This window comes from Geminocystis sp. M7585_C2015_104 (assembly GCA_015295805.1).
Lineage (GTDB): Bacteria > Cyanobacteriota > Cyanobacteriia > Cyanobacteriales > Cyanobacteriaceae > DVEF01.
On record DVEF01000020.1, the window covers coordinates 1 to 47997 of the forward strand.

General features: G+C 43.2%; 42 protein-coding genes and 1 rRNA gene. 28 read left to right on the forward strand and 15 right to left on the reverse strand.

Going from position 1 to position 47997, the window contains the following annotated elements; genetic code table 11:
• Nucleotides 1–473: squalene/phytoene synthase family protein (locus tag IGQ44_02390; GenBank protein HIK36827.1), on the reverse strand; the 473-nt coding region annotated here is incomplete at its 3' end.
• 656 nt (nt 474–1129) lie between these two features.
• Here IGQ44_02390 and IGQ44_02395 point away from each other — a divergent pair.
• The 12 genes from IGQ44_02395 to IGQ44_02450 all read left to right on the forward strand — a co-directional run bounded on the left by IGQ44_02395 (nt 1130) and on the right by IGQ44_02450 (nt 12095).
• Entirely contained in the window at nt 1130–2053 is a 924-nt protein-coding gene (locus tag IGQ44_02395; GenBank protein HIK36828.1) for an NAD(+) kinase, read from the forward strand.
• 91 nt (nt 2054–2144) lie between these two features.
• On the forward strand, nt 2145–2702 hold the full coding sequence (locus tag IGQ44_02400) for a photosystem II reaction center PsbP family protein (GenBank protein ID HIK36829.1): 558 nt from the start codon (nt 2145–2147) through the stop codon (nt 2700–2702).
• Between the two features lie 22 nt (nt 2703–2724).
• Entirely contained in the window at nt 2725–3339 is a 615-nt protein-coding gene (gene maf / locus IGQ44_02405) for a septum formation inhibitor Maf (GenBank protein ID HIK36830.1), read from the forward strand.
• A 26-nt stretch (nt 3340–3365) separates the two neighbouring features.
• Nucleotides 3366–3671: a hypothetical protein gene (locus IGQ44_02410; GenBank protein ID HIK36831.1), complete on the forward strand. Its 306-nt coding sequence runs from the start codon at nt 3366–3368 to the stop codon at nt 3669–3671.
• A 50-nt stretch (nt 3672–3721) separates the two neighbouring features.
• Nucleotides 3722–4510, forward strand: a complete 789-nt coding sequence (locus IGQ44_02415; GenBank protein HIK36832.1) for a hypothetical protein — start codon at nt 3722–3724, stop codon at nt 4508–4510.
• Between the two features lie 265 nt (nt 4511–4775).
• Nucleotides 4776–6701, forward strand: a complete 1926-nt coding sequence (gene speA, locus IGQ44_02420; GenBank protein HIK36833.1) for a biosynthetic arginine decarboxylase — start codon at nt 4776–4778, stop codon at nt 6699–6701.
• A 75-nt stretch (nt 6702–6776) separates the two neighbouring features.
• Nucleotides 6777–8237 (forward strand): insulinase family protein, encoded by a 1461-nt coding sequence (locus tag IGQ44_02425; protein HIK36834.1) that lies wholly within the window; start codon nt 6777–6779, stop codon nt 8235–8237.
• A 148-nt stretch (nt 8238–8385) separates the two neighbouring features.
• Nucleotides 8386–9612 (forward strand): hypothetical protein, encoded by a 1227-nt coding sequence (locus tag IGQ44_02430; protein ID HIK36835.1) that lies wholly within the window; start codon nt 8386–8388, stop codon nt 9610–9612.
• A 1-nt stretch (nt 9613) separates the two neighbouring features.
• Nucleotides 9614–9871, forward strand: a complete 258-nt coding sequence (locus IGQ44_02435; GenBank protein ID HIK36836.1) for a hypothetical protein — start codon at nt 9614–9616, stop codon at nt 9869–9871.
• Between the two features lie 194 nt (nt 9872–10065).
• On the forward strand, nt 10066–10311 hold the full coding sequence (locus IGQ44_02440) for a hypothetical protein (protein HIK36837.1): 246 nt from the start codon (nt 10066–10068) through the stop codon (nt 10309–10311).
• Between the two features lie 79 nt (nt 10312–10390).
• The gene (locus tag IGQ44_02445; protein HIK36838.1) at nt 10391–11272 is read left to right on the forward strand and encodes a hypothetical protein; all 882 of its coding nucleotides are present in this window, start codon (nt 10391–10393) and stop codon (nt 11270–11272) included.
• Between the two features lie 97 nt (nt 11273–11369).
• The gene (locus IGQ44_02450) at nt 11370–12095 is read left to right on the forward strand and encodes a hypothetical protein (GenBank protein ID HIK36839.1); all 726 of its coding nucleotides are present in this window, start codon (nt 11370–11372) and stop codon (nt 12093–12095) included.
• Here IGQ44_02450 and glcD read toward each other — a convergent pair.
• A complete protein-coding gene (glcD, locus tag IGQ44_02455; GenBank protein HIK36840.1) occupies nt 12000–13454 on the reverse strand; it encodes a glycolate oxidase subunit GlcD in 1455 nt (484 codons plus the stop codon). The two genes, IGQ44_02450 and glcD, sit on opposite strands and share 96 nt — an antisense overlap.
• Before the next feature lie 128 nt (nt 13455–13582).
• On the opposite strand from glcD, the gene leuS reads away from it, so the two are divergent.
• The 3 genes from leuS (at nt 13583) to IGQ44_02470 (ending at nt 17328) form a co-directional block, all read left to right on the forward strand.
• Nucleotides 13583–16159 (forward strand): leucine--tRNA ligase, encoded by a 2577-nt coding sequence (leuS, locus tag IGQ44_02460; GenBank protein HIK36841.1) that lies wholly within the window; start codon nt 13583–13585, stop codon nt 16157–16159.
• Between the two features lie 94 nt (nt 16160–16253).
• A complete protein-coding gene (gene hisH, locus IGQ44_02465; protein ID HIK36842.1) occupies nt 16254–16877 on the forward strand; it encodes an imidazole glycerol phosphate synthase subunit HisH in 624 nt (207 codons plus the stop codon).
• Between the two features lie 4 nt (nt 16878–16881).
• Nucleotides 16882–17328: a hypothetical protein gene (locus IGQ44_02470; protein ID HIK36843.1), complete on the forward strand. Its 447-nt coding sequence runs from the start codon at nt 16882–16884 to the stop codon at nt 17326–17328.
• Here IGQ44_02470 and IGQ44_02475 read toward each other — a convergent pair.
• From IGQ44_02475 to IGQ44_02490, 4 genes are read right to left on the reverse strand one after another with little or no spacing between them, the layout of a single operon-like run.
• Entirely contained in the window at nt 17318–19237 is a 1920-nt protein-coding gene (locus IGQ44_02475; protein HIK36844.1) for an FAD-dependent oxidoreductase, read from the reverse strand. The two genes, IGQ44_02470 and IGQ44_02475, sit on opposite strands and share 11 nt — an antisense overlap.
• 27 nt (nt 19238–19264) lie before the next feature.
• On the reverse strand, nt 19265–19447 hold the full coding sequence (locus tag IGQ44_02480) for a hypothetical protein (GenBank protein ID HIK36845.1): 183 nt from the start codon (nt 19445–19447) through the stop codon (nt 19265–19267).
• A gap of 32 nt (nt 19448–19479) precedes the next feature.
• A complete protein-coding gene (larE, locus tag IGQ44_02485; GenBank protein ID HIK36846.1) occupies nt 19480–20295 on the reverse strand; it encodes an ATP-dependent sacrificial sulfur transferase LarE in 816 nt (271 codons plus the stop codon).
• Nucleotides 20296–20312: 17 nt separating this feature from the next.
• Nucleotides 20313–23606, reverse strand: a complete 3294-nt coding sequence (locus IGQ44_02490; protein HIK36847.1) for an efflux RND transporter permease subunit — start codon at nt 23604–23606, stop codon at nt 20313–20315.
• A gap of 272 nt (nt 23607–23878) precedes the next feature.
• Between IGQ44_02490 and IGQ44_02495 the strand changes: the two genes are divergently transcribed.
• From IGQ44_02495 to IGQ44_02505, 3 genes are all read left to right on the forward strand, one after another.
• On the forward strand, nt 23879–24112 hold the full coding sequence (locus IGQ44_02495) for a ferredoxin-thioredoxin reductase variable chain (protein ID HIK36848.1): 234 nt from the start codon (nt 23879–23881) through the stop codon (nt 24110–24112).
• A 201-nt stretch (nt 24113–24313) separates the two neighbouring features.
• A complete protein-coding gene (locus IGQ44_02500) occupies nt 24314–25072 on the forward strand; it encodes a response regulator transcription factor (protein ID HIK36849.1) in 759 nt (252 codons plus the stop codon).
• 20 nt (nt 25073–25092) lie between these two features.
• Nucleotides 25093–26400: a HAMP domain-containing histidine kinase gene (locus IGQ44_02505; GenBank protein HIK36850.1), complete on the forward strand. Its 1308-nt coding sequence runs from the start codon at nt 25093–25095 to the stop codon at nt 26398–26400.
• Here the strand turns inward: IGQ44_02505 and IGQ44_02510 are convergent.
• Nucleotides 26381–27175 carry a creatininase family protein gene (locus IGQ44_02510; GenBank protein HIK36851.1) on the reverse strand — a complete coding sequence of 265 codons (795 nt, stop codon included), beginning with the start codon at nt 27173–27175 and terminating at the stop codon, nt 26381–26383. The genes IGQ44_02505 and IGQ44_02510 overlap by 20 nt on opposite strands.
• Before the next feature lie 174 nt (nt 27176–27349).
• Here IGQ44_02510 and phoU point away from each other — a divergent pair, with 174 nt between their 5' ends.
• Nucleotides 27350–28015: a phosphate signaling complex protein PhoU gene (gene phoU / locus IGQ44_02515; GenBank protein HIK36852.1), complete on the forward strand. Its 666-nt coding sequence runs from the start codon at nt 27350–27352 to the stop codon at nt 28013–28015.
• Nucleotides 28016–28148: 133 nt separating this feature from the next.
• Here phoU and IGQ44_02520 read toward each other — a convergent pair whose 3' ends face one another.
• A complete protein-coding gene (locus IGQ44_02520) occupies nt 28149–29156 on the reverse strand; it encodes an NAD(P)/FAD-dependent oxidoreductase (protein ID HIK36853.1) in 1008 nt (335 codons plus the stop codon).
• Nucleotides 29157–29356: 200 nt separating this feature from the next.
• On the opposite strand from IGQ44_02520, the gene cofG reads away from it, so the two are divergent.
• The gene (cofG, locus tag IGQ44_02525; GenBank protein ID HIK36854.1) at nt 29357–30322 is read left to right on the forward strand and encodes a 7,8-didemethyl-8-hydroxy-5-deazariboflavin synthase subunit CofG; all 966 of its coding nucleotides are present in this window, start codon (nt 29357–29359) and stop codon (nt 30320–30322) included.
• Between the two features lie 120 nt (nt 30323–30442).
• On the opposite strand, the gene IGQ44_02530 is transcribed toward cofG, so the two are convergent.
• On the reverse strand, nt 30443–31003 hold the full coding sequence (locus IGQ44_02530; protein HIK36855.1) for a manganese efflux pump: 561 nt from the start codon (nt 31001–31003) through the stop codon (nt 30443–30445).
• Between the two features lie 9 nt (nt 31004–31012).
• Complete coding sequence (locus tag IGQ44_02535; protein HIK36856.1) at nt 31013–31792, reverse strand: photosystem II S4 domain protein; 780 nt, start codon at nt 31790–31792, stop codon at nt 31013–31015.
• A 190-nt stretch (nt 31793–31982) separates the two neighbouring features.
• On the opposite strand from IGQ44_02535, the gene IGQ44_02540 reads away from it, so the two are divergent.
• The 7 genes from IGQ44_02540 to IGQ44_02570 all read left to right on the forward strand — a co-directional run bounded on the left by IGQ44_02540 (nt 31983) and on the right by IGQ44_02570 (nt 39893).
• Complete coding sequence (locus IGQ44_02540; GenBank protein HIK36857.1) at nt 31983–33011, forward strand: long-chain acyl-[acyl-carrier-protein] reductase; 1029 nt, start codon at nt 31983–31985, stop codon at nt 33009–33011.
• A 75-nt stretch (nt 33012–33086) separates the two neighbouring features.
• Nucleotides 33087–33890 (forward strand): carbohydrate ABC transporter permease, encoded by an 804-nt coding sequence (locus IGQ44_02545; GenBank protein ID HIK36858.1) that lies wholly within the window; start codon nt 33087–33089, stop codon nt 33888–33890.
• Nucleotides 33891–33970: 80 nt separating this feature from the next.
• On the forward strand, nt 33971–34291 hold the full coding sequence (locus IGQ44_02550) for an STAS domain-containing protein (GenBank protein HIK36859.1): 321 nt from the start codon (nt 33971–33973) through the stop codon (nt 34289–34291).
• A 120-nt stretch (nt 34292–34411) separates the two neighbouring features.
• The gene (locus IGQ44_02555) at nt 34412–35884 is read left to right on the forward strand and encodes a carotenoid oxygenase family protein (GenBank protein ID HIK36860.1); all 1473 of its coding nucleotides are present in this window, start codon (nt 34412–34414) and stop codon (nt 35882–35884) included.
• Nucleotides 35885–37019: 1135 nt separating this feature from the next.
• Nucleotides 37020–38075 (forward strand): Fe(3+) ABC transporter substrate-binding protein, encoded by a 1056-nt coding sequence (locus IGQ44_02560; GenBank protein ID HIK36861.1) that lies wholly within the window; start codon nt 37020–37022, stop codon nt 38073–38075.
• A 147-nt stretch (nt 38076–38222) separates the two neighbouring features.
• Entirely contained in the window at nt 38223–38954 is a 732-nt protein-coding gene (locus IGQ44_02565; GenBank protein ID HIK36862.1) for a dienelactone hydrolase family protein, read from the forward strand.
• Nucleotides 38955–39014: 60 nt separating this feature from the next.
• Nucleotides 39015–39893 (forward strand): aldose epimerase, encoded by an 879-nt coding sequence (locus tag IGQ44_02570; GenBank protein HIK36863.1) that lies wholly within the window; start codon nt 39015–39017, stop codon nt 39891–39893.
• An 84-nt stretch (nt 39894–39977) separates the two neighbouring features.
• Here the strand turns inward: IGQ44_02570 and cydB are convergent, their stop codons facing one another.
• From cydB to cobN, 4 genes are all read right to left on the reverse strand, one after another.
• Nucleotides 39978–40982 (reverse strand): cytochrome d ubiquinol oxidase subunit II, encoded by a 1005-nt coding sequence (cydB, locus tag IGQ44_02575; GenBank protein ID HIK36864.1) that lies wholly within the window; start codon nt 40980–40982, stop codon nt 39978–39980.
• 16 nt (nt 40983–40998) lie between these two features.
• The gene (locus tag IGQ44_02580) at nt 40999–42429 is read right to left on the reverse strand and encodes a cytochrome ubiquinol oxidase subunit I (GenBank protein HIK36865.1); all 1431 of its coding nucleotides are present in this window, start codon (nt 42427–42429) and stop codon (nt 40999–41001) included.
• A gap of 80 nt (nt 42430–42509) precedes the next feature.
• On the reverse strand, nt 42510–42806 hold the full coding sequence (locus IGQ44_02585) for a DUF2288 domain-containing protein (protein ID HIK36866.1): 297 nt from the start codon (nt 42804–42806) through the stop codon (nt 42510–42512).
• A gap of 80 nt (nt 42807–42886) precedes the next feature.
• Nucleotides 42887–46555 carry a cobaltochelatase subunit CobN gene (gene cobN, locus IGQ44_02590; protein HIK36867.1) on the reverse strand — a complete coding sequence of 1223 codons (3669 nt, stop codon included), beginning with the start codon at nt 46553–46555 and terminating at the stop codon, nt 42887–42889.
• A gap of 232 nt (nt 46556–46787) precedes the next feature.
• Between cobN and IGQ44_02595 the strand changes: the two genes are divergently transcribed.
• Complete coding sequence (locus IGQ44_02595; protein HIK36868.1) at nt 46788–47834, forward strand: aromatic ring-hydroxylating dioxygenase subunit alpha; 1047 nt, start codon at nt 46788–46790, stop codon at nt 47832–47834.
• Between the two features lie 27 nt (nt 47835–47861).
• Here the strand turns inward: IGQ44_02595 and rrf are convergent.
• Nucleotides 47862–47978: ribosomal RNA gene (gene rrf, locus IGQ44_02600) — 5S ribosomal RNA — on the reverse strand.
• Between the last annotated feature and the right edge of the window lie 19 nt (nt 47979–47997).

Here is a 47997-nt window from a genome sequence, read left to right on the forward strand (position 1 = left end):
AGGTCAGACAATAGTAGGCCCACCGCCCCCGCCACACTAAAGGTATACTGGTCCAAGTCCTGTTTGGTTTTGATAGCCCAGTTTTTCCCTACCCAGTAGGCCATTCTATCTGCCATAGCCGCGGTAGCATCCCATATTCTCCCTGCAATGGAGGGGGGAGCCAAAAAGGCCCAATCCGCGAAATGATAACTCACTTCTGGTAGAATATCTTTGTATGGTTCTAGTACTGCGGCTATTTCTTCCCTTTTGGTGTTGCTATTAATTGACTGTACGCTACAACTTATCCTAGTAAGAATTTCTATCTTGGTGGCAGGGTCCATCTGGGGGTGATCTTCCACCTCGTCGATGGCGCGCATACACAGGTAGGCGGAAGTGACTGCTTCTTGCAATCCCTCTGGAAGGCGTACAATGGGGATATAAAAAGTCCGACTGGTTTTTTGTAGGGTTTTCAAGGCATAATCTTTCAAATCCATTGGCAAATACTCCTCACGCCCTTTTTAATATTTTCTAGGTAATATTAACCCAGAAAACCACTCCCTCTCACAGGAATACGTTAAAAATTTTATCCTGTTTGGTTCAACGGGGGCCTGTTTTTATTCTCCCCCGCCTCTGGATAACTTTTCCATTTCCTGACATTCAATCTCCGCCTTCCCCGGGTCCATATATTCAATCCATCAACTTTCTCAAGGCACAAAGGCAAAATTTCCATGCTTCCCCTTCCCTTTTCTTCCACATTTATTTCTCCTGTTTTATCTTTTTAAACCACAATTCCCTGATGGTAGCACACTTCCTCTTCTCTGAAAATATTTAAAACCATATAATTCTCCTTTACTCTTCGCTATGTAACCCCTGAGCAACTCTCATTTTCATATTCCGCCATTACTTGATTTATCTAAATGGCCCATCAATTATTCCTCATTTTATCTCCGCTATTTTTTATTTTTAAATAAAGAGCCATTTTGGTTCATAAAAAACTCCTGCCGTGCCGGCATGGGGAAACGTGTGCCACCGCATTTGCAAGGGTATAAATTTAATTCTCGGCCACGGGGGCAGGAACATTTAGAGAAAATTGTCAAAGGAACAAATTTCGCTAGAATTAGAAAAGAAAACTGGGAAGGGGAGGGAATACGTGCGGCTACAACAGGTGATTATTGCCTATAAAGCAGATGATCCAAATAGTAAAAAATGGGCAGAAAGGTGCGCCCTTGAGTTAGAGAATCGCAACTGCAATGTAATGTTAGGGCCAAGTGGTATTAAAAATAACCCCTACCCGGTATTTTTGGACTCGGCCAAGCAAAAAATCGATTTGGGAATCGTTTTCGGCGGGGATGGAACAGTTTTAGCGGCAGCACGTCACCTGGCACCAGAAAACATCCCCATTCTAGCAGTAAATGTGGGAGGACATCTAGGCTTCTTGACTGAGCCGTTTGAATTATTTGAAAATACAGAAGAAGTATGGGAACGGTTGGAAAACGACTTGTATGCGGTGGAAAGGCGAATGATGTTAGAAGCAAGGGTGTGGGAGAGGAATCAAAACCAAGAGGTGGTGGCGGTTAGCGAACGGTATTACTGTTTAAACGAGATGTGCGTCAAACCAGGCTATTTGGAAAGAATGCCTACCTGTCTGCTAGAAATGGAAGTAGATGGCGAAGTAGTAGACCAGTACCACGGAGATGGTCTAATCGTAGCTACACCCACCGGCTCCACCTGTTATACTGCCTCGGCCCACGGCCCTATTATACACCCCGGCATGAGTGCTATTGCCGTTACCCCCATTTGCCCCCTTAGTTTATCCAGTCGTCCCCTCATTCTACCACCTCGTTCCCTAGTTAGCATTTGGCCTTTGGGAGACTATGAAACTCAAAACAAACTCTGGACAGACGGCGTACTAGCCACTACAATTTGGCCAGGACAATGGGTGGAAATAAAAATGGCAGAATGTCTTGCCCAATTTATCATCCTCCGGGAGTCCTATTCATTCTATCAAACCCTTAGGGATAAGTTACACTGGGCTGGAGCGCGGATTCATCATAAAAACAATCGACGCCATTAGAACTGTTCACCATCCTACCACGGCTATTCCCCCCGGACAGCAAAAATGGGATAATAAGCCCAATAACACAATCCATCAACAGGAAGACAATATGTTTAAGTCCTTTATTCTTCGCATTGTTACCCCCATTATTATACTTTTGACTTTGTTTGGCTGTGTTTCCCCCACTGCCGGTTTAAAGGCATACATCGATGGAGCCGATGGGTATCAATTCCTTTATCCTAATGGTTGGATACAGGTAAATGTAAAAAACGCCAGTGAAGGGGTAGATGTCGTCTTCCGGGATTTGATAGAAAGAAGTGAGAATCTGAGTGTGGTTATCAGCCAGGTAGACAAGAATACTAAATTAGAAGACTTGGGTAGTCCTTCTGACATAGGGTATCGTTTTATGCAACTAGTAAATCAGAATCCCAACAGTCAAATTGAGGCGGAATTGATTGGGGCAGAGAAAAAAGAGGAAAATCTGCAAAACTATTATCTGTTAGAATATAGGGTCAAGCAGCCCAATGGCAGTTATCGTCACAACATAGCTGCCGTTGCCACCAAAAACGGCAAACTCTATACCTTTAACATATCTACCACTGAAGAGCGTTGGCCTCAAGTGGAAACCCTTTTTAAAACCATGGCTAAGTCTTTTTCCCTCTCCTAGGGTATATCTGATGCCGCCAGTTATGATTAAATTTGTACTCGCTTCCGCCTCCCCCGCCAGGAAAAAGCTGCTGGAAACCGTGGGAATTAACCCTATTGTCACCCCCAGTGGCTATGACGAATCCTCCGTTACCCTTTCTAAACCCTATGATTTAGCCGCCACCCTGGCAGAAAGAAAGGCGACTGTTGTGGCCCAACTCTATAAAGACGCCCTAGTATTGGGGTGTGACTCCCTGTTGGAAGTGGAAGGACAAATATATGGTAAACCCGCCGACGCTAAAGAGGCTATTTCCCGTTGGCAACTGATGCGTGGCAAAAAAGGCCTACTCTACACTGGTCATGCTTTGATAGATACTACTAGGCAGAGGAAAATTGTCCGTTGTGCTGTAACTGAGGTGTACTTCTCCTTTGTTACAGACTCAGAAATTGAAGCCTATGTGGCTACAGGTGAACCACTCAGGTGTGCCGGCTGTTTCGCCTTGGAGGGAAAAGGGGGATTGTTTATAGACAGAATTGTGGGGTGTCACAGCAATGTTATTGGCTTGAGTCTACCCCTCCTACGCACTATGTTGGCAGACTTGGGTTACACCGTCTTAGACTTTTGGGGTGAAAAATCTGTTAATTCTAAGGTAAACTAATTGGCGTCGTCACCCAGAGATTTTTTATGAACACCCTGGAAGAAGTTAAGGCTAAAATCAGAGAGGGTAAAATTGATGAAGCCAAGGCTATAGCTTTTGCCTCCCTTCTCAGAATCGAAATCGAAACCTCTTGCGATGCTGATGCTAAATCCTCCTCCTGTCACAGTGTTATTGACATTTTAGAAAACGAAATTGAACACCATCTGGGAGATGAATCTCTTACTGAACTGCACTTTAAAGAAGTAGAAAAAGCCCAACAATATCTGATTAAAAATAGCAAGACTTTTCGAGATTTACTATTAATAATCGAGGAAAGTAATCAGGATTTTTAGGTGGTTTGAAAAAAGGGTTTTATGTCTGCTCTGAATGAGGGAGAAAAAACATGAGCTGTCATGAAGAATTTAGAGAATTACTGAGGGAGGGCAAAAACAGAGAGGCACTCCTTCTGGCATTGGCTAACAGCCTGGAATTGAAGATTAAAACCATCTCAAAAAAAGCGCAACTGCGTTGGGAAACAAGAATAAATTTACTAAAAGGGATAACCAATATAATAAATAGAACAGAAGCCCTTACAAATCTAACAAAACCAGAGGAAATACAGCTTACACAATTTCACGAATGTCAAAGAAAACAAGCATATGAAATATGGCAAAAGAATAGAGAAACCCTGATAAAAGTATTTCAAATAATGACGGGCAGAGACACAGAAGATATAGAAATTGAAACAGAAAGCCATGAGGGGGAAGAAGAAGAAAAGCAGGCTTGGATTGACAGTATAACAGATAACATCCTAGGAGAGGAAACAGAAGAAGAAGAAAAGTTGTTGGCTAAAGGGGAGAAAATTACCCATCATAACGGTGTGTGTAGAGATTCTAGTATCCCCGCCTCACAATTACAAGGAGAATTAGAGGCAGAAGAAGAGGAAATGATGATAGAGGCGGCAGCGGCATTGGAATTGGCAATGGCATCGGCAGGAGAAGAAGAGGAAAAGGAAAAAGGAGAAGTAAAAATGGAAATAGGAGAGGAATGGGAAGAGTGGCTAAAAGAAGATGAAGATGAGGATTCCTCCTGCCAACAACTAGAGGGAATTAACTGGAGTGAAGAAGACTGGAGTGAGGGAGAGGAGGGAGAGGGAGAAGAAGGAGAAATTGGAAGTAACAGCAAAAGTTAACATCACACTTCCACGGTTTATCTCTTTACTTCTACTTCTCCTTTTGGCTGTTGCCATCTGGTGGTTACAATGGATAGGCCTATAATCCAACTGACTCATTTCAACCGACTCATTACTAAAATTCACCGGGTGGCGAAATCAGCGGGGGAGGCTAGCTATTTTTTTTGTAATTTTCTTGCCCATCAGGGATATTTGAGTTATTATCAAATAATAGGAGTCTCTCCCCTCCGGGGGGTTATTTTTTTTGAGAGGGTAACAGGAAGAAATGGGAGAATTATGGACTATTGAAGACAGCAAAAAATTGTATCAGATTGAAGGCTGGGGTCATCCTTATTTTGATATAAATGAGGAAGGAAACGTCACAGTGGCGCCTCGAGGTGACGGCTACAAAATCGACCTATTCCACCTAGTAGAAAGTCTCAAAAAAAGAGATATTCATCTTCCCTTACTCATTCGCTTTTCTGACATTTTAGCTGATCGTCTCCACCGACTCCACCAATGCATGTACAATGCCATTGAGCGTTATGGCTATCAAAATGTTTACAGAGGTGTTTATCCCATAAAATGTAATCAGCACCGCCAACTAGTAGAAGCATTAGTCAAATATGGCAAACAGTACCATTTTGGCCTAGAAGTTGGCTCTAAGCCGGAGTTAATGATTGCTTTGGCCACTTTAGATGTAGATAAAACCGGCGAAACATTGTTGATTTGTAATGGGTACAAGGATGAAGATTATCTAGAAACTGCCCTTTTGGCTCAACAACTTGGCCACAATTTAATAGTAGTAATTGAGCAGGTAAACGAGTTATTTACTATACTAAAACTAAGCGATAAATATGACCTAAAACCTCAGCTAGGCGTCAGGGCAAAACTGCAAACAAAAGGCACCGGCCATTGGGGCAATTCCACGGGAGAGAGAGCAAAATTTGGGCTTACTATACCCGAGATTGTAATGGTGGTAGAACACTTACGTGAGCAGAATAAATTAGACTGTTTGAAACTACTACATTTTCATATTGGCTCCCAAATATCCTCCATTGCAGTAATTAAAGACGCTATTCGGGAGGCAAGTCAAATTTATGTGCAATTATACAATATGGGTGCCGGGATGAAATACCTGGACGTTGGCGGCGGTTTGGCAGTAGATTATGATGGCTCAAAAACCAACTTTTATGCCTCTAAAAACTACAATATGCAAAATTATGCCAACGACATTGTAGCGGCAGTTAGAGATGCCTGTGATGCCAAAAATGTGCCCCATCCCATCCTAATTAGTGAAAGCGGAAGGGCAATCGCCGCCCACCATTCTGTCTTGATTTTTAATGTGGTAAACAGCAATAACCCTCTGTTAAATATCCCTATTTCCAAACCAGAAAAAGCCCATCCAGTTCTGCGTAATCTATGGGAAACCTATCACACTATTGACGATACCAACTATCAGGAAATGTACCACGATGCCATCCAGTTTAAGGAAGAGGCAATCAGTCTATTTAATTTTGGCTATCTCACATTAGCTGAAAGGGCACAGGCTGAACAATTATACTGGGCTTGCTGTCAAAAAATATATCTAATTACTCAGAATGAGAGCTATGTTAGTGATGATTTAAACGAACTGCAAGAATTGATGACTTCCACCTACTACATCAATTTGTCCGTATTCCAGTCCGCCCCCGATACCTGGGCGATAGATCAACTTTTCCCAATTCTCCCCATTCACCGCCTCAACGAAAAACCGACTGTTAAGGCAATTTTAGCTGATTTAACCTGTGATAGCGATGGCAAAATTGACAAATTCATTGACTTGTTAGACGTAAAACACGCCCTAGAATTGCACCCCCTAGAATTAAATGGCCGAAACCCCGAGGAAAGACAGTTTAAACCCTATTATTTGGGAATGTTTTTAGTAGGAGCCTATCAAGAAATCCTGGGCAATTTGCACAACCTTTTCGGGGATATAAATGTAGTCCACATTGAGATTAATGGGGACAATTATAACATTAAACACGTCGTAAAAGGCGACACAGTAACAGATGTTCTCAGATATGTAGAATACTCCCCTGAAGATTTGATGGAAAAAATGCGTTGTCTTGCAGAAATGGCCATAAATGAAAGACAAATTGAAATCGAACATTCTCAACGCCTGTTGAAAAATTATGAGCGAAACTTGCGTAGTTATACTTATCTGAGATAAACTAACCCGGGGAGGAGAAAATGGACTACCATATACGGGATAACGGCATCACTCTCCTCCCCCTAGGCAAGTATTATGAAAGTGGCAAATAAAGACAAGAAAAAACAGTGGTGTTGGTTAACTATAATCGCCCTCTTGGTTATAGTTGTATTTCTGGGTAATCAGGCAAAGGCAGATGTAACACCAGGATATAAGAAATTAAAATACCCGCCGCTGGCACCCATTACCATACCTAGTTATGAACGTTATCAGTTGGACAACGGCATGGTAGTATATCTGATGGAGGATCATAGTTTGCCCTTGATAAGTGGTACTGTGTTGCTAAAAATGGGTTCAATATTTGATCCTCCTTCTCAGGTGGGGTTAGCAGAATTAACTGGAGAATTGTTGCGTTTGGGAGGTACAGTCCACTACTCTCCTGAACAGTTAAATGCTATTCTGGAACAGAAGGCGGCATCTATAGAAACCAGTGTCACCCGCACATCGGCCAGTATTAGTTTTTCCAGCCTCAGTTATGATATAGATACCGTATTGCCCATCTTTGCAGAAATTCTCCAATCCCCCCGCTTTGACAGTCAACAGTTGGAATTGTTAAAAACCCAAGTCCGTGGTACAATCTCCCGTCGCAACGATTATCCCGGGGATATTGCCAGAAGAGAGTTTGCCAAGTTAATATACGGCCAAGATAGCCCCTATGCCAGGGTGATAGAATATGTACATCTAGACAACATCCAAAGGGAAGACATACAAAGATTTTATCGCCAATATGTACGTCCGGAGGCAATGATTTTGGGGATGGTGGGGGATTTCGACTCAGCCAAGATGAAGCAACTAATCCAACGGCTTTTTGCCTCCTGGCATACGGACTCCACCATGACGCCGGATTATACCATCAGTGAGCCCCAACAAGCAACCACAGAAGGCGTGTTTATTGTCAATAGGCCACAGTTAACTCAGAGTCATATTATACTAGGGCATATAGGAGTAAAACTAGGGGATGCCAACTATCCCGTTTTGAGTGTCATCAATGGGGTGTTAAACGGCTTTGGGGGGAGACTGTTTAAAGAAATTCGTAGCAGACAGGGTTTAGCCTATTCTGTCTTTGGCAGCTGGCAGGCTAACTATGACTATCCCGGAGTGTTTATAGCCGGAGGACAAACAAAAAGCGAGACCACCACTCAGTTTATAAGGAGCATTATAGAAGAAATCCAACGACTTTGCAACTCCCCTATTACAGACACAGAATTGGACTATGCTAAGGATTCTATCCTCAACTCCTTTGTCTTCCAATTCCAACATCCCTCTCAAACCCTTTCCCGCCTGATGACATACGAATACTATGGCTATCCCCAGGATTTTATTTTCCAATACCAACAGGGTGTGAAGAATACCAGCCGAGAGGATGTTTTGAGAGTAGCGCAAAAATATTTCCAGCCAGATAAGATTGTAACCCTCATAGTAGGCAATGAAAATGCCATCAAAGCCGACTTAATAACCCTCGGCAAAAATATTCAGGAGATAAACATTACCAACTAGTATTAATTGGCTAGCAATAGTCTTCTAGTGGCAAACTCCTCTCCCCCCGGGGGGTATTAGTGACAGGATTAGGGTAGCAACCTGATAGTAGAAAACCAATGCCCCCGCCAGTAATATTTAGACAGTGGGCAACCTAATGGCTAACATTATGTCTAATACTAAGAGTAACACGGACAAATTGGCTATTTTGGACGTTTCTTGGCATCACCATAAATGTTTCAGGGAAATACAGGAGACTATTCTCCACGCCGCCAGGGAGTTGGGATACGATTGCCTCTTCACCTCCGATACTAGTCTTGACGACCGTATCTACATTGTATTTTCAATTAGTATATGTCGTATACCCCTGAAAAATTTACCACGGCGGATTATCCTCTATAATCTGGAACAAATATATGCAAACTCCCCCTTCTTTGAGAAGGGGTGGAATTATCAAGATTATTTGTTTCAGTATCCACTTTGGGATTACAGTTTGGCTAATATTAGTCAACTCAAACAGTGGGGGATTGACAGAATTGAATACTTGCCCATAGGTTACATGCCACAACTAACCCGGATTTCTCATGCTGCCAACAAGGATATAGATGTGCTGTTTTATGGTTCAATAAATGAACGTCGTCAGAAAATCATTGATGGTTTATTAGCAAAAGGGGTAAGAGTAGAATCTCTCTTCGGTGTATACGGGGAGGAAAGAGACAGTTATATAGCTAGGTCTAAAATTGTACTAAACATACACTTTTATGATGCCAAGATATTTGAGATAGTCAGAATATCTTATTTGTTAGCTAATAGGGTGTTTGTAATCTCGGAAAAAGGCAACAATAGTGAGGAAGAAGATTATTTTTCCAAAGGGCTAGTCTTTTGTGATTATGAAAGTTTGGTGGATGCCTGTATAGAGTATTTAGATAAAGACGAAGAGAGAGAAAAAATAGCAGAAAGAGGCTTTCAACTTATGTCTCAGCGTCCAGCCACTGAGTACTTACAAAAGGCGCTTACCTCCACCTTAGAAACAGGTATTGACGAAACTAAATTTGTTGTAGATTTCTGCCGTAAAATTGCAGCTAAAACTCTTTTTGAAAACGGGGAATATGAGGAAGCAATCCAGTTATATGAACAAAGTATAGAAGTTGACTACACCTGTTGGGATAGCTATATCTATTTAGGACTAAGTTATCTCTATAATGGGGATGAGTTGGCGGCATACCTGACTTGGAGTAATGGCATTGCTGCCCTAGAAAAAACCGGGATTACTGAAGAAAAATTAGAGTCTCAATTTAGACAAATATTGTCATCAGAAATGGCTAAACACTGTGGCGGATACAACGAACATTTTGCATTAAAATTAGAACGGGCTTTGCAGGAGGGGCTACTCTGAAGTGGAAAAAGTACAACTTAAATTAGGAGGCTATATTGATTTTATTACAAAAGAAATAAATGGTAAAATTTATAGGCCGGTGGAGGAAAATGATTATCTGGGAGTGTTATTGGCAATTCGCGAATGTGTCAAACCTATAGGAGTTGCTGGTGGAAGAAGTTTATGTTTAGCAAAAGCAGAAAGAATAATAGGGGTTAAACCCACCCCCAGTGTAGCGGAAAATGAAAGGTATAAAATGTGCCCAAAAACCAGCGATTGATTTCTTGAGGGAGATGCCCCTCATTTATCTAGCCGGGCTAAAATAGATTTAGCCTTTATAGACGATGCACTTATTTGAGTTCACCTTGAGATGTTTTATAAACATAGAATCAGTTCCTTAGTCGGGTTAAAATAGATTTAGCCTTTATAGACGGGATGCATTTATTTGAGTTTGCCCTGAGATATTCTATAAACATGGAAAAATACAGTGACAGGGAAGGACGTGTGGCGATTCATAGCATGTTGCCACCCAATTTTCCCGAGGCGAGTAGGGGGAGGATGACACTAAATTGGATTGGGGATTTTTGGCGTTTAATTATTGCCCTCCGAAAGTTCCGTCCTGACTTTAATATAATTGTGCTAGATTATGGCCACAAACTTAAATCCCGACTCCGACTGGGGGAATTTCGAAGAGACATCCAAGGGAATTATGGAAGTTAAAACTGTATCATCCCCGGAGGCAAGGGATTTGGTTGTGCACGCCCTTCGCACACAATTATGAAGGATATTTAAACTCGCTATGAAAATTCTGTTTATTTCCCCCGGAAACTATCCAGACTATCAGTGCGACTCCCTATTTCATGGGTTAAGATGCTTGTTGGGAGATTCTGTGGTTGATGTCAACAAAATACCCTATATTTATAAAACTTTTCCCCAGGATGAGAGGATAAAATTATATGGAAAAGGCTTTAGTTTATATGGCTTATTAGATGACGTGGAGGTAGACAGGGAAGATGTAGAAAACAAGATAAGGACTCGTTATTTTGACTTGGTTGTTTATGGCAGTGTTTGGCGTTGTCAGGATTTTTTGCCACTAGTTTTTGAGAGTTATTCACCTGGGGAAATAATTTTTGTCGACGGGGAAGACTACCCCAAAATTCTACTGCCGTTTCTGACAAGAGGGATATACTTTAAGAGAGAGTTATACTCTGAAAATAGGTGGGTGTATCCCATTCATTTGGCTATGCCAGAAGAGAAGTTTGTCAAAGATATAGCTAGTCTGGAGAAAACTAATTTTTTCGCCCCCTGTAACCCCACAGATAGGACTACTTATGTGTACGAAACAGAAGAGTCCTACTATAAACAATATCAGGAAAGTTTCTACGGGGTTACCATGAAAAAAGCCGGTTGGGATTGTCTGCGCCACTATGAAATAATATCCCAAGGATGCGCCCCCTATTTCTATGAAATTTATGACTGCCCCCATCTAACAATGCATCGATTTCCCCGCTATGAAGTATTAAAACTAATGGCAATAGCAGATGACTATTTTCGGGAAGGGAATTTTGATTTACAAGGGTATATTACCAACCTGGAATGCCTATATGCCTATGCCAAAAAACATCTGACAACCATTGCCTTGGCTAAATATCTAATTGATACCTGGAAACAATCCCAGTAACAGACAAGAAAAGTGTTTTCCCGCCCGGCTTTTATTCTAGAATATTGTTAAGTTTTATTAAGCCTTTTCAGCAAAAAAGGAAAAACTTGGGGAGATAATGAGTTTTTTTAAGCCGCAACAGCCGATATTACAAAAAAAACAACTGTATTGTAATCTGGAAACCTATAGGCAGATGAGATGTGTGAGGGTAGAGGTGGTAGAGAAATTATACCTTTCGGGGATATATACATGTGTGGACCAGGCGATGTTGGTATGGGGATTGGTAACGGGGATAATATTCATGGGGGGACAATTTTTGACGATAAGTTGGCAAATTCAGGCTATTTTCTGGTCAATTCTCACTCTGGTAGGCATAATAGCCATGATAACACTCACCCACAGTTGGACAGTATGGGAGAAAATAACAGAATTGCTGTATGCTTGGGTAATCCTGATGTTGTTGGGGATGGCATTGACGGATAGTGCCATTTTTCTGGGTTGGGGCTATATTCTATCCCATTTATGTCATCTGTGGTTAATTCTAAGCGCCATAGGCTATGGTATAACGGGTTGGATGCTCCACTCCCGCGCCTTTTTCCTATCTGCCTTGATTCACGCCATCATGGTTTTCCTGTTGCCTCTGTTTGGGGGTTGGCAATTTGCGGCTACCGGTTTTGCCATGACAAGTAATCTATGGCTCTTCTCAGAAGCACAATGGGATATGCTATTGCCAAGGGAGTTAAAACAGCTAAAAGGCAACGACGCCCTTGAATTGACTCCTGCCGGCATTAGCCGTTTCCCCACAAGTGCGAGGGGTGGGAAAGATTTTGCCGGGATTGGCTAATCCATAGGGATTAAAACAGCGACGCACATACTGCTGTGTTTCTAAATCGGTTTCCGTAAACATCTCCGTCATGTAGCACTTCTTGTCACTCCCAATACCATGTTCGCCGGAAATACTACCACCCATCCGCACACAAAGTTTAAGGATTTCCCCTCCCAATTCCTCTACCCTGGCAAAGGCCCCTTCTACGGACTGGTCGTATAAAATAAGGGGATGTAAGTTACCATCACCGGCATGGAAAACATTGGCAATGGGGAAACCATACTTCTCACTGAGACGGTTAATTTCTGCTAAAACTTGAGGTAGTTTAGAGCGAGGCACTACCCCATCCTGTACAAAATAATTAGGGCTAATTTTCCCCATGGCAGCAAAAGCCGCCTTTCTCCCTTTCCACAACTTCATCCTGGTAGCTTCATCACTGGCAGAGGTAATACTTCTAGCACCACAACGACGACAAATCTCTGCTACCTTCTCCTTGTAGGCTTTTACCTCCACCTCTAAACCGTCCAATTCCACCAATAAGATAGCCTGGGCATCCCGAGGATAACAGTCAGTGGCCACCACATCCTCCACCGCATTTATGCTAAAATTGTCCATCATCTCCATCCCCGCTGGGATTATACCCGCCTGGATGATACCTGCCACCGCACTCCCCGCTTCCTCAATACTGTTGAAATCTGCTAGTACCACACACACCGACTCGGGCCTTTTTAATATTCTTAACACAATCTCCGTAGCTATGCCCAAAGTCCCTTCTGAGCCAACAAACAAGCCTGTTAGGTCAAATAGTGGCATTTCTGACACCATCCCCCCAGTTTTAACAATCTCCCCTTCTCCCGTCACAATGGTCAACCCCAACACATGATTAGTAGTTACTCCATATTTTAGACAGTGTACACCCCCGGAATTTTCCGCTACGTTACCACCAATAGAACAGATTATCTGGCTGGACGGATCTGGGGCATAATAGAAACCAGCACCACTGACAGCCTGAGTCACCCAGTTGTTGATTACCCCTGGCTGCACTACCACCCTCTGATTCTCCAAATCAATGGCCAGTATCTGTCTCATCCTGGCTGTTACAATGAGAATACAGTCCTCCACTGGTAGTGCACCACCCGACAAACCCGTGCCCGCACCCCTTGCCACCCAGGGGATTTTATGTTTGTTACAAATCTTAACAATCTCTGCCACCTGTTCAGTGGTGCGGGGGAGAGTAACTAAAGCAGGGCGTTGGCGGTATTGGGGCAAGCCGTCACACTCATAGGTTAACAGTTCCTCTTTCCGCTTAACAACCCCGTCAGTACCCAGAACCTTTTCTAATTGTAAAATAATGGGTTGCCATTGTCTAGTGGTCATAGGCAGGTGGCTTTTGAGTAGGGCTAACTGGTTCTATCATATCAAAACGTTGTATAGTACTGCCCCTCCTACCACCGCGGATAAGGATAAACTAGTTTAAGAAAAAGTAGTAGACAGCCGACTCTCTTATGCAAACTCCCTATAAACCCAGTGAAATTGAGGCTAAGTGGCAAAAAAAATGGTCTGAGGCTCAACTATACCTGACAGAGGAAAACAGCGACAAGCCCAAATTTTATGCCCTCTCCATGTTTCCCTATCCTTCAGGGAAGTTACACATGGGGCACGTGCGTAATTATGTTATCACAGATGTCATTGCCCGTTACAAGAGGATGAGGGGATATCGAGTATTACACCCTATGGGATGGGATGCCTTCGGTTTGCCTGCAGAAAATGCCGCCATAGACAGGGGAATCCATCCTGCCAAATGGACCTATGAAAATATAGCCCAAATGCGTGCCCAATTGAAAGATCTAGGGTTGTCCATCGATTGGACAAGAGAAGTTACCACCTGCTCCCCAGAATATTATAAATGGACCCAGTGGCTGTTTTTACAATTTTTTGAGGCAGGACTGGCCTATCAGAAGGAAGCTGCGGTAAACTGGGATCCAGTAGACCAGACAGTACTGGCAAATGAACAAGTCTCTGCCGATGGCTACTCCTGGCGCAGCGGTGCCAAGGTAGAAAAGAGGATGCTAAAACAGTGGTTTCTAAGAATTACCGCCTATGCCGAGGAATTACTAGAAGACTTGAAGAAATTGCCAGGGTGGCCAGAAAAGGTTAAAATAATGCAGGAGAACTGGATAGGCAAGTCCATAGGCGCCTATCTGGAATTCCCTATCGTGGGAAGGGAGGAAAAAATCCCCGTATTTACCACTCGCCCTGATACGGTTTTTGGTGTAACCTATGTGGTGTTAGCCCCTGAACATCCTCTAACTCTGCAAGTTACCACCCCAGACAGAAAAGAAGCAGTAGAGGCGTTTATAAAAGAGGTTACCCAAGAAAGTGAAATAGAGCGCACTGCTGAGGATAAGCCTAAAAGAGGCATTCTAACCGGTGGCAAGGCTATTAACCCCTTCACCGGCGAGGAAATCCCCATCCTGGTAGCCGATTATGTGCTCTATGAATATGGTACTGGTGCGGTAATGGGAGTGCCAGCCCATGATACCAGAGATTTCCAATTTGCTAAGCAGAATCAGTTACCCATCAAGTTAGTTATTATCCCCAAAGACGCCCAACAAGAAGAATTCACCCTCAATCAAGCCTACACAGAAGCCGGTATACTGGTTAACAGTGGCCAATTTACTGGAATGGAGAGTGAGGCTGCCAAAGAGGCTATTATTCAATACGCCACTGAGAAGGGTTTTGGCAGACAACAAGTACAATACCGTCTCAGAGACTGGTTAATCTCCCGACAACGTTACTGGGGATGTCCTATTCCTATAATCCACTGTCCTGACTGTGGTATAGTACCAGTACCGGTAGAGGATTTGCCCGTTACTCTTCCAGAGAATGTGGAATTCACCGGCAGGGGCCCCTCCCCCTTAGCTAAACTGGAAGAATGGGTGAATGTACCTTGTCCTAAGTGTGGGAAACCCGCTAAACGGGAAACCGACACCATGGACACCTTCATCGACTCTTCCTGGTACTTCTTGCGCTATACTGATCCCCACAACCATAAACAGCCCTTTAGTCTTGATAAAGTCAATGATTGGCTTCCCGTAGATCAGTATGTAGGCGGTATAGAACACGCCATTCTCCATTTGTTGTACTCTAGATTTTTTACAAAGGTACTGCGGGATAGAGGGCTAGTGAAAATATCTGAGCCCTTTAGTAGACTATTAACCCAGGGGATGGTACAAGGGTTGACCTATAAGAATGTAAACACGGGTAAATATTTACGGCCAGACCAGGTGGTGTACGAAAATGGACAGTGGTGGGATAAGGAAACCCATGAGCCAGTGGCCACCTTTTATGAGAAAATGTCTAAGTCCAAGTATAATGGGGTTGACCCTCAGGAAGTGTTGTCCAAGTATGGGGCTGATACTGCCCGTATGTTTATTCTCTTTAAAGCACCCCCCGAAAAAGATCTAGAATGGGATAGTGCTGATGTAGAAGGCCAATATCGTTTCCTCAACCGGGTTTGGACACTGGTAAACGAATTTATAGATAATCCCAATGCCGCTAAGGATGCCCATTTTCACAAGACTCAGCTTACCAGGGAGGAGAAGGACTTAAGACGCGTAATCCATACTGCAATCAAAGAGATTACTCAAGACTTAGAGGGAGACTATCAATTTAACACCGCCATCTCCGAGTTGATGAAATTAAGTAACGCTCTCAAGGATAATCCCCTTAAACATTCCCCTGTCTATCGGGAAGGCATTGAAACCCTAGTAAGATTATTAGCACCTTTTGCCCCCCATATCAGTGAAGAATTATGGCATAGACTTGGCAATACCGAATCTGTACACCTCCAACCCTGGTTAGTTGCTGACGAAAAGGCCCTCGTAGCAGAAACTATTACTATTGTCATCCAGGTAAAAGGGAAAACCAGGGGTACAATAGAAGTGCCAGCCAATGCCACCAAGGAGGAAATAGAAAAATACGCCCTCGCCTCTGAAATTGCTAAGAAATACATTGGTAATCAAGAAGTGAAAAAGACTATTGTTGTGCCTGGCAAACTGGTTAATTTTGTAACAGCCTAACCCCTGGCATTGTATCACATCTTTTCCTGGCCTCACCCCCAGGGGTGAGTTTTTTGACAATAATACTATCCAACAGCAAGAAGGGAAGGTTACCATGACTGTTGTGGCTATCGTCGACTACGACATGGGAAATTTACACTCAGTGGCTAAGGGGATAGAAAAAGCTGGTGCAACTCCCCTCATCACCCATTCCCCAAAAGATATTACCGCCGCTGATGCTGTTATTCTCCCGGGTGTGGGTTCTTTCGACCCCGCTATGCTACACTTACAAGAGAGGGATTTAATTCCACCCATCCTGGACTTTGTCAAAAGTGGCAAACCCTTTCTGGGTATTTGTCTGGGAATGCAAATACTCTTTGACTCCTCCGAAGAGGGGAAGGAAAGGGGTTTGGGCATCATTCCAGGCACTGTCAAACGTTTTCAATCTGAGCCGGGTTTAACTATTCCCCACATGGGGTGGAATACAATAGAACTGACACAGTCTCACCATCCTCTTTGGCATAATCTCCCCTCTTCTTTCTATGTCTATTTTGTCCATTCCTACTTTGTCTTTCCACTAAACCCCCAGGTTGTGGCCGCTCGTGTTACCCATGGCACACAGACTGTAACCGCCGCCATTGCCCATGAAAACATAATGGCAGTGCAATTTCACCCGGAAAAATCTGCCGATTTAGGCTTACAAATTCTCGGAAATTTTGTAAAATTGGCAGGTAAATAGTGCTATGAAGTCACTTCACATCCTTCCCCTTGTTTTCCTCCTACTATCTTGGGGAAGTTTTAAAGCCTCTTCTCAGACTACAAGGGATATCTTGTACTATAAGAGGCTGCTACAACAAGTAGATAATATATGCCAATCCCTCACTGTTTCTTCTCTTAGGGAAAACTGCAACAATTTACTAAAAAGTAGCATTTTCTTTGATCCAGATGCCATATATCTTTGTGGGAAAAAATTTCGCCCCCACTCCACCAATATCCTGGAGTGTTTAAGTGCTATCAGAGATAGAGTATATGTACAATCAGAAATCAGAAAATGCGACAGGATGATAACCTCCCCTCAGACTATAGAATGTCTGCAAAAGGGGGGAAGAGAGGTGGTATATGGTGGTTGTCCGCTGCTGGAGGAGAGTAAGAATTTGCCGGGGAAAAAACAGGCAACTACTAAATACTAAAAAAACCAGAGGGATTTACAGAAAACAAATTACGTCTTTTTAGGCCTTCCTTGTGTAAAATAGCATTAGCCGCTAGCAAACCACTACTTACTGCCCTCTCCATTAAACCACAAGGGAAAGGCATTTTAACCCAATCGCCGGCAAACACCAAATTGGCAATTTGAGTTTCAGTTTCTGGCCTATTTTTGTAACTATTAGGGGGATAACCAGAAAAATTTTTTTGATTTACCAACTGTTGATGGAGAATTTTAGCACCTGCCAACTCCGGTACAATTTCTATCAACTCCTGTTTAAAAGTATTTAGCAAATCCGTTTGCGTGGGGAAATCCTTCTCTTTGTAACAATAGGCATGTAATTCCACCACACTGCCACCAGTTTTTTCCGCCCACTCCTTATACTCTCTTTGAATACGATGATAAAGAGTGATACTGTCCGTTAAACGATAACCAGAAAGAGAGGTAAAATTACTATGGGGCCAGTAGAAATCCCTGTCTAACCAAAAACGGGCAACGGCAAAGGGGTCAGCTAATGCTAAACTCTCTACTTGGGAAAGAGTATCCGGATAACTCTCCCTATCCCCCTCTATTAAACGGAAGAGATGTTTAACCCCCCTCACATCAGTGGCAATTACATAATAGTCGGCAGTGAGGGTTTCTGGCATGGCAGGGGTGGCGTCAGTGGCCACTAATTTCACTCTCCCCTCTTCCCTCTCCACTACCCTATATTTGGCAAGATTTCTCTTGGCAGGAGGTAGTTTTACTTCCCCCTTCTGATTATACACCGCCCCATGACAGGGACATATAAAACTTCCATCCTCCTGTCTACTAACTACACATCCTTGGTGGGTGCAACTGAGAGACAATGCTAAATCATTGTCCTTAGCTACAGCAAAAAGCTGGTCGCCAGCGCCATAATAGTCATAATAGTCATCCCTAAGGTAAGGGTTTGAGTCTACCCAGAAGGGCACATTGCCAATTCCCTGACCCCCTCTATAAAATTGTAGAGAGGTGATTCTGCCATTCTCACAAACAATCCTACTGATATGAGCCTCCGTGATAATCTTACCCCCATTGTGGAGGATAGATTGGGCAATGGGAGTCACTAAACTTCTACCCATATCGTCTACAGTACCATTAAAGGCCAAACCTTCGGGATTGCCGAAGAAATAGAAATGGAAAAATTGCATTAATTCCCCCGCACTCAACAAATCTGGCGCGTTTAGGGTGGACTTACCAAAAGGCAAAAAATATAAGTCAAACAACCCCTGAGGGATATTAGTGGCCCACTGGGTGACGGAAATATGATCTAAACTGTTATAGGTGTCTGGGATCTTAAAACTAGTAATAGCACGAAAAACGCCCCAATGCCCTGGATTGGTCAAGTCTATGCCCCAACTAAGGAAATTGGGGGAGGAAATGGCTAAATCCACAACATTCCAGGGAAAACTAGAATGGGAGGGGCGGAACACTTCTGGTTTGTATTTGTTATCCTTGAACAAAAGGGAGTAAAAGTTGAGAGATTGGAAATTCTTTTCAATGGCAATTTCCCTCACAATACTCCAAAGATTATAATACTGGGGGAAAAAACCATGAAAACCATGTTCCATAGTAAATTTCTCCTCCCCCACCTGGATTTGCCAACTAGCAATTTTCCCCCCCAACTGAGGTGACTTTTCTAACAGTATAACCTCAAACCCCCTGTTGCCTAATTCATAGGCACAGGCTAAACCCGCTAAACCGCCGCCTATCACCACCACTCTTTTCGGCTGGCTTACACGAGTGGGTAACTGGAGATTATCCCATACATGAATTGTCGGTTTTGGCTTTGCCACCCGAGAATAACCTACTGCCCCTAGAATGCTTGCAATAGCTGATAATTTTAGTAAACTCCTACGGGATATCTTTTCCATGAGACTATATGCCTACAATGATTGCTATTATCCTTCAATCGACTTAATATTATTTAACAAAACATCCCCTCTGTCACCCGGCTTCTCCTTTCCTACTTCTATTTTCCTCTTTACATTATTCTTTCCCGCTGCACCTCTCCCTTTGATAATTTTTCTCAATAAAAAAATTACCAGCACAAGCACCTTGACAGTACCTCCGCCTGTCGCCAACACCCCCTCATAGCACGGAGAAGAGGCGACTGTCAAGGGTGGGAAGGTAACTGTCGGTTAAGTTTACCGCTGCGATAACCCTCTAAATCCAAGGTGACATACTTAAAACCAAGGCTTTGATAGTAGCTGACTAATTCTTGGAGGTTGCAGTTGCAGATAAACCTTTGAATGTCTTGTGGCATTAATTCAATTCTGGCAGTGTCGCCATCATGTCTTACCCGTAGGTTTTTATATCCCAACTTGCGGAGATAGATTTCCGCCCTGCCAACACGATATAATTTCTCTGGGGTGATTTCCTCGCCATAGGGAAAACGGGAAGACAAACAGGGTTGTGAAGGCTTATCCCACCACGGCAATCCTAAAAGTTTGGAGATTTCCCTTACTTCTATTTTACTAATCCCCACTTCTGCTAGAGGCGAACGCACCCCCCTCTCCCTGGCAGCCTGAATACCTGGACGATAATCCTGTAAATCGTCCACATTAACACCATCAATTATATAGGGATAACCCCTCTGTTGGGCAATAATTTTTAGTTTGTCATGCAATTCGCTTTTACAAAAATAACAACGGTTGACAGGATTGGCAGTATAATTGGGATTGTTCATCTCCTCTGTTTCAATCAATTCATGTTTGATTCCTATCCAATCAGCCTGTTGTTGTGCCTCATCTAACTCTTCTGGTAGTAGGGAGGGGGATACCCCAGTGATGGCCAATGCCTTGTCACCCAACACATCATAGGCTACCTTAGCCACTAGACTACTGTCTACCCCCCCCGAATAGGCTATCAACGCCTTTTCCATCTGTTGAAAGATGGCAGTCAAGGCAGTCAGTTTCTCTTGGATACTCATTTTCCCATCTTCTCCACCTACTTAGTGATTGATTGTACCTGATTGTCGGGGTTGGCCCGGGAATGGGGAATTTGCGACTGACTTGAATCCTCTGACTCAAAAGAGTGGTAAGTGGTGGGGAAGGTGGCAAAGGAAAAAGGTTGATGGAAAAGCAAATAGAGACAGGGGATTAAAAATAGGGTTAAAACAGTAGCTAAGGATAAGCCAGAAAATACAACTATACCCAGGGGTTGAAGAAACTTACTCCCATCCCCCATCCCCATGGCCAAGGGTAACATACCTAAAACTGTAGTTATGGTTGTCATCAAAATTGGACGTAGACGTTGAGAGGCAGCCTGTAAAATAGCAGTATAGCGACTGGCTTGTTTTACCTTTGGGTTTTGTTGTTGTTGTGCGAAAATCTGATTGGCCAATTCTACCATAACAATGGCATTATTTACCACAATGCCCACCAGTAAAACCGCACCAACAATCACAGTGGCCCCCACCGCCGTTTTGGTAACATATAAACCAATAATCCCCCCAGACAACGCCAAGGGAAGGGTAAACATAATAACTAACGGATCTATCAGTGAGTTATATTGTACTGCCATAACGGTAAACACCAGAAAAGCCGCCAAGCCAGCCAACAGGGGAAGAGTAGACTGCAGTTGTTTGTTACTCTCTGCCGCCAAGGAGGGGAGAATGCGTATTCCCTCTGGTAAGTCTACACTGTCTAGAATTTCTCTAACCTCCGCAATAGCCGCCCCAAGACTGGCATTTTCTGCTAAACTACCCGCAATAATATACACCTGTTTCTGATTTATTCTCTGAATTAGGGAAGGAGATTCCCCCTTGCCAATAGTAGCCACCTCCCCCAGGCGAATAATTTGATTGTCTCTGGTTAACAGGGGAATGTCTAGAAGGGTATTGACATCTTTGATAGAATCTGGCTCAAATTGTACCCGAATGTCTACCAGTCTGTCTCCCCTTTGCAGTTGGGAAACTACCACTCCAGAAACACTGGTTTGTAAGGCAGTGGTAAAATCGCTCAGTCGGAGATTAAAATTAGCTAAACGGGTCAAATCCGGCGTAATAACAAGCTCATCTTGACGAGGGTCAGTTTCTGGGCGAAAATTAGCCAGTTTCGCTTTCTCATCTAAAATTCTGGCTATCCTCTTCCCAGTAGCCTCCAGTGACTTCTGATCCCTCCCCTGTATGATAACATCTATATCACCCCTGACAGGAGAATTGTTTAAAATCAAACCCCTCACACTCCCCGGCAACAGCCTAATACGAATGTTTACCAGATTTAACGAATTTATCTCCTTGGATACCCTCGCAATATACGAGTAAACATTACTGCCGGGTTTAAGAGTAATAGTAGCAGAAGCCCTTAAGACATTCTCGTTGGTGGTATTGGCAAACAAGAAACCGCCAGCAGTGGTAAACACATATTCAGTTTCCGGTTGTTGTAAAAGAATTTCATCTAATAAGGCCATTACCCGCCTATTAGTTGCAAGAGTTGTGCCGGGAGGAAATTGTGCGATCAAATTCACCTGCCCAGTGTTGATGGATGGTAAAATTTCCTGGGGCAACTGTGGTGCCAGCTTTAGAGAAACACCCCCCAACAGCAGGAATATAAATAATACCACCAACCAACGAATACGAAGACAAAAACTCAGAATCGAAGTATAAAGGCGATTGAAGCGGCGAAAAAGACAATTAAACCAATAGATGGGGAAAAAATATCTAATATTGCTGGAAAAGCCCAATGTCATAAGACGTGCCGTCAACATAGGCACTACAGTTAAGGCCACCAGGAGGGAAACAGCTACCGCAAAACTGATAGTCAAAACCAACTGGTTAAACAACAGGGAGACAAAACCACCTATCAGCAAAAAAGGCAAAACCGCCACTAGGTTAGTGGTAGTGGAGGCGAGTAAGGCCGATTCCACAGCTCCGGCACTATTGATAGAATATTGTAATATTTGCCGGCGATGGACCCCCTTTTCTGGATGAGGATTATGGTTTAGTTTCTCCGTGGCTTCCACAATGGTTTCCAACATGACGATGGAATTATCCACCACAATGCCTACCCCTAAAGCTAACCCCCCCAAACTAAAGATATTCAAACTGAAACCAAATAGCTTCATTAGAATTATCGCCCCTAGGGTGGCAAGGGGGATAGATATTACAATAATAAGGGTTTGTCTTAGAGAACCCAAAAAAAGTAATACAGAAATTGATGCAAGTATAGTACCGATAACTCCGGCAGTGATGACGTTATTAATAGCCTGACGGATAAAAACAGACTCGTCTAGAGTAGGCAATAGGGTTATGTCTCTGGGAATAACACCAGCAGCAGTCAACTCCTCAATTTTAGCCTTGACGGCATTGATTACCTCTACCGTGTTAGCCTCCGCTTGTTTTTGGATACTCACCTTGACAGCAGGATTGCCATTGAGAGAAACAAAAACTCGTTGCTGTTGTCTTCCATCCACAATGGTGGAAAAGTCTGACAAATAAACTCTTCCAGCAGAGTTGGGGATGGCAAAAGACAATGAAGCCAAGTCTTCCACCTTAGTAAATTTGCCTTTTACCCTAGTCAAGGATTCAGTTTCCTCTCCTAGAAAACGCCCGCCTGCTATATCCTGATTAGCATCTCGGATTTCTGCCAAAACCGTGTTAAGGGGTATCCCCAACCCCTGTAGTCGACGCCAATCCAATAAAACCCTAATCTCCTCGTTGACACCACCAGATACATCCACTGCCGCCACCCCCGGTATCACCGTCAATTCCCTGGCTAACTCCTCCTCGGCAAAAATCCGCAAAGCTAATATATCCTTTGTATCACTGGTGACAGCAAACTCGTAAACGGGTAACTGGGAAGGCTCAAATTTAAACACCCTAGGGGTTTCTATACTTGCCGGCAGACGGTTGCGAGCTCGGTTCAATGCTGCTATAGTGTCATTTAGGGCTTGGTCCACATTGCCCCCAACCCTAAAAAACAAATCTACACTGATACTATTCTCCCTAGTCTGGGAATAAATCAATTCTACCCCCTCTACCGCAGATAGGGTTTCTTCTATTGGGCGAGTGATTTCCTCCACTGCCACCTCTGGGGAGATTCCCTCTGTGTTTAGTCTAACCCCAATACGGGGATAGGTGATAGAAGGCAACAAGTCTACCTGCATCTGGGTGACAAAGAAAACACCCACCACCACTATTGCCAGGGTAAGGATTGCTGTGGCAATGTGACGCCGAATTGCTAAACCACTAATACTGAGATGATACTGGTGGTGACTATTAAAATCCTGAGGGAAAGACATGCATGATTTCCGGCAGTCTACACTGGTCTATTGTAGCTTCCTAAAATCCTTTTGCCCACCCACTCTTCTACCCCTTTACAGCCCAACTGTAAACTTAATTAAATTAAACTTTTCAGAACTTCCCCAATGTGTAAGAATAGAAGACTCGTAATCTTAAACCCAGCCGCGAATATCACGAGTGCCACTTCTTTTTGTCCATCTTTGTAATATTCGTGTAATTCGGGGCTTTGAACTACATTCTGAATTATTCCATTGACTCCAAAATCTCAACCATGAAAGTAGGCGATCGTGTTAGAGTGATAAAATCAGTAATCGTGTATCACCATCCCCAGCATAAAAATCAACCCTTTGACGTTTTGGGAATGGAAGGAGAAATTATTAGGATTGTCAACCAGTGGCAAGGAAGGCCAATTAGTGCTAATTTACCCTATTTAGTTCAATTTGACAAAAAATTTAAAGCTCATTTTCGAGCAGATGAAATAGCTATTATTGATTCGGAAAAATAAAATCTCCCCAATTTATTTAAGGGTTTTTCCCGTCTATCCCCGCCATTGTCTCTCATTAGTCCGTGATAGAGAAATTAAGCCATAAACACCCCAGACGGGGACAACTGTTTTATTCCCTCCCCCCCTCTCGGGAGGAAAATGATTGAAACAACGGGATTTCTGTTATATATGTTATTAGGGAAACAACCATAAAAGAGTTTTATGTTGTCATTAGAATCTCCCTATTGCAATGCCACGGAAAGAATCCCCACCAATTCCCGTATACTAGTAGTAGAAGATGAGGAGTTAATCCGAAGTATGATTGTCCTCAATCTCACCGAAGAAGGGTATGAGGTGATTGAGGCAGAGTCTGGAAAAGAAGCCTTGAATGTTTTGGAAAATCGCAACCAAAACAACCCCGACGAGAAAATAGACTTGATTATCCTGGATTTAATGCTACCAGAAGTCAATGGCCTAGACGTCTGTCGTTTCCTCCGCTACCAGGGTAATCATGTACCTATTCTCATTTTGAGTGCTAAAGCCGGTGAGACTGACAGAGTGTTAGGATTAGAAATAGGTGCCGACGACTATATGACAAAACCCTTCAGTATGAAGGAATTAATCGCCCGTTGTCGTGCACTTTTGCGTCGTTATGCCCTCAATTTTAATTGTCCCACCTACCCCACCGTGCGTCAGTATAAGGACATTACCCTTTTTCCCGACGAGTGTCGGGTTATAGTAAGAGGCAAGGAAGTTAATCTTTCCCCCAAAGAATTTCGTCTTTTAGAGCTGTTTATGACCTATCCTAAAAGGGTATGGGAGAGAGAGCAATTAATTCAACAGGTTTGGGGGCCAGATTTTGTAGGCGAACCGAAAACAGTTGATGTACATATCCGCTGGCTACGGGAAAAACTAGAAATTGATCCAAGTAACCCGGAGTATATAGTAACAGTAAGGGGCTTTGGCTATCGTTTCGGTTAACTCATAACGGTTGAGAGAGGATGATTTACTTTCTACTGGGGTTGGCGATGGGTTTAATTTTCCACCTCCACCGGTGGCATCGCCTCGACCAACAGTTGAATGACATCCTCTATAATACTCTTGGTATTTCCCCCCTTCATTCTGTCGCCAAAATCCCACAGATTAAAAGGGGTATTAACTCTCTTCAAAATGAACTGAAACATACTAAACTTCAGATTTCAACATATAATGAACTGATAGATAATCTCCCCCTCGGTTATCTTAGGATAGATGCCAATAATCGTTTAGTAGACTGCAATAAACAAGCCCGAATTCTCCTTAACATTAACCGTTGGAATCCTGATTTTTTCCGACTATTCCTTGAGTTGGTACGTTCATATGAATTGGATCAACTAATCCAGCAAACCCGTTTATTACAGGAAAAACTAACTCTAGAATGGCAATTTTTTCCAGAGTTAAACTCCGTTTTAGATGGACAGGATATTGAAGAAAACTCAGAGGTAAATCCACTTTCTCTCAAAGCCTACAGTTTTCCTCTTGAAGGTGGTGAAGTAGCCTTATTCATTGAAGATAAAACATCCTTACAAAAGTTGCTGAAGAGGAAAGAAGAATTTTACTCCGATTTGAGTCACGAATTAAGAACTCCCCTAACCTCTATGTTATTATTATCAGAAACCCTCCTCAACCACACTGATGAAAGAGGGAAACTATGGGTAAAGCAATTAAACAGGGAGATAAATAGGCTCGCAGAGTTGGTGAAAAACTGGCTGGAAATTTATCAACTGGAGAATAACCCCCATTCCGTTTTGAGCTTTGAAATCATAGACTTGGAGGAAGTGGTGAAATCCTCCTGGCATTCCCTGGAAATTTTAGCTCAAGAAAAGCAAATATGTTTTGATTATTTTGCCTCAGAAAAAATTTACCTGGAGGCAGACTCTAATCGTTTAAGCCAGGTATTTATCAATCTGTTTGACAACAGCATAAAACACTGTAAAACGGGAGGCAGAATCAAGGTGGAGGCAAAAGTTAAAGAGAGTGAAAAGGGGGAAAAACAGGTGGAAATAGACACCATAGACACAGGCAGTGGATTTAACCCGGAAGACTTACCCCATGTTTTTGAAAGACTATATAGGGGAGAAAAATCAAGAGTTAGAAGGGAGAGAAGTGGTACTGGTTTAGGCTTAAGTATAGTAAAACAAATAATTTCTGCCCATGGAGGAAAAATAATAGCAAAAAACCACCCGGAGACCAAGGGGGCCTGGATACAAATCATTATACCCATGAGACAAGCTAAAACAAAAAATAAGTCTAACAATTGCCAGGATTAAAATGATAAACCTCAGTAATAACCCTAACCCAACCAGTGGCTAAATCCGATAAAATCTTTTCCCCCTTCTCCCTACTAGCAGCAGTGGCGTCTCCTATCACCCCACTCTTACTAATCTCCCTAGTTAGCCATGCAAAAGGAAACTTCCCCTCCAAAGACAGCAAATCAGAAAAGACGGGTGGATACTCTCTCACCGCTAACTCCATTTTCACCCATTCTGGTAACAAGGCCAACATCAAACTGGTTTCTGCATCCCCCGCATGAATCCCCCACTCCCTTTCTTTAGGCGTCAGTAACTCATTAGTCACAGTGGCAACCCTCCAGCTAAAAAAAGGAAAAATGGCAAAGTCAGGATACAGCTGATGTAGCTCCCGGGCTACAATTTCTAATATCTGAGGTTGTCCACCATGAGAATTAAACATTATCCATTTACGAAAACCCGCTTTATATATACTCTCGCCAACCTCCATCAACAGACTAGAAAGAGTTTGGCTAGAAATAGAAATAGTACCAGGGAAGCCATCATGCTCGTTAGACTTGCCATAATATAAGGTAGGCAGGGCAAAAGCGGGAATCTCTGACGGCAGTAGACTCAAAGCCTTCCCCAATACTCCCTGACTAATGGCAGCATCCACCACCAATGGTAAATGATAGCCGTGTTGTTCAATGGCGCCAAGGGGTTGAATTATTACTGTATTTTTTTTGTCCGGCAAGGAGTCAACTTCCTGCCAGCTTAGGTAGGCAAAAAAACGTTGAGGTGGAATCCAGCCGTGAATCATAGGGTTTAGGGGTTAGGAGAAAGGGGTTAGAGAGGCACTTAGCAGTATGCCTGCACCTATGGTTATTGTATCTTCAATAACACTTCAAGTGTCTGCCTTCAGATCTAAAATAGTATCTTAAAAAGGGCAACACTTCAACACTGATGATCCTAGCAAGAGGAAGTAACCAAAGTGACACTATCACATCAACTCATCGGTGACGGCAATCGGATACAGAAAAACACCTGTGAGGTAGCCCAAGATGTATTACGCATGGGCGCCCTGGTAGAGGAATTATTCCGTTACAGTCACCAAGCCTTATTCCGAGGGGAATTAGATAAGGTTTCCCTAATTATAAAACAGGATAAGGAGGTAGACCGTTACTACCGACAAGTAGAAATGAGGTGTGCCACTATTCTATCCCTACATGCCCCGGTGGCACAGGAGTTGAGAATCATAAGTGCCTTCATGCAACTGGTGAGGGATCTAGAGAGAATTGGCGACTATGCCAAGGATTTGGGGAATATCGCCCTCCGGCTCACCCTTTATCCCCCCCACCCCTGCATGCCAAAACTAGCAATGATGTCTCAAAAAGCACAGATAATGTTGGCTAAGGCTATGGTAGCACTGAGTGAATTAGATGGCGAGGCGGGCAGAAAAATTAAACTATTGGATGACAGTGTCGATAGCGCCTATGATGAGCTCTATCATACTTTAGCACACCAACGAGACATTAAGGGGGTGGTCGAGCCCATTATCCTCCTCGCCTTGGCTACTCGTCATCTGGAGAGAATGGCGGATCATGCTACCAATATAGCTCAGCGCGTGTCTTATATCGTCACCGGACACAGAGACTAGTTACTTAACATACTTAACAATACTTAATAAAAACTAAAATCAGTTTTACAATCCCCTTATAACAAAAACCAATAAGTAGAAAAAGGTGGGGATGACTATCCCACCTAAAATTGTTACATAACCCACCACACCCTTAGACGGCAGAAAGAGAAGGAGGGATATTCTCTACCCACTTTCTAGGGGGAGACTGACGCCGGATATTACGCCATATTTGAGTTGCAGCCAACGCGCCATCCGCCACCGCCACCGCTACCTGATTTAACCCCTTTTTCAAGTCTCCCACTGCAAAAATACGCTCATGACTGGTTTGACACATTTCGTTAGTCACCAGATTTTCCCCATCCCACTGTAACCCCTTGATTCCCTTCAAATACTGATTGTGATAAATTGAGCCCATATTGATTAAACCAGTAGTAGCCTCTACAAACGTGCCATCCACTAACTCTACCCCCCGCAATTTATGATTTTCCCCCACAAAACGAGCAATTCGTGCCTCATAAAGGGGAAAACCGTATTCTGCCAATTTTCGTTTCATCTCGTCACTAACTGTGCACAATCCATGGGTTAATACAGAAATGTAGGGGGTGAACCAGTTTAACACAAAGGCAGCGTTGATTTGTGACTCATTAGCTACAATTAAAACAGATTTTTGGTCCCACATGTCAAATCCATCACAAATCATACAGACGTGAAGGGTATAACCGGCATAGTCATAAACATTCTGCATGTCATCCAGTTGGGGGAGAATATCAATAATACCAGAAGCGGCAATGAGATACTTACTCCTAAAAACGGGATAAATGCTATTTTGCTTCCCCACCTTCACCTTAACCGCAAAGGTTTCCCCTTCATCCACCACCTCTTCTACATATCCCCGGAGAAAATCTGCCCCCCATTCAATAGCCTGTTTGGTAGCATGGTTTAAGATCTCTCTTCCCGGCGTGGTAGGATCAATCCCAACATAATTTCTCAATTCTTGCATCCAAAAAGATCGACCCTTCCCTTTTTCTACCACTAGACATTTTAAACCATAACGAGCTAAGTAGATAGCCGCCGACAACCCCCCCATTCCACCACCAACTACAATGGCATCATAGATCGTATTCAGACGAGACTCTAAGTTTTTACTGGATAACTTCATCAGTCACCTCTTCCCAATCCAATCACAATATGACTATCCAATTCACCTTTTATCTTAACTAAAATCAGCAAGAAGTCTCCCCCCTATAACACCCTTGATAGCCAACTAAAATATGCTACACTCGGTCTGTGGTAATAACCAAAAGAAAAGAAGGGAAAACAAGAGACTTGCCACAAGGAGGGTAGTAACCCCAATTTCCCATGTCACGGATTGTCACCTTTTCTCCAGCATATACCATTGTCCCTACCTACGAGTGTTTCAACCGTTGCCTTTACTGTAATTTTCGAGTAGATGTTGGCAAGGCTTCCTGGTTGGAGATAGAAACTGCCAAGAAAATCCTTGCCTCCCTCAGGGGTGTCACAGAGATTCTCATCCTTAGCGGCGAGATTCATCCCCTTTCCCCCCGACGCCACTTGTGGTTTCAAAGGATTTATCATTTAGGCAAACTCGCCTTGTCTTGTGGTTTTTTCCCCCATACCAATGCGGGAGTTTTAAGCTATGAGGAGATGAGTCGACTAAAACGGGTTAATTTCTCCCTTGGTTTAATGTTAGAACAAGTTGTCTCCTTAGATGTCCATAAACATGCCCCCACCAAGAGGCCAGAATTGAGAATACAACAACTACAATGGGCTGGAGAGCTTAAAATTCCCTTTACCACAGGCATTTTGTTGGGCATTGGCGAGACAAATCAAGACCGTTATGAAAGTTTAAAGGTAATTGCCTCAATTCACGAGAAATGGGGGCATATCCAAGAAGTTATAATACAACCTTATAGACCAGGCAGGCAAGATAAATACCAAGGCAAGCCTATAAGTAAAGAGGAAACCCTAGAAGTGGTAGCCATGGCAAGAAGGATTCTTCCCCCCGACATTACCATACAAATCCCCCCCAACCTAATTTCCGATAAACAACTTCTCCTAGAAGCCTTACAACTGGGAGTAAGAGATTTGGGGGGTATTGTCGTCAAGGATGAAGTTAACCCCGACTACCCCCATGAAGATATAACTACTCTCAGAGATTTTCTGCGAGAAAATGGATGGCAATTAAAACCCCGTCTCCCCGTCTACCCTCAATACTATTCCTGGTTACCCCCTCACCTACAGACACTCATCCAAAACTTCCTATCTCAAAACAAAAATTATCTCTGTCACCCCCCCACCTTATAAATCTCCACTGGTTTTCTCTTCCCCCTGTTTACCCATCCCCATATTGTTTCCCCTGACAGGATAATCTAATCATCCCCCCTCCACCACCTTACTAATCCGAGTCGTTAATTATCCCCCGTGTTAGCTAAGATGTTCAAACAGGATTTTAAACCCTATTCCAATCAACACTAAACCCCCTATTGCCTCTGCCTGTCTCTCAAAAAGATGCCCAAATTTTCCCCCCAAAAACACGCCAGTGAAACAAATAAGAAAAGTAATTATGCCAATTATTATAGATACATAAACCACAGATACCTGAATAACGGATAACCCCAAGCCTACAGCCAAAGCGTCAATACTGGTGGCTATTGCCAAGGTGAGTAAAACATAAAGATTGCGAAAGTCTACGCCTTCGTCTTCCTCCCCCTCCTCGGTGAGGGATTCATAAACCATTTTACCCCCAATAAAACCCAACAAGACAAAGGCCACCCAGTGGTCAAAACTAATGATAAAATCACGAATGGTTAAACCCAAAGTCCAACCTACAATCGGCATCAAAAACTGAAAGCCGCCAAAAAAAGTGCCTATAGTGGCCGCATCCCTAAAAGTGACTTTCTTCAGGGAAATCCCGCCACCGACGGAGACGGCAAAGGCATCCATCGCCAAGCCAACAGCAGTGAGAAAAATGGTGATTGAATCCATGGGAAAAATCTAAACGAAACGAGTTAGACTTATACGATAACGTTCTCTTTTAGTTACTTCTATATTGTCTATCTGTAGTCTACCTTTGCCACGAAAGGAGACTAAATCACCCACCCTCAGATTATAACTGGGTTGGGTAACTTCTTTCCAATTTACCCTTACATCCCCATTAACTATTGCAGAGGCCATTTTACTACGAGATATGCCAAAACCAAAAGAAGCAACGGCATCCAAACGACAGGATGCCTCCACCGTCGTCATGGTTTTTGTCTTTGGTGGCGAAACCTTCAATTGAGACAACTCTATCCTACTTACCGTTACAGGTACACTACGGACTCTGGTTAGGGAAGTCTCTAAAAATTCGGCAATCTCTGGGGTGACAATTACTTGTGCACCTCTTTCCCCTAAAACAATAATATCACCCACCTTGTCCCTTACTATACCAGTGGCTAGAATAGCACCAAGAAAGTCCCGATGGGTGGCGGTGTCAAAAAGAAAATTACCAGCAATATCTAAAGCCACTAGAGGAATCTGATTTATGTCTGCCTCCATTTCCTGTCGAAAGATTCCTATTCTCTGTCTTTCAGCAGTGGCGTAACCCCCCCAACTAATAAGTTTTACCTCTGTGAGGTTAGAAAACAGTCTCTCAATTTCAGCCAATACAGCAGGAGAGACAAAATCCGTGATAACTAACTCCCAAGTCTTAAGTGCCTTTTCAGCCTTATCCAGAATTTTTGCAACCTCCTCCCTGTTTTCTACTCTTTTTAACAATTCTTCTTTTGGCAACATCTAGTCTCTCTTGTTTTCACCCTACTCACTCTACCTATATACGATTATGACACTTCCTGACAGTCCACACCCACTGGGTAAGGCTACTGGTTAGCAGGAGTTAGCGGGAGTGGACATGTAACATTTTCTGTTAAGATGTGAAAAACAAGTTCTTCAATTATAGCCTTTCAAGGAATAACTAAAATACTAGATGTTTGGACTGATAGGTCATTTAACCAATCTGGAGCATGCCATTAGGGTAGCAGAAAAATTGGGCTATTCTCAATATGCCAGCGAAGGATTTGAGTTTTGGTGTTCCGCACCACCGGTTTTGTTAGAACAATTTGAGGTAAAAAGTGTCACCGGCGAGGTAATTCAGGGTTGTTATATAGAATCCTGCTTCCTGCCAGAAATGCTAGACAACCGTCGTATTAAGACAGCCATTAGAAAAATCCTTAACGCCATGGCATTGGCACAAAAGCACAATATCCATATTACTGCCCTAGGTGGCTTTTCTTCCATTATCTTTGAGGAATTCAACCTAAAGGAGAATAAACGAGTAAGAAACGTAGAATTAGACTTCCAAAAATTTACAACCGGTAATACCCACACTGCTTATATTATCTGCCGCCAAATAGAATTGGCCTCTGCCAAACTAGGAATAGACTTAGATAAGGCCACCGTGGCTATTTGTGGTGCTACGGGTGATATTGGCAGTGCAGTATGTCGTTGGTTGAATCAGAAAACGCAGGTGGGGGATTTATTACTGATTGCCAGGAATCGCGAGCGTCTGGAAAACCTACAATCAGACTTAGGTAGGGGAAAAATTATCTCATTGGAGGAGGCTTTACCCCTAGCGGATATAGTCGTCTGGGTAGCAAGTATGCCTAAGGGGTTACAACTGTCGGCAGAAATTTTTAAAAAACCCTGTTTGTTGATTGATGGGGGTTATCCCAAGAATCTCGCTTCCAAAATAGAGCATCCGGACATTAAAGTGTTAAATGGGGGTATAGTGGAACATTCCCTTGATATTAATTGGACTATCATGGAGATTGTGGAGATGGAAATCCCTAGTCGCCAAATGTTTGCCTGTTTTGCGGAAGCCATGTTATTAGACTTTGAAAAATGGCATACCAACTTTTCTTGGGGGCGAAATCAAATTACAGTAGAAAAGATGGAGAAAATCGGCGAGGCTTCCATCAAACATGGTTTTCAACCTCTCTTGACTTTTGCCACCTAAACTGATTTGGTTTAATTGGGGGATATTCTCTATCTTCCGAGAATCTTTCCCCTCAAAAATTTTCCCAACACGGCAATGGACAGATTTGCTAGTTTTTCCTTGCGATTGTTTGCTTTTCTTGTTTCCCTTTTGGGTTTATTTATTGTTTTATTGCCCTTTGTTTTTGTGGTGTATACCTCCCTGTTTGGGACTGAAATAAATCCCCATTTTACCTGGCGTTATTACTACCAGGCCTGGAAAATTGGCAATTTTCCTCTCGCCTTTAGCAATTCTGCTCTAGTGGCATTTGCCTGTGTTTTTACCCAAGTGTTAACATCTTCTTTGGCCGGTTATGCTTTAGCCAGGATTAGTTTTAAAGGGAAAAACTTTCTACTTATTTTGATAATATCAACTCTAATTATACCTTTTCAGGTATTAGTAATTCCCATATTCCTCCTTCTAAAAATCGGCAACATGCTCAACACATACTGGGCACTAATTTTACCGTCAGCAGCCAGTGGCTTTGGCATATTTTTTATGCGTCAATACTTCCTATCACTGCCAATAGAATTAGAAGAAGCGGCCATATTAGATGGCGCCAATGCTTGGCAAATAATTTGGGAAATTCTCCTACCCTTGGCTAAACCGGCAGTGATTACCCTCTCCCTTTTTACCTTTATTGGGGAGTGGAATGACTTATTTAAACCCCTGGTATTCACTAATAACCCAAAACTAATGACAGTGCAACTAGCCTTGGCCAGTTTTCAAGAACAGTTTACCAGTAATTGGTCCCTGCTGATGGCGGCGGTAGTAATAGCCACCCTACCGGTAATTATTCTTTTCATTGTCGGGCAAAAAGAATTCATTCAAGGCATCAGCAATACGGGGATAAAAAACTAGATTTTATTTCTCACAGCCCCACCAATGAGTTACAATGACTAATAATTGTTGTTTTCAGTGAGAGGAACATTCTACTATCTATGTTACCCCAGGTAAAAGTTTTACGTCCAGAAGGAATGCTTGATGCCAGCAAATCCACACAATTTCGTCAACAAATCAAAGATATAATCAATGAGGGCGCCCGCTATATCCTGATAGACTTGAAAAAGGTTAATTTTATAGACAGTTCTGGCCTTGGGGCTCTAGTTTTAGCCCTAAAAATGGTAAAGGAAAAAGGGGGAAAATTGTTTTTAATGTCCTTAAATGAGCAGGTAAAAATGTTATTTGAACTGACAAATACAGGACACCTATTTGAAGTAATAAACGATGAAGCGGAGTTGGCGGAAAAAATAAAAGCCTAGTGCCAATATCTAACAGGCATCCTAAGGGGCATTCCGACAGGGAGTCTTCCCAGTCTGATGTTTATACCCTTAAAATAGGGTAGGATTGTATCGAAGTTTAAAGGAATATTAAGAAATATGATGTTGGGGGTAGACAAGAAGGGAGAAGAGTTTTACAGTCTAGAAGACTGGAGAAAGGGATACCAGTCACAAACAAAAGAGGAAGAGTATTGGATAGAAGAAGTAGAAGGGGAGATACCTCGGGAGCTGTGTGGTACATTATATCGCAATGGACCTGGCCTGTTAGAGGTATTTGGCACCCCCCTGAAACATCCTTTTGATGGGGATGGCATGGTTTGTGCCTTTAGCTTCAAGGATGGCAGGTGTTTTTTCCGCAATAGATTTGTCAAAACCGAGGGCTTTTTAGAGGAACAAAAGGCGGGTAGAATGCTTTACCGTGGGGTGTTTGGCAGTCAGAAACCCGGGGGGTGGCTGGCTAATATTTTTGATATTCGCCTTAAAAACATAGCCAATACAAACGTAATTTACTGGGGAGGTAAACTGTTAGCCCTATGGGAGGCAGACCATCCCTACAGTCTCCATCCGGAAACTTTGGACACCATCGGCCCTACTGACTTAGATGGCATTTTAGCACCAGGGGAGGTATTTTCGGCACATCCTCGTATAGACTCTCATTCTCCCTTTAATGGGGGTAAGCCGTCACTGGTGAATTTTGGCGTCAAGACGGGATTATCTAGTACTATAACCGTCTATGAGTTAGATGAAAAAGGAGGGTTAATCCAAAAGTATAGTCATATTATCCCTGGTTTCTCCTTCATTCACGATTTTGTCATCACCCCCGACTATTGCATCTTCTTCCAAAACCCCACCAGTTATAATCCCCTTCCCTTCTTGTTAGGATTAAAGGGTGCGGGGGAATGTGTTAAATTCCTCAAGGGTAAACCCACTAATATTATCCTTATTCCCCGACGTCCACCCCACAAAGATGTTATCAAAATAGAGACAGAGGCGGGGTTTATTTTCCATCATGCCAATGCCTTCCAGATGAGCGAAAAGGAGATTATAGTAGACTCCATCTGTTATGAACAGTTAGCACAAATTGACCCCAATAGCAGCTTTAGGGATGTAGACTTTGATAAACTGGCACCAGGACAGTTATGGCGGTTTAGACTAGATTTAGTAGCCAGGAAAGCCACCAGGGAGTTAATAAACGCCCGCTGTGTGGAATTTCCATCCCTTCATCCGGGTAGGGTAGGACACAAATACCGTTACCTGTTCATCGGTGCTAGTCATCATCCTACCAGAAATGCACCCCTACAGGCCCTTCTAAAACTGGACTTAGAAACGGGCAGTCAACAACTCTATTCCTTTGCTCCAAAAGGCTTTGCTGGCGAGCCCATCTTCGTTCCTAGGGCTCATAATATCACCGATGGGGAGGATGACGGTTGGGTTCTCCAGTTAGTTTACAATTCTTTACATCATCGCTCCCAGTTAGTGATTTTTGATGGCAAAAACATCTCCTCCCCGGTGGCCATTTTGCACCTTAAAAGACACATACCCTATGGACTTCATGGCCATTGGAAACAGGATTAGGGGCATTGTCACTTAGTTAACTCCCCCACTTGTCAGTTTCCAGTCCACGGTAGTGCGTCATTCTGCCATCAGATTTGCTTCCCCATTACATTTAAGGCGTCTGACATTTCACGGACATACAATTTTTTATGGCCCATCAATTCTAGTCTTCTAGTCCTACTGTAGAGTCTTTTTGGCTGTTTTAAATTGTCTCAATGTATCCTCTTGTTAGTGCCGGTGGGGATTGGGAATAAGCAAAGAGTCTGGGATAGGAAAATTTTCTCGTTACATTTCTTAATTTTTTCCTCCCCGCCGCCGCCTTTGTGTTAGGATGGGGGAGAGGGTAGGAAGGCAGGATAGGTGACTGCCAGGGGTGGGTCTGCCTTTTATTTAAATGATACTTAATATCAATTAATAAAATAAACTGAACAAGGGGAAGAGGGGTTTTTGAAGGTTGTAAAAAAGATAAAATAGCAATAATGAGGGGCAGAGGTATAGTAGCAAAGGTATAAAAAGTAAACCAACTAGGCGGCCATCCAACCCCAAGGGAGGCGGGATGGTAAAGGCTACCCTTGAATAACCTCACCTATGGCGGCAGGCAGGAGGATAGTCCGTGCCCAGGCAAGAGAGAATGTCGAGCGCCGCCATTTCTGGCCTTTTACCATCTATTATCGCTCTGTAGCTTACTCTTCTCGTTTTATCTGTTCTTATGGCTGCTAGGCCTTCACTTCCGCCCTTTCTTTCTCTAATTGTGCCAGTTTGGCATTATTTTCTCTCAATGCCACGGGCAGAAGAGGATTAGGCAAAATCACAGTGTATAATATTTCCCTACCTCCGTCATGGAAGCCCTACACAAAACCCTGAAGCCGAGATATTACCCCCTCAGGGCGTAAATTTGAGCCATTATAGTTAAAGCTAGGGCATATTTGTATTACGTCTAGCTATCTGTAACCCAGCGCCTTCAAGAGGGAGGAAAAAATCTCACGACACAGGGTTGGTATACCAGATAACAGCGACCATCCCGGGATAGGCATAAAGAGCCAGAATTCCCCCCTCTCCCTTCCGGCTTAAATCAGAAAAATTATCGCTTTTATTGAAATTATCTAGCATTAAAGTTAAAATGTTTATCGGGAAATTAGATGAATAAGTGGGAGAAATGAGCAAAATAACTAGAAGAGTATTTCTAGGGGCGTCGGCAGCGATAGGGGCAGTGGCTTTGGCCGAGCTAACGGGGGCTAAGCACAGTTTTGCCCAGAGGAAAAAAGGGGGGGTAGTAAATTTATACTCTTCTCGTCACTACAACACAGATAGAAGACTGTATACAGACTTTGAGAGACAAACGGGCATCCGGGTGAATTTGATAGAAGGCAAAGGCGACGAGTTAATAGAAAGAATCAAGAGTGAGGGGAAAAATAGCCCTGCCGACGTCCTCATGACGGTGAATGCGGCAACTCTCTGGCAGGCGCAACAGGATGGCCTGCTTATCCCCGTCAACTCCAGAATCCTAAGAGAGAGAATACCCGCTTATTTGAGGGATCCGGGCAACCACTGGTTCGGCTTCAGTAAACGGGCAAGGGTAATCATGTACAACAAGTCTAAGGTCTCCCCCAGTGAGTTGTCTACCTATGAAGACTTAGCCAACCCCAAGTGGAAGGGGAGAATAGTAATGCGTAGTTCTACAAACATCTATAACCAATCCCTAGTGGCTAACATGATAGCCAGGATAGGGAGAGAAAGAACAGAAAGATGGGTAAGAGGGTTAGTGGCCAATTTTGCTAGACCCCCCGAAGGCAACGACAGTGCGCAAATAGAAGCAGTAGCAGCAGGTGAGGCTGATGTTACTATTGCAAATACCTACTATCTAGTACGTTATGCAAATGACCCGAACAAACGTGAAGTATATGAGAGGGTGGGGGTATTCTTCCCAGATCAACAAGGTGCAGGGGTACATATCAACATCAGTGGTGGCGGCGTTTTGAAGAATGCCCCCAACAAGGAAAATGCCATCAGATTCCTAGAGTATCTGGTGTCCCCTTCCGCCCAAGACTATTTTGCCAGGGGAAACAATGAATACCCGGTGGTAAAAGGGGTAAAACTGGAACCTGTCCTAGCCCAATGGGGTACATTTAAAGAAGACCCTACCGGTGTGTCTAAACACGGGCCCTACCTGGCTGAGGCCATCAGGATTATGGATCGTGCCGGCTGGAAGTAGTGGCCAGGAATGAGACCCTACCCAGTGTTTAAATTGTGCTTTAATAGTAGTACAAAATTGGTGCCCCCCAAAAAGGGTGATTGGTTTGCCATGGTGCCCCTATAATGCTGGATAAAAACACTAGCATAGAGGGGCCAATATTCTGGAATGAATATCAAAACAGAGACTGTCCAAATCCCCAGTGAGGGTGTTGTTATCTCCGCCTATTTGGCGCAACCCTCCCCTACCGAAACCCTCCCCGCAGTGATTGTAGTACAAGAAATTTTTGGGGTAAACGACCACATTAAAGATATTACCCGTCGTTTTGCCCGGGAGGGGTTTGTGGCAATTGCACCTGCCATCTTTCAACGGATTGCCCCAGATTTCGCCACTGGTTATACCCCCCAGGATATTGAAATCGGAAGAAAATACAAAAACCAAACAAAAGCCAAGGAATTACTGGCAGACATTCAGGCTACCGTCAACTATCTGTATCAACTACCCCATGTCAAAAAAACAGGGGTTGGTGCTATTGGCTTCTGTTTTGGTGGCCATGTGGTCTATCTTACTGCTACCCTTCCTGATATAAAGGCTACAGCCTCCTTCTACGGCGCAGGTATAGTCAATTGGTGTCCAGGTGAAGATACTCCCACTATCGCCCGCACTAAAGACATAAAGGGCACTATTTATTGTTTCTTCGGCGAGAAGGATGCTTCCATCCCCTTAGAGGAGGTGGCACAGATAGAGGCTGAGTTGAAGAAATATAATATCCCTCATAAAATTTTCCGCTATCCAGAGGCTGATCACGGCTTCATGTGTGACCAACGCGACAGTTATCATCCTGCTTCTGCCCAAGACGCTTGGCAAAAAGTCTTAGAATTGTTCAGAAGCACCCTATAACAGTTCATTTCCCCCTTTTTGTGGGGGGTTTATATTCTTCTCTTTTTTCTAGGGGGATTTATGTTTAATATTGCCGTCAAGCCGGAAGACAATTATCTTACCTATATCCTCAAAGACTTAGCTACTGATTCCCGTTTAGAAATGGTACCCTCCAGGGGTGGAATAGTTACCAATTGGACAATCCAAGGACAACAAATTCTATATTTGGACAAAGAAAGATTTAAAAACCCCACCCTAACCGTCAGGGGTGGTATCCCCATTTTATTTCCTATTTGCGGCAATTTACCTAACAATATCTTTTCCTACAACGGCAGAGAATATATCATCAAACAACATGGTTTCGCTAGAGATTTGCCGTGGGAATTTGTAAATCAGTCTCAAGACAATTCCGCCAGAATCACCCTGCGTCTTACCAGTAACCCCGACACCCTAGCCATTTACCCCTTTGCCTTTGAGCTTAATTTTACTTACGAGTTGATAGGCAGGAAACTGATTATCCATCAGGAGTATACCAATAAATCTTCAGAGGAGATGCCCTTTTCTGCCGGCTTTCATCCCTATTTCTATACCCCAGACAAAAGCCAAATTACTCTGGAAATACCAGCCAGACACTATTATGACAAAACAGGAGAAACTCGCTTCCCCTTTGACGGCCACTTAGACTTTCAACTGCCAGAAATAGACGTATTTTTCACCGACTTGACGGAGAATAGGGTGTCTTTTCGAGACTTAAAAAGAAAGCTACGAGTAACTATTTTCCTCGAGGAATTTTTCTCAACTATAGTATTCTGGACCCTTAAAGACAAAGAATTCATATGTATTGAACCATGGAGTTCCCCTCGTAATAGTATTAACACAAAAGAGAAATTAAAACACCTAAAACCCGGAGAAAGCTGTCGGACAAAATTAGAAATAGAAGTGGGGGGGTTACAATCATAGGCCCTAATCCCGGGGAAATCCAAAAAAATCTAAAAACCTAACACCCACCCCCGGGGGTTAGAGGGTAGGGCATAAGGGGAGTTGTTAGTTGGCTGATGTGATTTTACCCCGAAAAACAAAGTAGTTGTAGATGTTATAAAACAACATTATTGGTATTAAAAACCCAATAAATATTAACATGAAAACAAGAGAACTGGGGGAGGCTGCAGCCTCATAAATGGTGATGCTGGGAGGAATTATGTAAGGGAATACTACCAGTGCCAACCCAATGAAAGTCAACAGGAAGAGCAATATTGTCAAAACGAAGGGAGTTACCTCCCTCTTCTCGTTTAAACTCTTCAGTAGTAAAACAATCAAGGTGACACCAAGAAGAGGAATAAGGGCAAAAATGTAAACAAAAGGAGGGTCAAATAACCGATTTCTGGCAAAATCGGAAAATATTGGTATAACCGCAGTGATAATAATCGCACCCATCAAGGTGGTAACCGCCGCAATCTTTGCCGTCTTGTAATGGGTCTCTTGTAGTTTGCCTGTAGTTTTCATTATTAGATAACAGGACCCAATTAAAACATAGCCCTGAATCAAGGTTAATGCCACAATAAAACTGCGCCAATTGAGCCAATCCCAGCTGCTGCCGATAAAATGACCATTGGCATCTACGCGGATACCCTCAATAACCCCAGCCAAGGCAAAACCTTGTCCCAATGCGGCGACAAAGCTGCCTATCCCAAATGCCCAATTCCAGAATAACTTACGACGAGAATTCTGTCTAAACTCGAAAGAAACTGTGCGTAAGATTAACCCCACCACCATTATCATGATGGGGATATATAGGGCATTGAGAATGGTACTATAAGCCAGGGGAAATGCACCAAACAAACTACCACCCATCAGAATCAACCATGTGGCATTGGCATCCCATACATTGCTCAAACTCGTCATTAGTATAGTGCGTCTCTCCTCCGAAGAGGCAGTAAGGGAAAGAATCCCTACCCCCAAATCAAACCCATCCAGCATTACATACAAGAACAGGAATAATGCTAGAATAAAAAACCATACAATCGGTAGCAAGTAATTCAGGGTTTCCATAGACTTCCACCATCTCTTACACCAAGGGGCGACTATCAGGAATGTGTTGAGCGGGCGTTACTTCCACGGGGGTTATTTTTTCTCCAGGTAAGGGCAAGTTAAAATCTGGTCCTTTGGCTATAATACGACTACCGAAAAACAAGGCTGAGAAGAATAAAACCGTATAGAGTAACAAGAATACCGTAAGAGAGGCCAACACATTTTCCGGTGGCAAATGGGAAACCGCGTCAGCTGTTCGTAACTCGCCGTATACTGTCCACGGCTGTCTCCCCACACAACGCACAATCCAACCGGCTTCCACTGCCACATACCCCAAGGGCGCCGCCCAAATCCAAGACCACAACAACCATTTTTGTTTGCTAATATACTCAGGAGACAGTTTCCCCCTTAGCCATTGAATTACACTCACCAGCATTATCCCCACAAAGATAAAGCCAATGAGACTCATAACCCTAAAGGAGTAGTAAATCAAACCAATCATGTGAGGGCGATTTTTCTCATCCCATTCCTTCAACCCCAACACAGGCCTATCTAAACGAGGTTTCATTTCTAACAAATATGCCAATCCGTTAGGAATTTTTATCTCCCAGTCGTTTCTTTCTGCCTTCTCATTGGGAATAGCCAACAAACTCCAGTCTGCCTTTTCCCCCGCCGGTATTGTTTCCCATAGGGCCTCCATGGCCGCCAATTTTGTAGGCTGATGGTAGTACACCTGTTCAGCACTCAAGTGCCCTACATATATCTGTAAGGGGGTAATGGCTATAGCTACAGCCAGGACAATTTTAAAAGACTTGGCAAAAAACTCAGTATGACATTGTTTAAGAATGTACCAGGCACTAATGCCACCAATCACAAACAGGGAGGTTTCTAGGGTAGCCAGAAACATGTGGGATACGCTTTTTACCATGAAAGGATTAAAAATGGCGGCAAAATAATCCCTAACCACAAATTTCCCTTCCACAAAATCCCCCCCTGCCGGTGTTTGCAACCAAGAATTGGCCGTCAGAATCCAGAAGGTAGACAGATTGGCTCCTATAGCTACACATATAGTTGATATGTAGTGTATAACAGGATGAACCCGTTGCCAGCCGAATATCATTATTCCCAAAAAGCCGGCTTCCAACATGAATGCCATGGTAGCCTCAAATCCCATGATGCTACCAAAGAAATCCCCCACTGCCTCAGAAAAGGGAGCCCAATTTGTGCCGAATTGGAATGCCATTGGCGCACCAGATGCTACTCCAATCCCGAAATTGAGCACATACAGCTTCGACCAAAAACGGGCATGATAGTAATAATCGGGGTTTTTTGTTTTTAGCCATAACCCCTCTACGATTACTAGATAAATAGCCATGCCCGTGGTTAAGACAGGCCACAACATGTGAAATATGGCAGTTACGGCAAACTGTATTCGGGAAAGGGGGAGGGTATCTGATAAAAGCTCCATGTCTTATTACCCTACGGCAATATGAGTACAATTTTCATTCTATTTGCTTTCCCTGGACTCCCTTGATTTTTAATATTTTTCTAAGATTCTTCCTCTTGCCAAATCAACACAAAGGGTTGTACTATGATGGCCTTAAACTTCTTCGTAGGATTGTTATTCCACTGACTTAGTTGGCTAGCAGAGGGTTTGGCCAATAAGTTTTCATTAATCCAACTTTGTACCAGATTCACATTATCTTCGGCAATGGCACAACCCACTTCCACTAAATCTAGACGGGAAGAAACCAAAATCAATCCATCTCGCAAGGCATGGGGAAGTAAGTCTCGCCAATTTACCTCTGCTAACTGTTGTTGCAACTGTGTTTTAAAATCAGACATAGTGTTTCATCAGATAGATTTTCGTCATTCTAGCACCCTTTATAGATTTTGTTCCAAATATTAAAAAAAAATACAAAATTTCACGGGCTGAAATTTTCCAATACTCCCTCAGATTCATGGACAATTTCCCTCAGTTTATCTAAAAGAAACCCATCCGCTTTCCACAAATTCCTCTGGGAGGCCTCCATTAGTCTTTCGGCCATATCTCGTAAAGCCCAGGGGTTTTTTTCTAGTAGAAAATTTCTAACACTATCATCTAACAAATATGCCTCAGCCACACCAGTAAATAGGAAGTCAGGAACAACTTTTGTGGTGGCCGCATAGGCGAATAAAAAATCCACGGTGGCACTCATTTCAAAAGCACCCCTATAGCCATGATGCATCATCGCCCTTATCCATTTAGGATTCACTACCCTACTACGATACACCCTGGCAATTTCTTCTCGTAGATGACGCACTTTAGGTTTATCTGGTTGAGAATTATCGCCAAAATAAATAATAGGATTTTCCCCCTTCAGATGTCTGACTGCCGCCACTAGCCCTCCCTGAAATTGGTAGTAATTGTCCGAGTCCAGAATATCATGTTCTCGGTTATCTTGATTATGTAAAACTATCTGTAATTCCGTTAATCTTCGGGCAAAAACTTCTGGCTGAAAAACCCCTTTACTTCCCTCATAAGCATAACTACTCCAATTAAGATAAGCCTTGGCCAAATCCTCATCCGTTTGCCAATTTTGAGAGTCAATTAATCCTTGTAGTCCCGCGCCATAAGCGCCGGGTTTTGAGCCAAAAATTCGATAACTTGCCAGCCTCCTGGCTTCTTCCTCATTCAGCCCTTGGCTCAACCAATATTTAGTATCCTCTTCCACCCGCATGGCCAAGGGATTATATTCTCCCTCCTCTTTCAGACTTGCCACATGAAGATTAATTTCGTACAATAGTTCTAGTATGTTGGGGAAACTGTCCCTAAAAAAGCCTGATACCCTTACAGTGACATCCACACGGGGCCTTTTTAAAAGGGAGAGGGGGATTATCTCGTAGTTCACCACTCGACGGTTGTTGCCATCCCAGACAGGTTTTACCCCCATTAGAGCCATGATTTGGGCTATGTCATCTCCCCCAGTCCTCATGGTGGACGTACCCCAAACGGAGATAGCAAGACTGCGGGGGTATTCTCCATACTCTTGGGTATAGGTTTCTATCAGGGTTTCTGCGGCCTTTCTGCCTACCTCCCAGGCTGTTTCTGTAGGTATTGTGCGAATATCTACAGCATAGAAATTGCGTCCAGTGGGCAAAACATCACTTCTTCCCCTGGTAGGCGCGCCACTACCACCACTGGGGATATATTTGCCTTCTAATCCCCTGATAAGATTATCTATTTCCTCCCTAGTTTTCCTCAGTTTTGGGAGGAGATTATCAGCTATCCAATTCAGACATTTTTCTGTGTTTTTGCCCAGACAAATATTACCGGGTTTTTCTCCTTTTATAACCGATTCTACTAGCTGTTGGGCCATTGTTTCTAGTCTTTCTGTATTTCCCCTTTCTATGTCAGATAAATCCCCGCCCTTGGCTAACAAATCCTCTTTTATCGCCTCTATTATCCCCATTTTTTGATAACTGTTAAAACGGGCAATCGCCAGGGTCAAGTCCCTCAATTGCCTCCCCTCAGGGGCAACACCTAAGACGTGTAAGCCGTTTCGGATTTGAGCTTCCTTCAACTCACACAAATAACCATCGGCTAAAGTGAGGAATTCTGCCAAAGAATCTTTTTTGACTTCCTCAACTCCTAAATCTTCATTCAATTTAGTTTTAGCCACTAAACTGTAGATTTTTTCACTGATAACGGGAATACGACTGGGATTTAAACTTTGAGCTTGGTAATATTCATCAATTAAAAACTCCAATTCTAGTAAATCTCCATACAATTCCGCTTGGGTAAGAGGGGGAGTAAGATGGTCTATAATAACGGCATTAGAGCGTCTTTTTGCTTGTGTTCCCTCCCCAGGATCGTTTACAATAAAGGGGTAAAAATGGGGAATACTGCCTATGGCGATTTCTGGATAACAGTTCTCTGACAATGCTATACTTTTTCCTGGCAGCCACTCTAAATTTCCATGTTTTCCCACATGAATAATGGCATCGGCACAAAAAACATTTTTTATCCAGTAATAAAAGGCCAAATAGTGGTGAGTAGGTGGCAAGTCGGGGGAGTGATAACTTAGACTAGGATCTACGTCATAGCCTCTAGAGGGTTGAATGCCTATAAAGATATTTCCCAATTGTATTCCCGGTATGGGAATTTTGTCCGACATTTCTCCGTGGCGGGGGATTTGATTTATGCCTCCCCATTGGGATATAATTTCCCTTTGCACTTTATCGGGGAGACTGGTAAAATATTGCTGATACTCTTCGAGGGAAATAGACTGATTAATTTGTTTCCGGTACAGGATTTCTCTCTCATTAGTAACCCCTTTAATAATACGAAAAACCAACTCATCCCCGTTTTCAGGTATATTCTCAACCAGATAATCATTTTCTTGTAATGCCTTAAGAATTTGGATGCAACTGGCGGGTGTATCTAATCCCACTCCATTAGCAATTCTTCCATCCTTGTTAGGGTAATTGGCTAGTATTAAAGCGATTCTTTTTTCTGAGTTTTTCTTGCGCCTAATTTTGAGCCAATTTTTTGTGAGCTCAACCAAATAGTTTATCCTATTTTCCAGTGGCTGATATACAACAACATCTGTTTCCAAGCGGGGGTGAAAACTAACAGCAGATTTAAAGGAAATGGCACGAGTAATGATTCTCCCATCCACTTCGGGTAGGGCAACATTCATGGCGACATCTTTTGGAGACAATCCCTGAAAACTCTTCTCCCAGTATTCCTGAGTACTCCCACTAAAAATCACTTGTAGTACTGGCACATCTAGTTTTTGCCATAGTTCAATACTGGTTTCATCCCCTATTCTGGCCAAAGAAAAACTAGTAGTGTTGAGAATCAAATCTACTTTTTTATTCGAGATTATCTCCCCAATTTCTAACTGTATGTCTGGCTCTTTTAAGGAAAGTAAATATATAGCAATCACTGATATGTTCTGATTATTTAAAGCTTGGATGAGGGAGTCAATGGGGCGGGTATTTCCAGCGAGGAAATGGGAGCGATAGAAGAGAATAGCCACATCAATTTTGGCAGTTTTGGAGGAAAAATATAGTCCAAAACGAGGAATAACTTTAGGGGGTTGACAAGTAAATTGTGTGCCCAAACAGGTATTAGCGACAAACTTGAAGGCATTGGCAAAATTTTCCACTCCTCCCTCGGTAAAATAACGCCATAATTGCGTTACCAGGGGAAGGGAAACATTGGAGGAAGCAAACAATTCCGGTTGTGGGCGATTATCTCCTGGTAGAATGAATAAAGAGGCATTGGTATCATTAGCTACCCGTCTGCATGTCTCCAAACCATAACTCCAATAACTCCTGCCTCCCAGCAGACGTACAATTATAACGCGTGCATTATACAAAACTTCTTCGGCATAGGTGTCGATGGATAACTCCTGTTGCAACTGTAGCAAATTAACCACACGAATAGAGGGGAAATCAGGGGGGAGTTTTTCCAGACAGGCGGCAGTGGTTTGAATATCAGTATCGGCACTGGTTATGAAAATGATGTCAGCCGGCGTTTGAGAGACAAAAATAACACCTTCTATGTCCGGATTCCAACCTCCAGGAATGGCTGCTAATTTATGCATATAACTTGCATTTATTGACGAAAGACAACACAAGGAAAATAGCGATTTTTATCTGAAAAACGGTATATTATCTCCTATAGTCTGGCTGCCCTTCATTAGAACTTATGGGGATATTGTAGCACATTTCAATGCAAAATTTCTCTGTTTTCCTCTTGTTTTTATTGGCAAAAATCCCCTAAAATGTTACTGCAACAGTAATTAAAAAAAAGAAGATAAAATAGACGGTCAAAAGATGAGACAGTGGGAGACAAAAACAAATATTCGTACTTGTGGTATAAATCCCAATCACTGGTATGTGGTAGCTTTAGCGGAGGAAGTAAAAGATAAACCAGTAGCAGTAACACTCTGGCATGAGGACATAGTACTATTTCGTGACTCCAAGGGGAAGATAAGGGCGTTAGAGAATAGGTGTCCCCATCGTCGGGTAAAATTGAGTGAGGGGGCAGTAGTGGGAGACGAAATAGAATGCGCCTATCACGGTTGGCGTTTTAACCCAGAGGGAAAATGCAGTCTTGTGCCTTACCTGGCAGAAAATCAGAAGATGCCCAGCTGTACCCTCAAATCTTATCCCGTGGAGGAGTTAGACGGCTTTGTTTGGCTATTTCCTGGCAGTGGCGACGCCCAAAAAAACATCAAACCTATGGGGATACCGGAATGGGAGCATCTAAACTATATAGCCAGTTTAGCAGTAATAGACTGTCCTGGCCATTTTTCCTTTTTGATTGAAAACCTAATGGACATGTATCACGGCCATTTACACAAAGATTATCAGGCTTGGGCTAACCCGCGGCTAAAGGAGATAAAAACCAGTGTGGGAAGGGTAGATGCCATATACGAAGCCGACAGTTATTACCGCATCGACAAGATTTGGTCGATTTCCCAACTGTTTCTTCCCTCTCTTCGCCGTCTCCATCCAGAAACACTACGCGTCAGTTACATCTACCCCCATTGGAGTGCTAGCCTAGGGGAGGACTTTAAAATCTACTGCCTATTTTGTCCCATTAATGAAACCCGCACCAAGGCCTACCTAGTTCATTTCACCTCATTACAGGCCTTTAAACGGCTACACAGACTCCCCGTCTGGTTCCGTCGCCTTGTCAAAAATAGCCTCTTCAACAGTGCTAAGGGGTTGCTGGAGGGCTTAGTAAGACAGGACCTGAGGATGATAAGACAAGAACAGGAGGCGTTTGACCAAAACCCGTCCGAGAGAAACTATGAACTGAATCCCGCCATTGGCAAGGTACAGGAGTTGCTTCTGGCACAGGCCAAGGGGCAATAAAAAAAGGGCCAACAGGAAAAGGGAGGAAGCGGGCATGGAGCTATTGTCCCATGGGGTTGCCCCCATAGTATCGTCACCGCTGCCCCGTTTCACTGCCGAGTTCGGGATGGGTCGGAGTGGGGCCGGGGCGCTTCACACACCCGCACCTTCAAGACTGCATAGA

Coding starts and splice junctions, on each gene's coding strand:
- IGQ44_02400 (HIK36829.1), top strand. CDS start 2,145: ATGTTTAAGTCCTTTATTCTTCGCATTGTTACCCCCATTATTATACTT.
- maf (HIK36830.1), top strand. CDS start 2,725: ATGATTAAATTTGTACTCGCTTCCGCCTCCCCCGCCAGGAAAAAGCTG.
- IGQ44_02410 (HIK36831.1), top strand. CDS start 3,366: ATGAACACCCTGGAAGAAGTTAAGGCTAAAATCAGAGAGGGTAAAATT.
- IGQ44_02415 (HIK36832.1), top strand. CDS start 3,722: ATGAGCTGTCATGAAGAATTTAGAGAATTACTGAGGGAGGGCAAAAAC.
- speA (HIK36833.1), top strand. CDS start 4,776: ATGGGAGAATTATGGACTATTGAAGACAGCAAAAAATTGTATCAGATT.
- IGQ44_02425 (HIK36834.1), top strand. CDS start 6,777: ATGAAAGTGGCAAATAAAGACAAGAAAAAACAGTGGTGTTGGTTAACT.
- IGQ44_02430 (HIK36835.1), top strand. CDS start 8,386: ATGTCTAATACTAAGAGTAACACGGACAAATTGGCTATTTTGGACGTT.
- IGQ44_02440 (HIK36837.1), top strand. CDS start 10,066: ATGGAAAAATACAGTGACAGGGAAGGACGTGTGGCGATTCATAGCATG.
- IGQ44_02445 (HIK36838.1), top strand. CDS start 10,391: ATGAAAATTCTGTTTATTTCCCCCGGAAACTATCCAGACTATCAGTGC.
- IGQ44_02450 (HIK36839.1), top strand. CDS start 11,370: ATGAGTTTTTTTAAGCCGCAACAGCCGATATTACAAAAAAAACAACTG.
- glcD (HIK36840.1), bottom strand. CDS start 13,454: ATGACCACTAGACAATGGCAACCCATTATTTTACAATTAGAAAAGGTT.
- leuS (HIK36841.1), top strand. CDS start 13,583: ATGCAAACTCCCTATAAACCCAGTGAAATTGAGGCTAAGTGGCAAAAA.
- hisH (HIK36842.1), top strand. CDS start 16,254: ATGACTGTTGTGGCTATCGTCGACTACGACATGGGAAATTTACACTCA.
- IGQ44_02470 (HIK36843.1), top strand. CDS start 16,882: ATGAAGTCACTTCACATCCTTCCCCTTGTTTTCCTCCTACTATCTTGG.
- IGQ44_02475 (HIK36844.1), bottom strand. CDS start 19,237: ATGGAAAAGATATCCCGTAGGAGTTTACTAAAATTATCAGCTATTGCA.
- larE (HIK36846.1), bottom strand. CDS start 20,295: ATGAGTATCCAAGAGAAACTGACTGCCTTGACTGCCATCTTTCAACAG.
- IGQ44_02490 (HIK36847.1), bottom strand. CDS start 23,606: ATGTCTTTCCCTCAGGATTTTAATAGTCACCACCAGTATCATCTCAGT.
- IGQ44_02495 (HIK36848.1), top strand. CDS start 23,879: ATGAAAGTAGGCGATCGTGTTAGAGTGATAAAATCAGTAATCGTGTAT.
- IGQ44_02500 (HIK36849.1), top strand. CDS start 24,314: ATGTTGTCATTAGAATCTCCCTATTGCAATGCCACGGAAAGAATCCCC.
- IGQ44_02505 (HIK36850.1), top strand. CDS start 25,093: ATGATTTACTTTCTACTGGGGTTGGCGATGGGTTTAATTTTCCACCTC.
- IGQ44_02520 (HIK36853.1), bottom strand. CDS start 29,156: ATGAAGTTATCCAGTAAAAACTTAGAGTCTCGTCTGAATACGATCTAT.
- cofG (HIK36854.1), top strand. CDS start 29,357: ATGTCACGGATTGTCACCTTTTCTCCAGCATATACCATTGTCCCTACC.
- IGQ44_02530 (HIK36855.1), bottom strand. CDS start 31,003: ATGGATTCAATCACCATTTTTCTCACTGCTGTTGGCTTGGCGATGGAT.
- IGQ44_02535 (HIK36856.1), bottom strand. CDS start 31,792: ATGTTGCCAAAAGAAGAATTGTTAAAAAGAGTAGAAAACAGGGAGGAG.
- IGQ44_02540 (HIK36857.1), top strand. CDS start 31,983: ATGTTTGGACTGATAGGTCATTTAACCAATCTGGAGCATGCCATTAGG.
- IGQ44_02545 (HIK36858.1), top strand. CDS start 33,087: ATGGACAGATTTGCTAGTTTTTCCTTGCGATTGTTTGCTTTTCTTGTT.
- IGQ44_02550 (HIK36859.1), top strand. CDS start 33,971: ATGTTACCCCAGGTAAAAGTTTTACGTCCAGAAGGAATGCTTGATGCC.
- IGQ44_02555 (HIK36860.1), top strand. CDS start 34,412: ATGTTGGGGGTAGACAAGAAGGGAGAAGAGTTTTACAGTCTAGAAGAC.
- IGQ44_02560 (HIK36861.1), top strand. CDS start 37,020: ATGAGCAAAATAACTAGAAGAGTATTTCTAGGGGCGTCGGCAGCGATA.
- IGQ44_02565 (HIK36862.1), top strand. CDS start 38,223: ATGAATATCAAAACAGAGACTGTCCAAATCCCCAGTGAGGGTGTTGTT.
- IGQ44_02570 (HIK36863.1), top strand. CDS start 39,015: ATGTTTAATATTGCCGTCAAGCCGGAAGACAATTATCTTACCTATATC.
- cydB (HIK36864.1), bottom strand. CDS start 40,982: ATGGAAACCCTGAATTACTTGCTACCGATTGTATGGTTTTTTATTCTA.
- IGQ44_02580 (HIK36865.1), bottom strand. CDS start 42,429: ATGGAGCTTTTATCAGATACCCTCCCCCTTTCCCGAATACAGTTTGCC.
- IGQ44_02585 (HIK36866.1), bottom strand. CDS start 42,806: ATGTCTGATTTTAAAACACAGTTGCAACAACAGTTAGCAGAGGTAAAT.
- cobN (HIK36867.1), bottom strand. CDS start 46,555: ATGCATAAATTAGCAGCCATTCCTGGAGGTTGGAATCCGGACATAGAA.
- IGQ44_02595 (HIK36868.1), top strand. CDS start 46,788: ATGAGACAGTGGGAGACAAAAACAAATATTCGTACTTGTGGTATAAAT.